Below are 56,194 nucleotides of genomic sequence, written 5' to 3' on the forward strand. Positions count from 1 at the left end.
AATCCTCCAGGGTTGCTTTCTCTCCCGGGGTGCGCTTTGTGGGGGGGGGTATTATTTGGGGGTGGTTTCCTTGTGGGTGCGCCTTTATTACCCGCGGGGGTTTAATAAAGGCGCACAGCAGGGTTTATCCCTTCCTCAAGATGTACCGCTGAACCTTGCCACTCGGGGTCTTGGGCAGGTTCGGAACAAAGTGCACTGTGCGCGGGTATGCGTGCGCTGCAAACTTCTTCTTCACCAGGGTTTGCAGTTCCTTCTCGAGTTCGTCGTCGCCGTCGACGCCTTCGCGAAGTACGACGAACGCTTCGAGGACCTCACCGCGCAACTCGTCGGGCATGCCCACCACGGCGGCCTCGATGACGTGCTCGTGCATGACCAGCACGCTCTCGACGTCGAAGGGACCGATGCGGTAGCCCGCCATGATGATGACGTCGTCGTCGCGCGAGGAGAAGAAGAAGAATCCGTCCTCGTCCGTCATTCCCGCATCACCGGTGATGTACCAGCGGCCGTCTTCGCTGAATCGCTGCTTCGTCTTCTCCGGCGCATCGACGTACCCGGTGAACCACATCAACGGGCTGTTGTGAGTATCGATCGCCACGCGGCCCTGAGTGCGGGCCGGTGCAATGTCATCCGAATTGTCTTCCAGCACAGCGGCAGACCAACCCGGCAACGGACGGCCCATGGATCCGGGACGGACATCGTCGCGAAGTCCGTCGGCCCAGGCGTTGACGATGAACATGCCGTGCTCGGTCTGGCCGTAGTGATCACGGACCTCGACGCCCAACGAGTTCTTCGACCACGCAACAACATCCGGAGTCAAGGGCTCACCGGCCGAGGAAGCGCGGCGCAGCGAGATGCCTTCCGGAACGGGAGCCTTGTCGGCACGCAGACTGCGGTAGACGGTCGGAGCGGCGGCAAAATTGGTGACACCGAACTTCTCGATGATCTGCCACGTCAGCGGCGCGGAGAATCCGGCGTGCAGCAGAAGGCTTCGCGTGCCGGCGGCAAGCGGGCCGAGCAACGCGTAGTACAGCCCGTACGCCCAGCCCGGATCTGCGGCGTTCCAGAACACGTCGTCCTCTCGGACGTCGAGGCCGAACTCCTGGTATGCGTGGAACGAGGCGAGCGCGCGCACCGGAACCGGCACGCCCTTGGGTGTTCCCGTGGTGCCACTGGTGAACAACTGCACCATCGGTGCGTTACCGCCGACTGCCTGAGCAGCGCCCTTCGGGTCTTCGGCATCCTGAGCTGCGACAAGTGCGTCGAAGTCCAACTCGTCACCGGCCGCGCCGCCCGCGACGATGACCTGCCACGCTGCGTCGGCGGGGATGTCCTCTCCCGGCGCGAGCTTCTCGAGCTGATTGGCGTCGGAAATGACCACCTTCGCGCCGCTGGCGGTCAAGCGGAAAGCGATGGCCGGCGAAGCGAACGCCGTGAACAAGGGCACGTGGACTGCTCCTAGGCGCCAGATTCCGAGGAGCGCGACCACCAGGTCCGCAGACTTACCCATCAAGGTCGCGACGTTGTCACCCGGCTCGACTCCGAGGTCGGCCAGAGCTGCCGCGAAACGCGCCGACTGCTCACGTAGATGACCGTAAGTGAGGTCCACCGAGCTAAGGTCTGCCTCGACGACGGTGAATGCAACGCCATCCGCGGGATGCCGATCGCAGAGCAATTCTGCGGCGCTGGCATGCGGGGTGTCGTACTGGTCCAGCAGCTCGCGCACCCGTGCGGTGGGATCGGTGCTCATCAACTTGCTCCTTATCGATCGTCGTATGGTTGGCCCGACCGGTTACGTTGGCGGCTCGTCATACGTACTGTTCACCCCCTATGATCTAGCTCACAAGAGAACTTCACTACCCCCAGAAAGGGGTACCTGCGTGAACCGACATGCTTCGTCACTTCTGCGCCCCCGCGACGGGGACGCAATGCGAGGTGAACTCCGAACAATCGCAGCTCAGGGCGTTGTTCCCGTGCTGTTCGGAGGCGAGGTCCAGGACGGAACCCTGCACCTGAGCGAATTCGTCGGCACCCGCACCAACAACCTCAAGGGCTTGGCCATCCCGCCGCGCTCGGGCATGGGCGGGCGCGTCGTAGCCCAGGGTTCACCGATCACCGTCAACGATTACGGCAATTCGCAGTCCATCACTCATCACTTCGACCGTCCTGTTCTCAGCGAGGGCCTGCATTCGATCATCGCCGTTCCGGTCATGGTTTCGGGAAAATCGCGCGCTGTGCTCTACGCCGCGATCCGCGATTCCGCTCCGTTGGGTGACCGCACAGCAGACGTCATGGTCGGCGCATCCCGGCGTCTCGGGATGGAGTTCGCCATCCGCGACGAAGTCGATCGTCGCCTGCAACTACTGCAGGCCGCCGCCGCGACTACCGCCGACGGTATGTCTTCGGAAGAGATCCGCGGAGTCCACGCCGAACTACGCAGTGTCGCCCAGACCGTCACCGACACCGACTTGCAGACCAAACTCCGCGGACTCTCCCAGCGTTTGGCCAACCTGCTGCGTCCTACCGCCGACGCCGAATCCGACGTCACGCTCACCCCGCGTGAAGTGGACGTTCTCTCTCAGGTCGCACTCGGCTGCACCAACATCGAAGCCGGCCAACGGCTTTCCCTTCGCCCGGAAACAGTCAAGAGCTATCTGCGAAGCGCGATGGGAAAGCTGGACGCGAGCTCACGCCACGAAGCCGTGGTGACCGCCCGGAGGTTGGGACTGCTCCCCTGACGGGTCAGTAGCCTTCAGGCAGGGCGGTGAGCATGTCGCGGGTGACTGCGACGGCGTTGTCCGAACTTCCGCCCCGCACAACCAGAGTCGCGAATGCTAGGTTCCCGCGATAGCCGACGAACCACGCGTGCGATCCCCCTTCGACCTCGGCTTCACCGGTCTTGCCGTACACCTCACCCTGATCTTCGACGCGTTCTGCAGTACCGCTGGTGACCACGAGTCGCATCATGCCGCGCAGGCCGTCGACCATGGCGGGCGAGATCGCCGGGCGCTCACCGTCGATGGTGGTTTCGCGCCCTGAAATCAGTTGCGGCACCGGAGTCGAACCGTTCGCGACCGTCGCCGCTGCCATCGCCATTCCGAACGGACTGACCACGACCTTTCCCTGACCGAACCCGTCTTCGGTCCGCTGCACCAGGTCCGACGCCGGCGGCACCGAACCGGAATCGATGGGCAATCCCACCACGTTGTAGTCCTGGCCGATGCCGAACTGCGCTGCGGCAGTGGTCAACGTGTCTGGTTGCATCTCGCTGGCCAGCTTGGCGAAGGACGTGTTGCACGAACGCGCGAAGGCCGTTGCCATCGGCACCGTGCCGAGTGAGAACTCGTTGTAGTTGGGGACGCTGCGCTCACCGATCTCGATCCGGCCAGGACATGGCACCATCGTGTCGGGGGTCGCCTGACCGGTCGAAATTGCGGCGCCTGCCGTGATGATCTTGAACGTCGAACCGGGCGGGTACTGACCCATCGTCGCGACCGGTCCGTCGCGGTCTGCTGCCTTGTTCTGTGCGACAGCCAGGATCGCCCCACTCGACGGTTCGATGACCACCATCATCGCCTGATCCTTGTTCACGTTCACGGCACGCTGAGCAGCGATCTGAATGTTGCGATCCAAACTGATACTGAACGACGGAACAGGTTGCGGCGCAGTCTCGGTCAGCACATCGGTGTCGACGCCGTTCTGGTTGACCGTGACGACACTCCAGCCGGCTTTGCCGTCGACCTCGTCGATGATCGTCTTCTTGATCTGCCCGAGAAGGTCGGGCGCGAACTCCGGGTCCGTCGAGACGAGATCCGATTCGTCCGAGACAGATACTCCCGAGATGGCTCCCAGTTGCGCCGATACCTGGTCGTAGTCGTCACTGCGCAGGCGGGTCACCAGATAGTCGCCCTTGACGGCCGTCGAGGATTCGGCGATCGATTGACCCGTCAGCGAAGAATCGAACCGACCGAGAACACTTGCGAGACTGTTCGCGGAACCGATGATGTCGTTGCTCTTGGAGCGATCGAACTTCACTCGGTAGACAATTCCCGGCACCAGGACATCCGTGCCCGAATGCTCGTTGACCCGCGCTCGCGGCGCCGCGGTTGCCCGCAACGACATCGTCTGCTTGTCACCGAGGCGCGGATGAACGTCCGTCGAACTCCACCGGACGGACCAGTCACCGTCCTTGCGTCCCATCTGCAGCTCGCCGTCGTACGTCCACACGCGGTCTTTCGGAAGGTGCCACTCGTAGGTGTAGCCGACCGTCGCAGTGTCACCGTTCATCTTCACCGACGTGGTCTCGGCAGTCATCGACTCGGCCTGGAGCGCATCCCAGGTGTCACTCAATACAGGACCCGCGGAGTCAGGCCGGTCCGTCAGTTTTGCTGCCTCGTCGATATCCCTGTCACCGAACGCACTCAGGAACTGCTGCGCGACGGGCTCGGGGCCGGCGGGTTTCGGAGTACACGAACTGATCCCCACCGCCAAGAGAATCACGGTGCAGGAGGCCAACAGTTGGGCCGAGCGACTACGAGAGAAATGCCGAGTGTTCATCGAGCCCCATAGTAGGGCGACAAATGCTCCACCCAGCGTAGGCGCGACCATTGCACGCAGCTTGTACGGTCAGTCGAGCAGCACCGTCGAGAAGGTCGCGACCTGTCGGAACCCCACCCGCGAATAGGTCGACCGCGCAATCGTATTGAAGCTGTTGACGTACAGGCTCGCAATGCGACCGGTCGCCATGATCGACTCCGCTACAGCCGCTGTACCGGTCACGCCGAAGCCCTGCCCACGAAATTCCGGGTTGACCCACACACCCTGGATCTGGCCACAGCGAGCAGACATCGAACCGACCTCCGCCTTGAAAACGACCTGGCCGTCCTCGATGTGCGCCCACGCTCGACCAGCGGCGATCAGGCTAGCGACACGGTGCCGGTATCCGCGCCCACCGTCGTTGGCACGCGGGTCGACTCCGACCTCTTCGATGAACATCGCGATCGCGGCAGGCAGATAGATCTCGAGTTCGTCCGAGCGAACCTGCCGGACCAGTGGATCCGACGGGCACGCCAGCGGCTCGGAAACCGCGAGCAACGGCTGTTCGGGGCGCACCTCCCGCGCAGTTCCCCAGTCGAGCTCGAGCATCTCCCACAGCGGCAACGCCAGTTCGGCGCGGCCGACCACCGACGAGCACATGCGCGGAATCCGACAGGCACGGTCGGCGAATGCCCGAATGTCATCCGGATCGCCTCGAAGCGGAACCAGGTTCGCCCCGGCAAAGCACAGTGAGGACAACGGCCCGCCTCGACTCCACAGCTCGCCGTGAATCATTCGTGGGTCGACGCCGCATTCTTCGACGCGCGCGGCAATCATGCAGGCCGCCACCGGATCGGCGTCGAGTACCCGTCGGACGTCTTCGAGATCTCGACTTCCGACCTGCTTGGCTCCGAGGAGTTTGAGCATCCGTCAACCCCCTCGACTCGACTGCGCGTCCACGAATATCACTACCCGATCATGATGCACTCAGATTGCCACGAACCTGACACCGACGGGGAAGATTCATCCGGCAATCACTCAACTCACGGTGACGACCGGCGCACCCTCCGAGGCGTCACCCTCCATGCTTTCGGCAATTTTCATCGCCTCTTCGATCAACGTCTCGACGATCTGCGCCTCGGGCACCGTCTTGATGACCTTGCCCTTGACGAAGATCTGGCCCTTGCCGTTGCCGGACGCCACACCGAGGTCGGCCTCACGCGCTTCGCCCGGTCCGTTCACGACGCAACCCATGACTGCCACGCGCAGCGGGATCTCCATGCCTTCGAGGCCGGCGGAGACCTCGTCGGCAAGTGTGTAGACATCGACCTGTGCGCGGCCACACGAGGGGCATGAGACGATCTCGAGCTTGCGGGGACGCAGGTTCAGAGACTGCAGAATCTGGTTACCGACCTTGATTTCCTCGGCCGGCGGGGCCGAGAGCGAAACCCGGATCGTGTCGCCGATCCCCTCCGCGAGCAGCGCACCGAAGGCGACCGCGGACTTGATCGTGCCCTGAAACGCCGGCCCTGCCTCCGTGACGCCGAGGTGCAACGGGTAATCGCATTTGGCGGCGAGTTGGCGGTAAGCCTCGACCATGATCACCGGATCGTTGTGCTTGACGGAGATCTTGATGTCACCGAAGCCGTGCTCTTCGAACAACCCGGCCTCCCACAGCGCGGACTCGACCAACGCTTCGGGCGTCGCCTTGCCGTACTTCTCCATCAACCGAGGATCGAGCGATCCCGCGTTGACACCGATACGGATCGGAATGCCTGCGTCACCGGCAGCCTTGGCCACCTCTTTGACACGGCCGTCGAATTCCTTGATGTTGCCCGGATTGACGCGCACCGCAGCGCATCCCGCATCGATTGCCGCGAAGATGTAGCGCGGCTGGAAGTGGATGTCGGCGATAACCGGGATCTGGCTCTTCTTCGCAATGATCGACAACGCGTCCGCGTCTTCCTGACGCGGGCAGGCGACACGAACGATGTCGCAACCGGACGCGGTCAGTTCCGCGATCTGCTGCAGCGTTGCATTGACGTCGTGCGTCTTCGTGGTGCACATGGACTGCACCGAGATGGGGAAATCGCTGCCCACACCTACCGTGCCGACCTGCAGCTGCCGTGTCTTGCGTCGAGGAGCAAGAATCGCTGCGGGTGCCGAGGGCATTCCCAGTCCGATAGGGATGGTCACGTCTGTGCCTTCTTTCATAGCTTCACTGCAAGTTTAGCCGGGCGATCGCCGCACTACCGCGCGGCAACCGTCACCCTTCTCACACGGTCAGAAGATCTTGATCGGATTGACGATGTCAGCCGTGAGTGTCAGCAACATGAACGCGCCACCGATCACGATGAATACGTAAGTAATCGGAAGGAGTCTGGTGTAGTCGACCGGGCCGCCGGGAATCAAGCCTCGGCGGGCGCGGAACCAATCACGGATCTTCTCGTAGAAGACCACCGCGATGTGACCGCCGTCGAGCGGCAACAGCGGCAGGATGTTGAAAACACCGAGGAAGAAGTTGATCGATGCGAGCAGTCCGACGAACGTCGCCCACTGTGCACGGTCCGCCGCTTCACCGCCGATAACGCTTGCACCGACCACGCTGATAGGTGTGTCCTGGGCGCGTTCGCCGCCTGTCACCGATTCCCACAACGCACCGACCTTTGCCGGCAGATCAGCCATGGCCTTGACCGATTCGACCAGAGTGAAGCCGGTGAAACTCAGGGTGCCCGGAACTGCGCTGAAAGCGTTGAACTGGAGCAGGGGTGGCGACACGGTACCCAGGCTCATTCCGACCGCGCCCACAGTCGCCGAACGCAAATCACCTGTTGCCGGATCCGTCACCCACCGCTGCGCTTGTTCTACGACGACTGGAATCGTTAGATCCTGCCCGTCGCGTTCGACGCTGAGCACTGCAGTACCGGTGACCGGCTGCAGTTTGGCCACCACATCGGCCGATGTCGACACCGGTTGCCCATCAACGGCTGTGATCACATCCGACGGCTCCAACCCAGCCCGTTGCGCCGGACCGTCACCGGAGCAGGTCGCCAGAGTTCCGTCTTCGGACTGCGTCGGTGCGACGCACGACAGACTGCCCACCTTCGCCAACGTATCCCCGCTGCGATCCGGCAGGCCCCAGCCGAGAGCCAGCCCGTACAGCAGCGCAAACCCGAGAATGAAGTTCATCGCGATACCGCCGGACATGACGACGACGCGCTTCCACGCCGCCTTCTTGTACATCGCGTGCGGCTCTTCTTCAGGCGTCATCTCGTCGAGGGCCGTCATGCCCGCGATGTCGCAGAATCCGCCCAGCGGCAGCGCCTTGAGGCCGTACTCGGTCTCACCTCGACGGAACGAGAAGATCTTCGGTCCGAAGCCGATGTAGTAGCGGCGAACCTTCATTCCCAAAGCCTTGGCCGTCCACATGTGACCGGCTTCGTGCAGGGCGATGGACACGCCGATGCCGAGGGCAAACAGCACTACGCCCAGTGCAAAAACCATGAAGCTCTAGCCCTCCTGCTTCACGAGCTGACGCGCTCGTGTGCGTGCCCAGCCGTCTGCGGCCAGAACGTCGTCCACGGTAACCGGTTCCGCGGACCATTGACCTGCATCGTCGAGAACAGCGGCCACCGTGCGGACGATCGCCGGGAAGGAAAGGACACCGTCGAGGAATGCCTGAGCCGCCACTTCGTTGGCCGCGTTGTAGATCGCGGTGAAGCAACCGCCGGATTTGCCCGCGCTTCGCGCCAGATCGACGGCGGGGAACACCGACGAATCGAGCGGCTCGAATTCCCAGGTGGAGGCGGTGGTGAAGTCGCATGCCGACGCAGCACCTTCGATGCGGTCCGGCCAGCCTAGAGCGAGAGCGATCGGGAGCTTCATGTCCGGCGGGCTTGCCTGCGCCAGCGTCGACCCGTCGAAGAAGGTGACCATGGAATGCACGATCGACTGCGGGTGCACGGTGACGTCGATGCGGTCGTAGTCGATCCCGAACAGCAGGTTCGTCTCGATCAGCTCGAGGCCCTTGTTGACCAGAGTTGCCGAATTGAGGGTGTTCATGGGCCCCATCGACCAGGTGGGGTGCGCTTTTGCCTGAGCTGGATTCACACTTTCGAGATCCTCGGCGCTCCAGCCACGGAACGGCCCACCCGAAGCGGTGAGAACCAACCGGGCCACCTCGTCGCCTGTTCCACCACGTAGGCACTGGGCAAGCGCCGAATGCTCCGAGTCGACCGGCACGATCTGACCGGGGGCGGCGGCTTTCGTCACCAGCGCTCCGCCGGCGACAAGCGATTCCTTGTTCGCCAGCGCCAGGCGCGCTCCCGAGTTCAAAGCCGCCAGTGTCGGTTCGAGTCCCAAAGAACCGACGAGCGCATTGAGGACAACATCGGCACCGCTGTCCCGAACCAGTTCCGTCACGGCGCTCGGTCCCGAACGGGCGGTTACCGATTCCAGCGCCGATGCCGCTGCAGGATCGGCGACGGCGACGTCCGTGACGCCGGTTGCACGAATCTGTTCGGCCAACAACTCGACGTTGTTGCCGCCCGCTGCAAGACCGACTACTTCGAAACGGTCGGGGTTGGCAGCGATGACCTCCAGCGCTTGGGTACCGATCGAACCGGTACTGCCGAGGAGGAGGACGCGGGTACGTGTGGTTTCCTGCACTCGCCCATTGTTCCTGATAACACCTGAGAACAACCTTATCGACGCCCAACTACGTACGACAGGCAGTCGTATGTCACCATATTGGGCAGTAGTGCAACCGAATGAGCAGGAGGATCGACCGTGGCCGATACCCAGTTGGACGTCAAGTCCAGCGCCCCCGTCGTGGTCTCGCACGTCGATGAGGCCGAGGTTCCCTCTGCCGCATGGGGGTGGAGTGGTGAAGGACTCAAGTTTTTCCGTTTCCTCGGATGGTTCTTCGCAATATTCCTGCTTCTGATGATGATCGGAAACCATCACGGCAAGGTCGAGGATCTGTGGCTCATCGGCACCGCCGGATTGATGATCTTCATTCTGGTCCGCGACATCGTCATCCGTCGCCGCCCGCGCTAGAAACCTGACAAAGAGAAGGCCTCCACGAACGAAAGTTCGTGGAGGCCTTCTCTTTACGTGTTTCAGGCCTGGAACGTTTCAGTTCTCGGCTGCCAGCTGGCCACAGGCTGCGGCGATTTCCTGACCGCGCGTATCGCGCACCGTGCACGAGACGCCCTGGGCGATGACCCGACGCACGAACTCACGCTCGACGTCCTTGGGGCTCGCGTCCCACTCGCTGCCCGGAGTCGGGTTGAGCGGAATCAGGTTGACGTGCACCAACCCGCCGAGTGCTTTCTTCAGCTTCTTGCCCAGCATGTCCGCGCGCCACGGCTGATCGTTGACGTTCTTGATCATCGCGTACTCGATGGACACACGGCGACCGGTCTTGTCTGCGTAGTACCGGGCAGCCTGAAGTACCTCCGACACTGACCAGCGATTGTTGACCGGGACAAGAGTGTCGCGCAGTTCGTCGTCCGGTGTGTGCAGCGATACCGCCAGCGTGACGCTCAGGCCTTCGTCAGCGAGCTTGCGGATAGCGGGAGCGAGGCCGACGGTCGAGACCGTGACGGACCGCTGAGACAGGCCGAGGCCGTCGGGTGCAGGCGAGGTGATCCGTCGTACCGCTGCCACCACACGCTTGTAGTTCGCCAAAGGCTCGCCCATACCCATGAACACGACGTTCGAGAGGCGTCCGGGGCCGCCGGCGACTTCACCGTCGCGCATGGCGGCCGCTGCCTCGCGAACCTGATCGACGATCTCGGCGGTCGAGAGGTTGCGGTCGAGGCCGCCCTGACCCGTCGCACAGAACGGGCAGGCCATTCCGCAGCCTGCCTGACTCGAGATGCAAAGTGTTGCCCGGTCGGGATAGCGCATCAAGACGCTTTCGAGCAGCGTTCCGTCATGTGCCTTCCACAGGGTCTTGCGAGTGTCGCCCGAATCGCACGCGAGGTGCTTGATCGGGGTCAACAAGGTCGGGAACAGCGACTCCCCTACCTTCTCGCGCACCGATGCGGGGAGATCGGTCATCTTCTCCGGATCGGCTTCCAGCCGCGCGTAGTACTGACGCGCCAGCTGATCGGCCCGGAAAGCCGGAAGGCCGAGCTCTTTCACCGCTTCTTTGCGCTCGGCGGAATCGAGATCGGCGAGGTGCCGTGGAGGCATTCCGCGCTTGGGTGCAGTGAAAACGAGGGGAAGAGAGGCAGCCATAGTTACACCATTGTCCCATTGTTTTGGGGTGCTACCCCACTGCCACCCGATTGTGGCCGGATTACCCGTGCAACTTCGCGCAGGTTGAGTGATGATCATGTCATGTCAACCACACCAGAGGATCCGTCGAATTCCCCCGTGTACGGCCCAGCCGACGGTTTCGGCCCCGATCCGGAACTTCCGAAGGTGGACGAGAACAAGGCAGTGGAAAAACACGATCCGGAACCGACACCGACGCCTGAACCGGTGCCGACCGGAACGTCGGTCACCGACCGAACCAGAGCCGCCACGACCTGGGTTGGCCTGGTCATAGGTGCAATCGTGTTGATCTTACTGCTGGTGTTCATCCTGCAGAACCTCGAGAGCGTCTCCGTCAAGATCCTCGCCTGGCAGATCGACTTTCCGCTCGGAATCACGATCCTGCTTTCCGCCATCGCGGGCGCATTGATCATGGCGTTGGCAGGCGGCGTTCGCATCATTCAGATCCGGCGCGCAGCGAAGCGGCAGATGTGACTGAAATCTAGTTACGCAATTGGGTCGATCGATGGGCCAGCAGGCATCATTGATGTCGTGGAAATCACCGGAAAGGCCCTGATGTGACTACTCACATGGAGAGACCTGTGACCTCGCGAATTGCCCCGCAGCAGGCAAGATCCTGGCTCCTCGTCCCCGCGTCCAAACCGGACACCTTCGACGCCGCACTCGCGAGTGCGGCCGACGCCGTCATTCTCGACCTCGAGGATGCCGTCACCGCACCCAACAAACCAGCTGCCCGCCGCGATGTCGCCGCATTCCTGAGCGAACACAATCACGCCTGGGTTCGGATCAACGACGCCACGACACCGTTCTGGGAAGAGGATCTGGCCGTACTCGCGGGCCTCCCCGGACTCGAGGGTGTCATGCTCGCAAAGACCGAAAGCGGTCAGCAGGCCGACGCCACGGCCGAGCGACTTCCCGACGGCACCAAGATTCTTGCTCTCGTCGAATCCGCGGTGGGACTCGAGGCTGCGCCCGAGATCGCACGCACTGACGGCATCTTCCGTCTCGCATTCGGCAGCGGCGACTTCCGGCGCGACACTGGGATGGACGACTCCCCCACGTCGATGTCGTACCCGCGTTCGCGGCTCACCATCGCCAGCCGCGCGGCACGCATCGCTCCGCCGATCGACGGTCCCACGCTCGGCCCCGATCTGGATCTGCTCGCCCGAGACTGTGCGATCACCTTGTCACTCGGCATGGCCGGCAAACTCTGCATGACCACCGCGCAGACTGCCCCCGTCAACGCGGGACTGAGTCCCTCCGTGGCCGACGCGATCTGGGCTCAGAATGTCATCGACGATCTCGGCGAAGACGGCTCACGCGTGCGCGACGGCAGCGACCTGCCCAAGCTCGCCAAGGCGAAGAAGATTCACAAGCTCGCCACCCTGTTCCACATCCCCACCGATCACTGATTTTTTTACTACTGAATCGGTGCAGAAAACGTCAGGCGCTCAAGTCGGAGCGCCTGACGTTCGTCTTTTGAGCCCGCCTTCACGCAAGTTCGAGTGATCGTGGTTTGGACCGAACATGGATCCGGTATCGCACCGTGAAGCCCAATCCCGTTACTTGCGAGAACGCACGCTCGGCAGTCTTCTCGGTGAACTCGATTCCGAGTACCCGCCGCATATCGTCTCGATTCTCGAACTCCCACCGGGTCTCGACGCGCGTGAGCGAGAATCCTTGAGCCTCGAAGAACGCTTCGACCGCCGCGGGATCGTATTTGGGCAGATCCGCCCTCATCCACTCCCCGTACGGGCCGGCGCTCACATCGAGATCCACGATCAGCAAGACTCCCCCGGGCCTCAGGATGCGCATGGCCTCACGAATTCCCGGGCCGCAGCCTTTTCCGAAGAAGTACGCCGTACGGGCATGAACGAGATCGACTGAAGCATCCACCAGACCCGTGGACTCTGCTGAACCCTGGACTACGTCGATCGACGCCGAATCGCGGGTTCGTTCCCGCGCGGCCCTCACCAGCGGTGCGTGCGGCTCCACTCCGACAACACGACGGGCAGTACGAGCGAACTCCGGTAGATGGAACCCCGCCCCACAGCCGACATCGACGACATCGCGTCCAGACCAGTCGACCTGGGCTCGCATCGCGGCCCAGAGGGAACCGTCGACGTCCTGCGCACGGTTCTCGATTTCGTACACGTCCGGCCAATGCCAGATGTTCGGACTGGGAATGGGCTTGGATCGGCCGGAGAAGAAATCACGCACGAGAAATCAGACGAGTGCGTACAGAATCAGCCAGGTGACAAATGCCGACGGCAGGAGTGAATCCAGGCGGTCCATGATTCCGCCGTGGCCGGGAAGCAAGGTTCCCATGTCCTTGATGCCGAGTTCACGCTTGATCTGCGATTCGATCAGGTCGCCGACCGTCGCGACTACCACCAGGACGACACCGAGCAGGACGCCGATCATCGAATTCGCGTCGAGGATCAACGTCACCGAAAGCAAACTGCCGATGACGCAGAAAATGAGGGATCCGACGAATCCCTCCCAGGACTTCTTCGGGCTCACAGCGGGCACCATCGGGTGCTTCCCGAACAGCACTCCAGCCGCGTAGCCGCCGATGTCGGAGCACACGACACCGATCATCAGGACGAAGACGCGACCGGGGCCGTCGTCTTCGAGCACCATCAACGCACCGAATGACGCCAACAGCGGGATCCACGCCAGAACGAACACCGTGATGGAGGTGTCTCGCAGGAAGTTCTTCGGGGTCGCTTTGAGCCCGTGGTCGAACAACCGCCACACCATGCACACCAGGACGGTTGCGGTGAATCCGCTGAGCACCCCGACCGGTCCCCACGGCCAGCCGAGCCAGATCGTGGCTTGCCCGCCGACGAGAAGGGGAATTCGCGGCACCTCGATGTCGGCTTCACGAAGCCGCGTGGTGACCTCCCACGTCGCGATGAACATCGCGATCGCGACGACAGCGATCCATCCCGGGGGGAGGAAGATCAAAGTGCCGATGACCAAGGCGCCGAGGCCAGCTCCGACGCCGATGGCGGCAGGTAGGTTCCTGCCCGCCTTCGACTTCGGCGGTTGCGCGCCCTCAGCGCCGCCCGTAGGCCCGTCCGTGACGGGACCACCGGCGGTTCCCTCTTGTGCGTGCACCCAAACTCCCTGATCTACTCCCGACGACAAACACTGCAAATGAGGAGGCTATACCTCCATCAACTCTGCTTCCTTGTGCTTGACGAGTTCCTCGACCGTGTGCACGTACTTCGCCGTGGTCTTGTCGAGTTCTTTCTCTGCGCGACCGACCTCGTCCTCGCCGGCTTCACCGTCCTTCTGGATCCGGCCGAGTTCGTCCATCGCCTTGCGGCGGATGTTGCGCAGCGTGACCTTCGAATCCTCGCCCTTGGACTTGGCCTGCTTCACCAGTTCACGTCGACGCTCTTCCGTGAGCTGCGGAACCGAAATGCGGATGATGCTGCCGTCGTTGGACGGGTTCACACCGAGATCCGAGTTGCGGATCGCCGTCTCGATCGCGTTGAGCTGCGAAGCCTCGTACGGCTTGACGATGACCATGCGGGCCTCGGGGACGTTGATGCTCGCGAGCTGCGTGATCGGCGTGATCGAACCGTAGTAGTCGATCACGATGCGCGAGAACATACCGGGGTTCGCGCGTCCGGTGCGAACCGAGCCGAGATCGTCCTTGGCTACCGTGACAGCCTTTTCCATCTTCTCTTCTGCCTCGAAGAGCGCTTCATCGATCACGGCTGTTCCTCCATGTTGTTCTGCATCATTTTTTGGGTGTCACTCACGACTTGATCAGGGTGCCGATCTTCTCACCGGACACCGCGCGAGCGATGTTTCCTTCGGTGAGGAGGTTGAACACCATCATCGGCATCGAGTTGTCCATGCACAGGCTGAATGCCGTCGCGTCCGCGACCTTGAGCTCACGTTCGATGACCTCACGGTGCGTGATCTGTTCGTACATCGTCGCGTCCGGGTCGAGACGCGGGTCGGCCGAGTAGACGCCGTCGACAGCCTTGGCCATCAGTACTACCTCGGCACCGATCTCCAGCGCGCGCTGCGCAGCAGTGGTGTCAGTCGAGAAGTAGGGCATACCCATCCCGGCACCGAAGATGACTACGCGCCCCTTCTCGAGGTGCCTGCGTGCGCGAAGGGGGAGGTACGGCTCGGCGACCTGGCCCATGGTGATGGCCGTCTGCACGCGAGAATCGACGCCCGCCTTCTCCAGGAAATCCTGCAGAGCGAGGCAGTTCATGACGGTGCCTAGCATGCCCATGTAGTCGGAGCGCGCGCGATCGAGGCCACGCTGCTGCAATTCCGCTCCGCGGAAGAAGTTTCCGCCGCCGATGACCACTGCAACCTGTACGCCCGATCGAACGACCTCTGCGATCTGCTCAGCCACCTTGGTGACCACGTCGGGATCGAGACCGACTTTGCCGCCTCCGAACATTTCGCCGCCGAGTTTGAGCAGGACCCGCTTGAATCCTGGACGTTCGTTGGCTGGTTCGGACATTGTTCTCCTCAGTTCGATACAAGACCTTGTAGGTCCTTCATTCTTCTTCTGCCGCCGAATCGGACACCGCGGCATAGGAAAGCCCCCGGGACTCGTCCCGAGGCACTCTCATCCTGCCTCATCGGAGGCCCCAGGTACACGTAGACCCCGCCGGTAGAGCAAATGCTCTTCAGGCGGGGTCCATGTGTGCGGGCTCCGAATTAAGCGGAGGCGCCGACCTCGAAACGCACGAAGCGCTTGATGGTCACGCCTGCCTCGTCGAGGATCGCCTTGACGGTCTTCTTGGAGTCCGTGACCGAAGACTGCTCGGTCAGAACGACGTCCTTGAAGTAACCGTTGACGCGGCCTTCGATGATCTTCGGCAGTGCCTGCTCGGGCTTGCCTTCTGCGCGGGCGGTCTCTTCGGCGATGTGACGCTCGGAAGCGACGATCTCCTCGGGAACCTCGTCACGCGTGACGTACTTCGCCTTGAGTGCTGCGACCTGCATTGCAGCGCCGCGAGCGGCCTCAGCAGCAGCATCGCCTTCACCGGTGTACTCGACGAGAACGCCGACAGCGGGCGGCAAGTCGGAGCTGCGCTTGTGCAGGTAAACGGCAACGGGGCCGTCGAAGGAAGCGACGCGGCTCAGTTCGAGCTTCTCACCGATCTTCGCGGACTGCTCCGCAATGACGGTGTCGATGGTCTTGCCGTCGAGCTCGAGCGCCTTGAGAGCGTCGAGGTCAGCAGGCTTACCAGCAGCAGCGACGGTCACGATCTCGTCGGCCAGCTTGATGAACTCGTCGTTCTTGGCGACGAAGTCGGTCTCGCAGTTGATCTCGATCATGACGCCGTCCTTGGCGACGACGAGACCCTCAGCGGTGGTGCGCTCTGCGCGCTTTCCGACATCCTTCGCGCCCTTGATGCGCAGCTGCTCGACGGCCTTGTCGAAATCGCCGTCTGCATCTGCGAGTGCGTTCTTACATGCCATCATTCCGGAGCCGGTGAGCTCACGGAGCCGCTTGACGTCAGCGGCGGTGTAGTTCGCCATGATTAGCGAGCCTCCTCATGTGTCTGTTTCGGACCTAGGACTAACGGTGAAGCACGGCCTAACGGTGAAGCACGGCCTGACGGTGGTGCTCGGGCCTAACGGTGAAACGGCCCTGACCAAAAGAACTCTTGGTCAGGGCCGGTTTCAACGAATCAGGCCTCGGTGGCCGGTGCCTCTGCGGCGGGGGCTGCCTCAGCCTCTGCAGCCGGAGCTGCCTCAGCCTCTGCAGCCGGAGCTGCCTCAGCCTCTGCGGCCGGAGCTGCCTGCGAGAGCAGTTCCTGCTCCCACTCGGCGAGGGGCTCGCCTGCGCCGGCTTCGGGCTTCGCGTCCTTGTCGGCGCTCAGTCCTGCACGTGCCTGCACACCTTCGGCAACCGCGGAAGCGACAACCTTGGTCAGCAGTGCTGCGGAACGGATGGCGTCGTCGTTGCCCGGGATCGGGTAGTCGACGAGGTCGGGGTCGCAGTTGGTGTCCAGGATCGCGATGACCGGGATGTTCAGCTTGCGAGCCTCGGCAACTGCCAGGTGCTCCTTGTTGGTGTCGACGATCCACACCGCGGAAGGAACCTTGGCCATGTCGCGGATACCACCGAGGGTGCGATCCAGCTTGGTCATCTCACGCGTGAGCATGAGGATTTCCTTCTTGGTGCGACCTTCGAATCCACCGGTCTGCTCCATTGCCTCGAGCTCCTTGAGGCGAAGCAGACGCTTGTGAACGGTGGTGAAGTTGGTGAGCATGCCGCCGAGCCAACGCTGGTTGACGTAGGGCATTCCGACGCGAGTCGCTTCGGAAGCGATGGACTCCTGCGCCTGCTTCTTGGTACCGACGAAGAGAACGGTGCCGCCGTGGGCAACGGTCTCCTTGACGAACTCGTACGCCTTGTCGATGTACGTCAGCGTCTGCTGGAGGTCGATGATGTAGATGCCGTTGCGGTCGGTCAAGATGAATCGCTTCATCTTCGGGTTCCAGCGACGGGTCTGATGTCCGAAGTGGGTTCCACTATCGAGCATCTGCTTCATGGTTACGACAGCCATGGCTGTGTACCTCAAACTTTCAATCCGGTTGATGCAGGCGATCGGGTGATCCCTGCCCTGGCACCCGCACGGCCGTCGGACCTGTTTCGTGAGAACCAGGACCAGCCGAGGCCGGAAAACGTGCGCGGGCGCGCGAAGTCGGACTGTGCGAGCACAGACCGCTCGACAAGTGTACGTCCTCGTCCCCCGATGCCATAACCACCCCGGTAGCAACAGACCGAACCGGCGGTTGTGGATCGGCGGCTACCTTGTGGATTACCCGTCTGATCTGCATTGAAGCGTGCGCTACTCCACGCAAGATCAAGGAATGACGATCTTGCGCGGAGCTCGACGAGGCGTGGTATTTGCCGTGATCTCCTGCTGTGTCGCCGTAGGCACGGCGTCAGCAGACACGCGATTCGACTGGCCGCTCGCTCCTCGGCCGCACGTGGAACGCGCTTTCGACAAACCGGCCGAGAACTGGCTGCCGGGTCATCGCGGGGTCGATCTCGGCGGCAGCGCCGGCCAATCCGTCCTCGCGGCCGGCGACGGCATCGTGGTGTTCGCGGGAGTGGTCGCCGGAAAGCCGACGGTGTCGATAGATCATTCCGGCGGCCTACGCACGACCTACGAACCCGTCACCGCAGTCGTTCGCACAGGTGAACGCGTCGCAGCCAGGTCAGTGATCGGAACCCTCGAAACCGGGCACGAAGGGTGCGCTGTCGAAGCATGTTTGCACTGGGGCTTGCGCAGAGGACGCGAGTATCTCGATCCACTCGGACTGGTTCGGTCGCAACCGCTCAGGCTCAAGCCATTGAAAGGAGGCTGATCGGTCGCAGAAATCGGTCGCAGAATCAGTGCCATTCGGAAACGGCGTGCCGACCCACAGCGTCCGCGAAGTCGTCGGCCACCATCGCTGCCAGTTCCATGAACGCTCGTCTGGTGGCCGGTCGCATCAATTCGAGGTCCATCACCGACCCCTCCGCGAGATGCTCGTCGAAAGGAATGACCTCGACGGCGCGGCATCGACGCATGAAATAGTCCACCAACGCGTCCATGTCGATGACGCTCGACCCGGGTCTGGCGGCGCTGATGACGACGACGGTCCGCTCGACCAGATGGCCGTATCCGTGCAACTGAAGCCAATCGAGCGTTGCCGCTGCACTGCGCGCTCCGTCGATTGCCGGCGAACTGACGAGAACCAACGAATTGGCAAGATCCAGAACGCCGTTCATCGCCGAGTGCATGATCCCGGTACCGCAATCAGTGAGGATGATGTTGTAGTAGACCTGCAAGATGTCGATGACCTGGCGATAGTCGGCCTCGCTGAATGCCTCCGAAATCGCCGGATCCTGCTCACTCGCCAGCACCTCGAGACGACTCGACGACTGGGATGTGTGCACTCGAACGTCCGAATAGCTCTTTATGTCCGGTCTAGCAGCAATCAGATCGCGCACTGTCGAATTGGTCTGCAGCGGAACACGTTGTGCCAAAGTCCCGAAATCGGGATTGGCGTCAACCGCCACGACGCAGTCACCACGCAGCGAAGCAAACGTCGCACCGAGTCCAACCGTGACCGTCGTCTTGCCCACGCCGCCTTTGAGCGAGAGCAGAGCGACTCGGTAGTCGTTGCGGATCGGCTGCTCGATTCGGGCGGCCAGTGCACGGTTGCGCTGTTCGTTGGTCGAATCCCCCAGATTGACCACACCTCCGGTCGCACGATGCAATCCCCTACGCCAGCCGCCACGCGGCGTCCGTTTCGGGCGTTTCAGTAAAGCTTCGGCAACCAGATCCTGGTTTGTCACCTGCTGTTGGCTCGACGGTGGCGGTGGCGTGGACCAGACCTCTTGCAGTCGCGCCACAGGCTCCGGCGTCGGCGCCGGCTCGGGAGCCGGTTGCGGCGATTCGGACAGCCAGGCTGGTTGGCCGCTGTTCGGCAGGTGCTTCACATCTTGGCGGTTCACGAATCCCCCGGATATCGCATGTAATCGCGTGTCTCGATACGACGATCGAACTTTGCCGATTGTTCACTCTTCTGAGCTGCGACGCTACCAAATACCAGCCGAGAACTCGCGTCGCTCCACAAATCAGGCGCGCGGATGGGCCTGATCGTGGACGGATCGAAGCCGTTCGACCGACACGTGCGTGTACAGCTGAGTGGTCGCCAAACTCGCATGACCGAGGAGTTCTTGGACCACACGAAGGTCCGCACCACCCTCCAGCAAATGTGTCGCAGCCGAGTGCCGAAGCCCGTGCGGACCCATGTCGGGAGCCCCTGGAATTGCAGCCATGGTTTCGTGGACCACCGAACGCGCCTGACGCTGATCGAGCCGGCCGCCTCGAACTCCGAGGAGCAACGCTCGCCCGGACCGATCCGAACACAGCGCGGGTCGTCCGTGCTCCAGCCAGCCGTTCAGTGCCGATTCTGCGGGCAGGCCGTATGGCACCGACCGCTCCTTGTTCCCCTTGCCGAGAACACGAAGCAATCGTCGATCGGCATCGACCGACTCGACGTCCAGTCCACACAACTCGCCGACGCGAATTCCGGTGGAGTACAACAATTCCACGATGAGTCGGTCTCGCAGGGCGAGCGGCTCTTGTTGCTGCGCACCGCTTTCCGCCGCATCCATTGCGTCGAGGGCCTGGCTCTGACGCAGCACCGTCGGCAGCGTCCGGCGAGCTGGTGGAGCCGCCAGACGTGTGCCCGGGTCGACGGAAATGCGTCCGGTCTGCGCGAGCCACGCAGTGAACCCACGCGCCGAAGAAGCCCGTCGAGCTACCGTCGTACGGGCTGTTCCTACGGCATTCTGGGCGGCCAACCACGAACGCATGACACTTAGGTCGAGGCGGTCGAGATCTGCATTCTCCGAACCCGCGGAGAAATGGGTCAGCAATGCCCGCGCGTCACCGACGTAGGCGCGGATCGTGTGTTCCGACCGGCCTCGGCTCAGTCGGAGGTGCTCGGCATACGCATCGAGGTGAACGCTCAAGCTCGCCGGCAATGCGTCAGTCATGAACACACGCTCGCTCGCCGCGATTGAAACTGCAAGCTCCCTCGCCGATAGGGTTGATCGGTGAATCGAGCAATTCCTCTGAAGATGTTGTGCGTACTGGCACTGATTTCCGCAATCGCTCCACTGTCCATCGACATGTACCTGCCCGGCCTACCGTTGATGGCGGATGCACTCGACACTACTGCGGCCAGCGTTCAGCTCACGCTGACCACCTTCATGGCAGGCCTCGGAATCGGCCAGCTGATCATCGGTCCGATCTCCGACGGACTTGGCAGGCGACGAATACTGCTGGCCGCGACAATCATCACGGCACTGAGCGGCGCGGCATGCGCGGTGGCGCCGAACATCGAGTTTCTCATCGGTGCACGACTCGTCCAGGGCTTGAGTGGAGGCGCTGCCATCGTTCTTGCCCGCGCTTGTATTGCCGACCGAGCGCGCGGCGACGACGCAGCGAAGCTCTTCAGCATCATGATGATCATCGGCGGTATCGCTCCCGTCGTCGCGCCACTGATCGGCGGCGCACTTCTCGGCCCCGTCGGATGGCGCGGAATCTTCTGGGTCCTGGCTGTCGCGGGCGCCGTGATGGTGGCTGGTGTCGTTTTGCTCGTTCCCGAGACACTTCCGCCCGAGCGACGCCACGGCGGCGGATTGAAGGCCCTGATCTCGAATCTGCGATACGTGGTCCGCAATCGGCACTACCTCGGATATGCGCTCGCATTCGTCTTCGGATTCGGCGCCTTGTTCGCGTACATCTCCGCGTCACCGTTCGTCGTTCAGAACGTTCTCGGGCTGAGTCCGTCACAATTCTCGATCGCGTTCGCAGTGAACGCCACCGGAATGGTCACGGCAGCGATGATCACCACTCGCCTGCTCGGTCGCGTCGGAGCACGCACGCTGCTGCGTTTCGGGGTGTGCCTACTCCTCATGGGCGGCGCCGTATTGTTCTGCACCAGCGTGGTTTTCAGTTCCACGAATACCTGGTTGATCTTGGTCCCACTGTTCGTGGCAATTTCGAGCATCGGGTTCATCATGGGCAATGCGACCGCTCTCGCCCAAGGAGAGGTCACCAACGCGGCCGGGACCGGTTCAGCGCTGATGGGAGCGGGCCAGTTCGGCTTGGCGGCGCTGGTTTCGCCGTTGGTGGGAATTGCGGGAGAAGACACGGCAGTTCCGATGGCAATTGCAATTCCCACCTTCGGAGTTCTCGCGGCCGTTGCGCTCGTGTTGCTGACTCGCGGCACGGCCGCCGCGAGTTAGTTTTCGGCCGCGGCGAGTTCGGACTTCCAGACCCGGAAGCCCTCTTCGGTGCGACCACGACGCCAATAGCCGGAAATAGAAGCAGCCGACGCCGGGACATTTCGTTCCTTGCGAATGTACGGCCGGAGGTTGTGCATGACGGCTTGCGCTTCACCGTGAATGAACACGTGTGGTTCGCCCGGCAACCACTCGAGCGCGTTGACCGCGGCGACAACCGGAGCGTTGTCGCCCGCCAATTCTTCGCCGACCGCGTCGGACGATGCCCCGCGATGTAGCCAGGTCACGGCAATACCTTCTGGGGCATCGAGCGCGATTTCGTCTTCCGGTCCCCCGACTTCGACAACGGCGTAGCCGACCGCATTCGGCGCCAATCGCGCTATCGACGCGGAAATAGCGGGTATTGCGGTCTCGTCTCCGACGAAGAGATACCAATCAGCGGTTGGTGACGGCGAAAACGCGCCACCAGGTCCCCGCAGAGTAATCTCAGCGCCCGGCTGAACTGACGCGGCCCACGGACCTGCGACACCCATGTCGCCGTGGACGACAAAATCGATTGCAATCTCTTTGGCATCAAGATCGTACGAACGAATCGTGTAGGTGCGCAGTGTCGGCTGATCAGGAGTGCCGAATTCGATCTTTACATAGGAATCGCTGTATTCGCTGGGAGTGAACGACTCGAAGCCTGGTCCCCCGAGAAACACTCGTACCATATGCGGGGTCAATTGTTCGGTCCGCAGAACCGTCAATGCAGTTGTCGGCTTGGCCACAGAAAGATCCTTCCGAAAGTTAGTGTTACCTAACTAATGTACACGACAATTGCAGCACGAGGGCGAAATACCTCGCCGGCGACTCCACACAGCGCTCTGTCGACCTTTGTACCCAGCGAAAGAAACCGACCAATCTGCTGGGTAAATTCGGTGCTGTATAGACGAATTATCTGATCTGCTTCACATGGACGACCTGTCGGACAAAGCTGTCCGAGAACTCGGCAAAGCAACAGTAAAATACACCTCTGGCTCCCGGCGAAGTTCGCCGAGAGCCAGAGGTGTATTTAATTCAATCTAGTGTGCAGCGTCGAAAGCGTCGATGATTTCCGCTTTGATACGCCCACGCGGAGCAACTTCGTAACCGTTCTTACCTGCCCAGTCACGGATGGCCTGGAGCGTCTCCTTGGAGCGTCCGGAACCTGATGTGGCCTGCGGAGATGCAGCCTGAGCCTTCTTGCCACGCTTCCCGCTCACCTTCGCAGCAGCCTCGACGAACGGCTTCACCGCAGCGTCGAACTTCTCTGCATTGGTGGCGCGCAGATCGATCACGTAATCCGTTCCCTGGTAAGAGAACTCAATTCGATCACCGAATCCATCGTCAATCGGCTTACCATCAAGGTCGTCGATGAGTTGCCGAATCAGCTTCTCAGCCATTGCACTCCTCTTTCAATGATCGATTCAATTCTCCTTCACAATACACAGATAGAGCGTTGATGAACAAAAGAAGTTCGAAAGCCTTCACCGTTTCCGAACAGACTCAATGGTCCGAATTAGCAGCGGGTTAGCGGCATTGCCTCGACCGAACACGACCCTGAAAATTCTGCACATTCATCCCTCGGATGCCGGGTGTCAATCAATGCCCGCCGTCATCGTGATCCAGACTAATCGGACTTCCATGCACATTGACCTGAGGCTTTCCTGAGACCCGTCGAACTTGCAGGTCGGGTCGGCGAAACGCATCGAGAATTACATTGCACACAGTCGAGCAAATTCGTGAAAAATAGCCCTGACGTGGCATTTCCGATGCGCTGCGGGTATTGACGATTCACGGTCTTCGCAAACGATTAGTGAGCATCGCCACGCGTGGTCTGACGGGCGCAGAAGTAGTTCACGTACTACCGCGTCCGAAACCAACCACTGGAATCAGAACTTGCAAATCCCTCCAGTTCGAGCAGAGGAAGAGTGGCACGAACCTGAGCTATGAGCAATCCCGATTCCTCGGACAACTCACGCGTACTGCGAGACCCCGTTCCCGGCAATGCTTCGTATACCAATCGAGAATTGCCTCGCAATGCGTCGATGTCACGCGTCGCGGCTGCATCCTCCGCGGAATCCCCGACTCCAAATGGGCCTGAAGCTTCGACTACATCCACGGCATTGGAAACGAGTTGCGCTTCACCTTCGCGGATCATCCGGTGACATCCGGTCGACGATGCCGAGGTAACCGGTCCGGGCACCGCCATCACGGGACGGCCTAACTTCCGAGCCCAATTGGCGGTATTGCGTGCACCACTGCGCCAACCCGCCTCGACCACCACTACTCCGTCCGACAACGCAGCTACCAGTCGATTCCTTGCCAGAAACCGGAACTTTGCAGGTGTTGTGCCCGGCGGATATTCACTTATCACTGCACCCGAACTCGCTATCTGTTTGAGTAGTCGCGCATGCCCTGACGGATACGCTCGATCCACGCCACAGGCCAAGACAGCCAGTGTGTTTCCACCTACGCCCAATGCAGCGCGGTGCGCGGCCCCGTCGATACCGAAGGCCGCCCCGGAAATCACGGTCCATCCGTCGACAGCCAGGTCATCGGCAATCTCTGCCGTCACGTGTTCGCCGTACGCAGTAGATGCCCGCGTGCCCACAATTCCAACCGATCTCTCGGTCAGATCAACCAAATCCCCGGACCCCAACACCCACAACACAAATGGTGCCGTCTCACCCCCGGAAGGATCGAGTCCGTCAAAGGAAAGCATTCGCCACGCCGGCCAATCGGCGCAGTTCGGTGTTACGAGTCTGCCACCCATCGCCTCCATCAGGTCGAGGTCTCGTTGGGCTGTGTCGATGTGAGCGCGGGCTCGCGTCTTCTCCTCGATCGCGGGTGGCAGATCGCCGTTACGAACCGCCCTCGCAGTTTCTTCGACCCCGAGCTCGTCGATCAACATGGACATATACGCGCTAGGACCCTGCACGACGCGGGACAGATATGCCCAAGCGAGTAGTCGTGGATCGTGTGCAGTCATTGGAATCCCCTGTCTCGAAAGTCGAGTGCGGTGACAACTTGGTCTGGTCCGGGCATCGGCTCACCTGCCAGATCAGCGACACTCCAGGCAACCCGCAACGCTCGGTCCGCCCCACGAGCAGTGATGACACCTTTACGCAGCGCCCGTTCCACCGGTGCCAGCGCTGCACGCGAGAGTCTGAACTTCTGTCTCAACGCCGGCCCTGGTACCTCCGCGTTGGTCCGCCACCCGTACTCACTCCACCGCTGGGCTGCAGTGTCTCGAGCCGCCGCCACGCGCGCACGAACATCGCTGGTGCTTTCCCCCACTTCGTCGATCAGCGCTCCGGTTGCTACCGCCTGCATCCGGACCCTGATGTCGACTCGGTCCAACAACGGGCCAGACAATTTCCCCAGGTAACGGCGACGCGCCGCGGGTGCGCAGACGCAGTCCGCGTCTCGCGGCGGCGCGCATGGGCACGGATTCGCGGCCAGGATCAGCTGGAACCGCGCCGGGTACCGAGCAACTCCGTCCCGCCGGGCGATTCGCACTTCCCCGTCTTCGAGTGGTGTGCGTAGCGCTTCGAGCACCTTCACCCCGATCTCGGCACATTCGTCGAGAAACAGCACGCCGCGATGGGCGCGGCTGACCGCACCAGGACGAGCCATCCCACTACCACCACCCACCAGCGAACTGACCGACGAACTGTGATGCGGCGCAATGAAAGGCGGCATATCGATCAACGGCCGATCCTCCGGCAACACCCCCGCCACCGAATGAATCGCCGTCACCTCCAACGACTCCCCCTCCGTCAACGGCGGAAGAATCCCCGGAAGCCTCTGCGCCAACATCGTTTTCCCGATCCCCGGCGGACCCGTCAACATCAAATGATGCGCACCCGCCGCAGCAACCTCGATCGCCCACCGAGCATCCGTCTGCCCGACAACCTCACTCAAATCCCGCACCGCCACCACACCAGCACGCTCGAAAACATCAGGAACAGCAAGCGCCAACTCCCCACGCAACCACCCGATCACCGCGGACAGATCGTCAGCGCCCAGCACCTCGATCCCCTTCACCAAGCCCGCCTCAGCCAACGCCCGAGCCGGAACCACCACAGTCCCCCACCCCGCCCGCTTCGCCGCAAGCACCGCAGGCAACACACCACGCACCGTCCGCAAACGACCGTCGAGCGCCAACTCCCCCAAAAACACAGTCTCCCGCAACAACTTCCGCGGCAACTTCTTCGCCGCATCGAGAACTGACAACGACAAAGCCAAATCGTAAACACTGCCCACCTTCGGCAACGTCGCCGGCGACAACGCCAAAATCACCTTGCTGTCCGGCCACTCCTCACCAGAATTGGTCACCGCCGCTCGAATCCGATCACGCGACTCGTGCAACGCAGTATCAGGCAGCCCCACCAAATGCACCGCAGGCGACCCGCGCCCGATATCCGCCTCGATCTCCACGATCTGCCCGTCCACGCCACTGACCGCAACAGAATGCGCCCGCCCCAACGCCATCAGAACGCATCCACAAAATGCTCGACCGAAGGCACACCGTCCCGGCCGATCAACACCGCCACCACATCAAAACGCACCCTCGACCACGACCGACCCGAATCAGTGAGCCACTGCATCGCCAACACCCGAATCCGACGCTGCTTCGCGAACGTCACCGACTCCGCCGGACTCCCGTACCCGACACCCGACCGAGTCTTCACCTCCACGAACACAATCCGATCACCGGACGTCGCAACAACATCCAACTCGCCGTACCGACATCGCCAATTGCGTTCGACAATCTCCAAACCCGCATCGATCAGGAACTCGACAGCCACATCCTCACCCCGAGCCCCCAACGCCATATTCCTCGCCATCGCAGCCCCCACCACTCACACCCCGCGCCCGCCCATACGAAACGCGTCCCAACCACCACCCTCGACCCACCACCACAAAACCAAGCCATCCGAAAACAACCTGTTGACAACTCAGAACCTGTGGACAAACTCAACATGCACTGGCTATTTGTCCCGTGCGTGATTTTCCAGAGAATTGGGAGGCCACCCATGGATACCGCCAACACCACAGCTTTCGACAGGTCACGGGGACTCTCCCTCGACGATCTGCTCCCCGAGTCTCAGCGGGTACACACACCGGAACCCGAGTACGAGATCTACGAGCCGGAACACCTGCCGGCCACCCGCAGGCATCGCCCCTGCTGGCGTCGATGGACGATATACGTTGCGCTCGTAATGCTCACTCCCCTAGTGCTTTCGGAGATGATGACCCTCTCATACCGATGGTTCACGCCACCTCGGACATCGTTCATGCTGCAAGACGAAGGCCCGATCGCTTATCAGTACGTCGATCTCGACCACATCAGCCGATACATGATTGCAGCAGTAATCGCTCACGAAGATCAGCGACTTGGTATGCGAGCTGGTGGGGTCGAGATCAGCGACTTGACCTCTAAGGCAAGGGAATACATGGACGGCGATGCTGGAGTAGGTGGATCAACCGTCCCCCAGCAGTTGGTGAAGAATATCTTTCTTTGGCCTGGACGTAGCGCTATCCGTAAGGGACTCGAAGCAGTTATGGCGACAGAGTTCAGCTACTCAATGTCAGATCAGCGGATCTTGGAGCTGTATCTCAACTACGCACAGTTCGGTCCTGGCCTGAACGGGGTGTGTGCTGCGAGTTGGTACTACTTCAACACCCCACCCTGGTTCATGAGTGAGTACAACGCCAACCAACTATCAGGGGTCCTGCCTCGACCTGCGTACATCGAACGTGCAGCAGACGGCGGGATCTACCTCGGCCCCGATGCTGATCAGCTGGCGATTGAGAAGGTGGACATTGCCGCGAGGTTCAACCCCGGCTCGATCGCTTCGCTTGGTGGATGGGAAGGCACTGTTGCGACAGTGGGGATTACTGACTCCGCACTCGATCACGCAGAAGAGCGCGGCGAGGACTCTTGCTCGACCATGCCCGACAGTGTTGCTGAGCGATTGATCTCAGACGGATTCCGCTGAGGTTTACCCCGCGCTAGGGCACTCGGGAGGGAGAGGTCCAGTTCCGTCGAAGGGAACGAAGTTGTAGTCGCCTCCAGACGGCGGAATGTAGCCGAAAACGCTGAAACACGGCCGCAAAAGATCCTCAGCTGGAATCTCTTCCGCTCCTGGGGGCAATACGTCGTAGTCAGCCTGGGTTGGGTACACCCGACAATCCACACCTGGAAAGTCGGGGAGATAGTGCTGGATACAAGCTTTTGCGAGATTTTGCATCACAACTGGATCAGTGGAGTCAGCTATGTAGGTGACGTGGGCACGCGCACGCGGGTAGACGCCCGATTCTCGGTAGTCCCGCACATTCGTTTCAATGAACCCCTCGTCACCGTCTTCTGGCACCGGAGCGCGCTCAATTCCGTTCGGCCAGGATCGGTTTACACCAGAGCTTTCATTCTGATCGGATGAACAAGCCACCCCAGACGCAAGCGCCAATCCGATCAACGCAAAAGACGCGGTGAACCTGTAGCCAGTTGACCTACGCAACACTACACTCCCTACTAGATATGAAATCTTGGAACGCTCAGAAGAACGTGTATCCCTCGCGTGTCACCGAGAACCCTGTATCGGTCGAATCATTGCGGCAGCTCACCCCGGTATCAGCATCCATTGCGCACGTGAAACCCAGCACCTGAATCTGGCTCCCGTACGGGAAGATGTATGGCTGCAACTGATCACGGGTTTCCATCTTCGATACGCCAGCCGTGATCGCGTAAACCGAGGTCTTCCCTGTCTTGTCTACGGAGATTGATGTCGCTGGAATCTCTCGGTCCGATCCACCACCTAGTGGGACAAGCAATCCAGTGACGAGCGGCTCGCCTTGTGGGGCTGAACAGTTCGCACTGTCAGGGGTGATATAGCACATGAAATTGCCACTAGGACTAGCGATTCGACAGACGCCGTTGGACTCGCACATCCCTGGCGACACTCGCTGCTTGTCAAAGAGACCCGCACCAGACACCGCCGTCGTTGGTGGAGGCTGGGTTGTCTCCACCACTTCGGTTACTGAGCCAGGTGTTGCATTCACCCCCGGTAAGGCCTGGCTCGATGAAGAAGGCACAGACACCGCCTGACTCGCATCCGTATTGCCGCGAGTAAGCGCCACCACGACAACGGCGAGCGCCACAATCACCACAAGACAGACACCCAACGCAATGAACAGCGGAGTGGTATTACGCGGCGGTTGCTGATAGGGCTGTTGCCCGCCTGGCGGTGCGGGGTATCCCACGTCGGTTTCTCCTTGCAGAAAGTCTGGTGGTGAAACAGTAGGGCATAACCGACAAACGTGACTACGAGACACTCTGAACTAGCTGAGGAGACGCCTCGCTGCGCTGGTCGATGTAGTCGCGCCAGTACTCAGGACGTGGGCAGTAGTTGAAACGAAGGTTCGTCTCGGTGCCTGCTGTTTGGATTAGAAGATTGCCGTAACCACCAACGAACGCCAATGGTCCCCCTCGCTGCACGTTGAGGTCTTCGATCTCATTCCAATCGCAGTGAGTCTCGCTGCTGAGGAACAGACTCCCCCAGTTCTTGATCGTCACGCCGCTGTCGGTGAGTGTCATCGAGTGCAGGTTGTAGACGATGGCGGTTACCGCTGTGGAGATCAGGACGACGACGCCCATCAGCTGGAGGATCGCAATCGGTGTCGTGTCCCGTGGGTTTTGAGTGTGGAGGAAGTACGCCAGGCCACAGATGAATCCAGCGATCAAAAGGCCAACCAGAATCAAGCCAACTAGGCCAAAGAGACTGCGCCGGATGATGATTGGTTGGCTACCCATACGTTCTTAGCGTACGACAGCGAGACGATTTAGTCACTACCACACGTATCGACTTTCAGGTTGAAGTTTTACGAATAACGCTCGGGTTCCCTATTTACCTCAACTCTGATCCCTGGAAAACGAACGCGCTTTACAATCCATTCCAAGTTCTATCGAATTAATGCACTGAGAGAAACGGCACTATGACTAATCAACCCTATCGCCCGCCTAATCGCGAGCCAGCATCAGCGGAAGCATGGCGGGCCCGTAACCAACAACCTCCTCCGCAAATCCAGCAACCAACACCGGCACCATACTTCGCGGGTGTACCCCCAGTCGGGCAGCCAGCGTTGTTGCCTGCGCTGCCTACCAATTACATGCCCAACATGATCGCGGGTCTACTGGCGTGCGTCGGGATAGTGGTCGGCAGTCTCGGACCATGGGCAACCTTCCTCAACTTCTCGAGGGCAGGGATCGATGGCGATGGCATGTTGACCATGATCCTCGGCGTCATCGCGGCAATCGCACTCTTCAGCATTCTTTCCAGGGGAGGCAAGGCCAAGTTCGGCGACCGGTGGGTTGCCCCTGCACTAGGCGCAATCACCCTTGTGATCGCAATTGTCGACGCGGCCAACCTCGCCAACCAAGAAACCACTGTCTTGCGATCGGCCATCGGACCCTCGATCGGATGGGGCCTCTGGGTCGTCCTACTCTGTGGGGCTTCGCTCTGCGTCACCTCATTCACCGTGGCTCGGGCTGTAGCAAAACGCTCGTAACGACCTGGCTGCCAAAAGAAGCCGTAGGAGCGTATTTAACGCGCTCCTACGGCTTTACAGCGAACAACCTGGGTTAGTACACATTTCAGACTTGATCCGCTGCACAAGAGGCTTCAGCGTGACCGCACTCCAACATGCTGCACGGTCACCGTCGTCGTCTTCCCCTGCAACGTCCCAGTCTTCTGACAGATCCCTTGGTCCTGGAAGTCTCCAAGTACGTTCTCTCGGTGAGATGAATTGTTCATCCAGGCATCAATGAGACTCGCATCGTCGGGGTATGACTTCGCAAGGTTATCCCCCGCTGTTGTGTAGCGGTAGCCGGCCTTCTCGATGAAGGTCCAGGGAGTCACGCCGTCGGGTGAGGTATGTGCCCAATAGTCCTGTGCGAGCACGTGATCCGCTTTGGCGCACGCGCTCGATCTGAGTGTCTCACTTGTTATGAAGGGTTGCTTGCCCGCTTTGGCCCTCTCGGCATTGACGAGGGATTCGAGGGAGTTCGGGCTCGCGGCGCCACTGGAGACGGCAGCAGGTTCAGCCAGCGACGGTTCGGGCTTGTCGGCCGTCAAGAACGCTAATGTCAGCATGATGATGGCGGAGGTGAACATAGAAGCCATGAAGATACCTCCGAGCGGCCAACGATCCATCGCGCCTTTACTCATAGGTGTAGATGCCCTTCTCGGCGCTTCATCTCGTCGTGGCTTGCAACCATGCTTCGATGCACGAGGGCATAACTTGTCACTTCGATGCCGCCTGAATCATCTTTTGTGTACGACGGAACGATGTAGTGCTGCTCTAGCTGTGGGACTGATGTGTCGAGTGTGATCCTGACGTATCCAGCTGGACTCCTATCGTCAAAATTGATGGTGAGTTAAATTTCGAGACTCATGACCTATTGCTCTTCTTCCAGAACCACGGTCCACTCACCATTCCCCGAAACATCGAGGTAGTAGCCACCAGAACTCTTGTACATCAACGTATCTCCACTTACCGAAGCCATTGTGACCTCAGGGGTTCCGCCGTGTTTGTCGAGAGACTTACCCTCTGCCATCACGTAGATGTTCACGAACGGGCTGTACTCACCGTGCACTGTGTAAGTGATCCGTTGCTTGGAGCTGTTCAGCTGGAAGATGTCACTGCGCTTACTTGTCGAGCCGGACAGCTCGATGACCTTGTGCCAGGACTTCTGTTGCGCGGGTGCTGGCGTCGAGGTTTCAGTTGAAACTACGAGGCCAGTTGGTTGGTCGGTCTTTTGAGTGAAGGCTGCGACGGCGATGAAGGCGATGATTACTAGTAGAAAGACTACGAGGCCGCGGCGGTTCTTATTGGGTTGATCGCATGAACTCATATTGCGTTGATTCCTGCTTATTTACTATGCAAATAACTATGAGCCAAACTAAGGAAAAATGCAATAGCGAAATGCTCCGGACTGCGAAAAAAGGCTGAGGAGTCCACTAGTGCACCCGATCATCTACGATCTAGTGATGTCGTTGATAAGAATCACCTTGAGCATCGTCACCATCGCGACACTCGGTTTGACCGTTGGATGCTCAAGTGATGACGAAGTGAACACCGTGGAAGCTGTGCCCGAGTCGGTTGACCCGACAGGAACGCCATTCCGGATCACAAGGACTGAGACCCCGACATCAACAACGGCAGCCAGACAGGAATGCGCAAAGCCGACGATTGAGATCACGAACACTGAGTTGTCAGATGAGGGTTACCAAGTTCCGCTCACGAGTGGTACCACGTGGACGTTGAGGTCCATAACCGTCAGAGTCACCAACGCCTCCTCGAACAAAATCGCGACGACTGGTGTCCGAGTGTTCGTTTCCGATATCAGTAGCCCTGGGGGAAAGATCCTGGCGATCCCCGTCGATACGGGGAGGTTAGATCGGCCGTATAAGACGATCGATCCCGGTCAACACTTCGACTTCCAGAGTGACGCGACAATGGGTGCGATCCTATCCAATGAGTCGGAACCATCGATCGATGCTCGCCTTTATGACTGGCATTTCTCAGACAAAGATACTGACATCAAGTGCAACATGATGAATCCGAAATTGCACAACTAGTTCTCCGGGACCTCCGGCCAGCAGGTGCGAACTCTCAGCAGTACTTCTCGTACTCAATCGCCGCGTCGTTCTTCGTACAGGTGCTGTTCGCATCGTTGAGCATGTCAAAGCGCAGCTGTGCGCACTTCGACTCCGAGTACTTCACCACGTACGTGTTGCCTGTATCAGGTTTCTTGTCGGACCCGCTGATCGCGTTCACACAAGATGTGAATAACCACAGACATAGCAGTACGAACAGAACAATCCCCAGGACGGTTGGAAAGCCAGACCACCACTTGGTTTTCCGGTATTCGCGTTGGCCATGGAATCCTCTTCCCCCTGAGTTACTTACTTGACTGAGATCTCGTACTCACGACGGGAAGCGTTACAGCTTGCTACTTGCCACCCACACCAGGGTTCGGCACCACTGGCAATTCCCTCGCCCGATCGCGTGCCGACTGCCGCGCAGCCTTCAGAGTTGGGAAGAAACTGTTGTGCGCGTTGGCATCCAAGTTCAGAGGAACGTCCAGGCTTGAGATGAGCTGATGCTCCAATACCCAAGGCTCGGGGTTCAGAACCCAGGACACCAATGCGTTCTCAGCCATCCACTCGGACAAGACCTTCTCGCCCGCAACGAATGACAGCCGTTTGCCCGAACCAACCAGACGTAGCTCGATCCCCAGACGATCCGACAGTAAGCACCCAAGTGTCAGCCGCAACGTCGAACCGGCAGCATTTCCTGTGTAGTGAGTCTTGATGCGTGTACGAATGCTCTGTTTGCTGGGCGCTTTCCCGTTAGCGGGAGGCGCTGATGGACTGATGCCCGTGTATAGCAAGGTCAGCCCGTCCTTCTTCGCACACCCTGACGTGTTGATGTCGGCGGGCAACTCACGGAACCACCAGCCGTAAACACCAGGAGTGGCCGGCACGGGGCAAGGACTCGTTAGAACCTGAGCACGAGTGTGCGGAGATGCTGCCAGGTAAGAGGCGCCTTCATCCACGGTGGCGTCAGTGGTGGGGATCAGGTTCATAGCCAGGATGTTCGCATAGCGGTCCGACAGTGAAGGACGATCGGTCGGATCTGCTTAAATCAGCGGGTGCAAACCCCGAAGTTTTCAAGGACCTACACGACATTGCGGTGGACCTGCATCCTTCTGTTCGCCGTCATCGTAGTCCTTGCGCTGATTGTCCTCGTTCCGCTCTTCGTCGAACGTGTAGATCAGTGGAGTGGTTGGCAGAGCGGGGAGTGGGCAGCCGCAGGTGCATGGCTTGGCGGAACGATGACATTCTTCGCGGTAAGTGTCGCGGTCTGGCAAACCAACAACGCTAACAGGCAAGCGCGAGCAGCTGAAACACGGGCAGGAATTGAGCTCGCGGCTGCTGCTACACGGTACGACGAAACGATGGCGTACCAAAAGGCAGCCGCCCTACGCGACAGAGAATGGGCTGCGGTTCAAATGGTTTCGCGGGCAGTCAGCACAGTGCTTGCTGAAGTCAATGGAATTCACGAGATTGACACACTACACAACGACCTCAGGACAACCCTTACAACTGAATACATACTCGACCGACGCAAACTGGCCGTGAACCGCATCAGTGAATCAGCACATGACGTTCAGCTCGCATTCTCTCAACTTGTCGACATCAAACTATTGTTAAATACTCAATTCATCCGAGAACACATAAAGAACATCACCGACATGATTAGCGAAGTAGAAAAAACTCCGCATATGATCATTTGGCAAGAAGCGCAACGCTTTTGCGGTCCGCCAAAGGAGCAGAACAAGCAGTTACAGAACGCTATCGTCGAGAGGTTCTCTGAGATCCTTGAATTCCCGACTGGAAGAAGGTCGAGCGAGTCGCCAGCAGAAGCAACTAACTAAGGTTCTGGCGGTACTCGGAGATGTCTTTTTAAGAAGTGGTTGGAATGACTTTGATGAGGCTATTGACTGATGCACCATCGCTGAGGCAGAGAGTCTCGGCTGGACAGTCAAACAAGACACCCCACCCGAAGAGATCACCGAACTCTCCATAGCCGAGCTAGAACAGAAGCTCGACCTCACGGCGGGCACGTTGCGAGTGAAAAAGACTAAAATAGAACGTGGCCGAGCCATGCTAGGGCGGTCCAGATGACCCCGATAGCCCCGCAGATCGCGAAGAACCCACTGAGCGCGGCAGCGGTTGCCCACGCTTTCTCCGTCATCGCCCACCGACTAAAGGCGAAGAGCGCGGCGACCAGCAGGATCGACAAGACAAATTCACCAAAGCTCATCGGATGACCGTACAGGTCCACGCCGCTACCAATCACCAGCAACCACCAAGAGGAGGCATATGCCAAGAGTTATCGCCTATGTGCGAGTCAGCACCAACAAGCAAGACGTGGAGAACCAACTCAGCGGCACACGCATCTTTGCCAAGCGAGAACGTATCGAGATCACTGAGACTGTCGGCGAGACGATCAGTGGCTACAAGAGCACCTTGACCGAACGAGAGTTAAGCGAAGTACTCGAAGGACTTGAACGCGGCGACATGCTCGTCGTAAGCGAGACTAGTCGTATCTCGCGTCGGATTTTGGACGTACAGAACACGATCCATGACCTACTCGATCGTGTCGTCGCGGTCAAAGAGAACATCGTCTTCAAGGACGACATCAACTCCAAGGTGCTCGCATTCGCGTTCGGACTGTCTGCTGAGATCGTGCGCGATCTCATCTCGGCACGAACACGGGAAGCGTTGGCACGCAAGAAAGCTGAAGGCATGATCCTTGGCCGGCCAGTCGGTTCGGGCAAGGTCGAAAACCTCAAGCTGTATGCAAAGACGAGCAGATCCTCGAACTTCAGCTGAAACGAGTCTCCAAGTCCGCAACCGCCCGCATGTTTGACGTGAACCGCGAAACATGAATCGCTACATCGAACGTCAAAATTTGGACCGGGTATTGCTATGGAGAAGCCACAACAAAACCACCAATTAGTAGATATATGCAAGATCTGCTGGACGTGGTTGCGACATCAAATCGCAGCGAAAGTCAATGGGAAATTTCTCCACAGGTAGCAGCACATTGAAATAGAAAATCGTCAAGTGAACAACTTTTCTCTTGACAAACCGCTGGCATTGCTGGCCGTCGAGGGTAGCTAACTATCCAAGCGAAATCGCGATGTTAGTCGCTATACATCCGCTCGTCGTCCAGCTGTGTCAGCGGTAAACAGGTAAGCGTTGAGGACCTCAATGGTAGCCTGCCCAGATGGTGGAGATAGGTAGTGGACTCAGTGCCGTCCTAGGCGCTTTGGTAGGCGGCTCAGCTTCGTATGCTGGAACGTGGCTTAATCTGAAATTCCAGGCAAAGCAGGCGAAACACTCTCGCGCCAATCTGCTGAGCGATCGCCGACAGAACGTCCATCAGGAATTACTATCAACCGTCTACATGTTCGTCGAGCGATCAAGGGTTGTTTGTGAGCTCCTTGACGCAAGAGATACCGCGCCGAACGAGTTAGCAACGGCCAAGGCTCAGTATGTTTTGGCTTGGGAGGAAATCAGCTTATCTCGAGGAGCGGCACTTCTAGCAGGGCCTCAGGCCGTGAGCGAGGATCTCCTGAGCATGCTGCTAGCAGCATCCGAATACTCGCTGGTGATCGATCGATGGCTAGCAGGAAAAGGAAAATCTCAGAGCCTAGATACCATGCGTCAGAACTTTTACGACGCTCGACTGAAGTACATCGAAACAGCACGCAAGCACCTTGAATTAGACTAACGAAATAGGCGGCACCGCCCGCAAGGAACAATTGAATATGGAAAAGTATACTCCCCAACAGAACCCGAACGCTACAAGATCAACACCGCTCAAGAGGAAGCACTGCGCAACCTCTACCATCGCTACGGGGTCGAGTACCGAGCTGACGACTACTACGTCTACCCACCAGATGCAGCAATGTGTCCAGGCTATGCCGAGGGGTGGGTTGGCGGCTACGTAGACGGTGAGCCACGGCTGTACGTCGGGGTGTCACCGGATGGGCGGGTCAACTCATGACAGCCGACCAACTTATCGATACAGGACGCTGGAAGAGTACTGCGAACGTCACGGCGTCAATCCATGGCAGTAACCGAAGGACTGCTCGACGGTGACGAAGAGTTGGAGGTTGTTTCATGATCTCCAACAAGGAAACTCACACAACCAAGATCCTCAAACTGCTCAAGTCCAAGGGCAAAGTCAGCAACCTTGAACTCCGCAAAGTCGCCTGGCGCTACCCCGCTCGCGTCCTCGATCTGAAGCACGAAGGTCACCTGATCTGCAGTGTCCACGACAAAGGACCGCTGTGGTTCTACATCTATGACGGTCACCAGGATGACGGAGTGGCGGCATGACCGACTACCTCGAGTTCACCACCATAAACACCCCTTCAATCGAGCGTCGGAAGCTGGACGTTGGCGACATCTTCATCAACCAGGTACGGCACACCAAGTGCGGGTGGATCATCCGTAGCAAGAACCGACACGACTGGGTTACCTGTAAATGCGGCGAACTCAGTCTGGATGGCGGCAGCTGGTACCAGGCGATGAACGGGGACATCACGAATGCAGAGAACCATGCCGTGATGTACAACGAGCTTCACGGGGCAGCGGCATGAACCTTCTCCCCTACTTCATCCCCGCACTCAAGCTAGCCGGCCGATGGATAGCGATGTTCCTGGTAATCGCCGTGATCACCGTTGGAACCCTGTACCTGTCGCTGTTCATCGTTCCAGTGCTGATCTGGCACACGTAGGCCGACACCGATCCGTTCCGGCGGTCGCCGATTGTGTCGGCTGCAACGAATACAGTGGTCATAGGCCAACGAGAGGACCTGGGATGACCAACCCGTTCAAAGACAGCTCATCCGGATCTGACTACGCCGTAAACGCTCGTCTGATCGACAACTTCGCTGTCAACCCTGATCTTCTCACGGCTTCGGAGTCAATGAAGATGCTGATGCCAGCCATTAATGCTTTCGACGCCGTCAACTCGCGACTTGACTTCACTGGAGTAGCTCCCAGTCGAGACATAATCAACGGGCTGGCCAAGCTTGACCTGGGAACGTCGGTGCTTGACTCGCCACTTGCAAGCTCTCACCTTCTCGACATCCAGTCTTCGATGGCGAGTGTCATGTCGACGTTCGCCGAGCAGTTCCGAGCATCTGGGGTGACGGAATCAATGCAGTCGCTCGTCGCGGGCGTAAACCAGCAATACGCCGCCAGCCTCCCGCAGATCAACATTGGCATCGCCGAAGCGCTCAACGTGTACGCCATGCTGCCTGACTTCACCTCCCAAATCCAAGAATCAATGGGTGGCATCCTTGCGGTTGCGGATTCCGTGAGGACATTCCAGAGCGAGCTAGGTCAGGTCGCATCCACGATCGTCGCCAACTCGGGCGTCGGTACGGTCAACATGGCGGACTCAGCATCGCTTTTCGGCAACACCAAATTCGCCGAGGCGATGAACGTGCTGGTCCCGCAGATGCCCGCGTTCCCAGACCTAGCAGGTCTAAATCTGTTGGCCGAAATCGACGTCGAACGCGAGTACCTCAAGTTTGTTGAAGATGATCTACTCGCAGACGAAACCACCGCAAAGGCATACAGGACTGCGGTATCTGTACTCGTCCAGCGTATGAAGGTGCCACGCAAGAAGGCTCGCAAGATTGTGGTAAATCTCGTGTGGTTCACATGGTTCTCGACACTGATGACGGTGCTATTGGTTGGACCAAATGGCGCGAAGGCCTTCGCGGGTGCCGTTCTGTCCGCAACCGGAAGACTGAATGCTGAAAGTGTCGCAAACGCTATAGGCAATCTCGTCGTCAAGCCCAAAGACGACGAAGAGTGATTGCATAGTGACGCTGACCGTGCATAAATATTGGTACCAACTTTAGACGAGAACCCGTGAATGACATCGAGTTTCAACCACGAAAAACCGGAGGTCTTGCACTGGTCAGATGAACAACTCATCGACCACGAAATAGCAAGCGCCACATCAGAAGAACGCTCAATTGGAGATGCTGGCGCACGCGTGATCGCGTCGCAATGGCATGACGGTCAAGCGAGCGCTCTCTACAGCCTGACGAGTACTGGAGCGATCAATCTCCCCCAGGTTGTCGCTGAGATCAACGAGTCTTGGGCCAACGCTGACACCGACTACAACCGTGAACACCTCGAGGCCCTTGGCGCGTACGTCATGGCACGTGAGTCACATGATCCCGTCGAAGGATGGTCGAAGCAGTGGCTCACTCCCCCAGATGAATCAGCTGAACAAAACGACTTCTGTCCCGCCTGTCGCGCTCACATATCCTCCCCTCACTCCGTAGGTTGCCCACTCGGTGAAGAAAATCCCGAGCTACTTGAACGGGTCGAGCGGGCTGTCACGGCTAAGGGAATCGCAGTCGCCCACTGGCTTGAGTACGTCGGCTTCAGGAACGGCGAGGAGCTGGAAGCAGCTATCAACATGTTCGAGGACCACTACCTGGGTCACTTCGAGAGCATCGAGGCGTACGCAGCCGACTACTTAATCGAGAGTGGACTCGAAGCTCGGCTGGATCAGTTGAGGCGGTACCTACCCGAAGACATGAGGCAACACGTCAAGTGGATGAGGCAGGTATCGCGCACGACTTCGCCCTGAACACCATCCACTCTGTTGAGGACGATGACGGCCATCTGTACCTGTTCGCCAAGTAGCGAGTTATCCACAGTCACAACGTATTTCGTGACATTTCGCTATTGCAAAAGAAGACGGTTTGGCTCATAGTCATTATCTCCAAACCCGCATCAATCAGGAACTCGACAGCCACATCCTCGCCCCGAGCCCCCAACGCCATATTCCTCGCCATCACAGCCCCCACCACTCACACCCCGCGCCCGCCCCATACGAACCGCGTCCCAACCACCACCCTCGACCCACCACCACAAAACCAAGCCACCCGAAAACAACCTGATGACAACTCAGAACCTGTGGAATTCGGCAGCGCGACACACCAACGGCGACCCGAAACCTGACAATTTTCTGAAATCAGCCACATCTTGGACGAAAGTCCAGTAGAACTAGTTACAGTTTTGCTCAAACCGTCACGCACCCCGCTGAATGGAGTTCTACATGGCCCGCCGCTCACTTCGCCACGCAGTAGCAACCACGACATCCCTCGTTCTCATCGCCGCCGGCGTCACTGTTGGACTTGGTGCTTCGGTGGCACAAGCAGCGCCGGCCTGCGCGCTCAACCAGTCGGTCACCGACGATTGGCCCGGCTCCGTCTGGACGCCCTATACCGTCAGCAAGGAGGTTGTCGGCGACGGCAAGGTCGCAGCGGGTCAGACGGTCACCTACATCACCAAGGTTTCCGGTTCGGGAGCCCTCGTCAACGAGATCCGCGATTTCCATCCGGCGGGATTCCAGCTGGTGAAGGCTCGTCTGAACGTCAAATGGCTTATCGGCGACCAGAAGTGGGACGACGTCACCAAGACCGCTGTAGTCGGGAATGACTCCGTAATCGCCAAGGGCGGCGGATGGACCACGGCGGGCGGTGGCGTCATCGCTTTGGAAACCACCTACAAGGTTCCCGACAACGCCGTCGTCGGCACGCAGCTCGACAGCGGCGCCGGCACCAACATTGTGCTCGCGGGCGGAAACTGGAACATCAATCCGATGGGCGTGTGTGTCACCATCCGGCAGCCGAACCCCGTCGAGGCGGGCGCCGGAAGCCTCGAGGACATGGGCTTCGGCTCACTCAACTCCGGATCGGGCCAGGTATTCGGTTCCCTCACCGACCCGCAGGGGTCGATGACCAATGTCATCAGCGGTGTCCTGGGCAATGTGCTCGGCAACATGAGCTGACTCAGTTCGGATTAGAACATGGGCCGAGCCACCAGCGCATGCTGGTAGCTCGGCCCATCTCTACGTTGTCGAACAACGCTTTGCCATCAACCGAGTTCAAGAAATCATCAGCAAATCACCGCATCAGCTTTCACGCCGTACCTGGCGGGTGTCGTACCAAAAGTTTCGCGAAATGCGGCGATGAACCCACTACTGGTTCGGTAACCCACCTGCGGGGCAACGTCGTTGACGCCCTCACCCCGCGCGAGCATCTCGAGTGACGCATACATGCGTGCTCGAGTTCTCCACTGCCCGAAGGTAATCCCGGTATCGGCGACAAAGGCACGCATCAAGGTCTTGGAACTGACCCCGAGTTCGCCCGCCCACTCCCCCAGCGTCCGTGAGTCTGCCGGATCGGCAAGGATGCGGGCAGAAACCGAACTCGCCGCAGCATTGCGAGGAACCGCAAGGACGTCGTGCCGTTCGGGCGCGGCAGCAAGAATGTCGTAGAGCAACTCCTGACTCATCAACCGCCGAGCATCGTCGATGGTCCGGTCGGCGAGATGGCGCAGCAATTGAGCGGACAGAGTATCGACTTCGAGAACAAGTGGCTGAGTCCACCGCGGCCCGGCAGGGCGTAGATCCGGACGTGCATAGGCCGCAATCATGCACCCCTCCGTCAGAAGTGTCATGTCGTGGAGAACGGTGCCCGGCAACCAGACCAAGTGCTCGCTGTGCAGGTGCCACACATTGCCTCCGGCAGCGATCTGCATCGTCCCTTCACTCATCCAGGCGATCTGATGCTCGGGGTGTCGATGAGCTCCGTACGCAGTCACTCCGTCGACGACGTTGGTGTAGACCTGAAAATCTTTGAATGTCCGTCCGCGACTATCGGGCAGCGCTAGCAAGGACTTTGGACGAGTCGAGTACTCGATAGTGGACATTTTGCGTCTTTCTGGGCGTATCCGAGTCCATCCTGAAGGATGGACCGACGATCTTGCAAAGGTTAGCCTCACTTTATTGCTGACGCGACCAGTTCAGCACTTCACGCGGAACTCAGATCACTTCGCCCACCACTTCGAAGGAGCATGCACGTGCCCTCACATAGCACCCGAATCCTCGCCGCCTTATTCACGACGGCCGCGATCATCGGGTTCTCGACCGCCTGTGGAACCTCGCAAGGCGTCGACACCGCATCAGCGACCCAGAGCAACGACGCATTCCCCGTGACGATCGAGCACGCACAGGGTTCGACGACAATCGATGCCGAACCGCAGCGGGTAGTGACACTCGGATACACCGATCACGAACCACTGCTCGCCTTGGGAGTCGAACCCGTAGGCATGGCCGAATGGTGGGGGTCCGGCATGGATGAAAGCTGGCCGTGGACGAAGAATTACTGGAAGGGGAAAACTCCGACCTACATCAACAGCGGCGGAGACTTCAACTTCGAGCAAATCGCCTCCCTCGCACCAGATCTGATCCTCGCGCTGTACGCCGACATCGACACGGAAACCTACAAGAAGCTGACCTCGATTGCGCCGACTGTCGCGCAGAGCAAGGACTACGACGCGTACACAACGCCGTGGACCGACATGACGCTCACCGCCGGGCGCGCCCTCGGCAAAGGACCACAAGCTCAGCAACTGATCACGGATACCGAAAACGCGTTTGCCGCCGCCCGCGCTGCACACCCGGAGTTTGCCGGGCAAACCGCAACGATCGTCAACCTCGACACTCCCGAGGGCTACGTGTTCTCGTCGCACGACCCACGCGGCATTTTCCTCTCGTCACTCGGGTTCACCCTCCCCGCGACCGTCGACGCATTCGTCGGCGACCAGTTCGGCGACTGGATGCCGAACGAGCGATACGACATCCTCGAACCCGTTGATCGTTTGATCGTGATGGCCGACCCGGAGGGAGAGAAGGCCCTCGCCGGCAACACGCTCTACCAGCGACTACCCGCCGTGAAGAGCGGAAATGCGATGGTCGTGCGGTACACCGCAGATCCACCCGTCGGCGCGGCGATGTCCGGCAATACCGTCCTGAGCATTCCGTATGCCATCGACCAACTGACAGCCACGTTGTCGAAGTAAACTACAGGGCGGGTATCGAAAATATGTTCGAAGAGTGTTAGCCTCGGGGTCAGGAAGCACTCACGGACATCGAGGATCACCATGGACGAGGTACCGGACACCGCGTTAGATCTGGCTCGACTGGTCGACGAGCTGACGGTTCTCGACCAGCGACGCGTCGACATCGGCGAGAGTTTGGTTCATCTCGAGTACCTCTACTCCCAGATGGGCGCACGGCAACAAGCAGATGCTGCCCGAAAAGCCTTCCAGGAGAAGTACGTCGGACGAATCTACGAACTCGCAGACGGCCTGCGAACCTGAAAAGGGGTTGCACACAACCACTGACCGAGCGCATGGTCATTCCTGCACGACACACCGGACCGATCGGTTCGGCTGTGAACTATGTGGGAGAAATCTGATGGAGAAGATCACCAAGAGGCTGTGGAACTGGGCATCGATACTCGACGAGAACACTCGCGAGCAAGCGCTGCGTACGTCCCAGATGCCTTTTGTCCGTCCACATCTGGCGCTTATGCCGGATGCGCACCTCGGTGCGGGAGCGACGGTGGGTTCGGTCATTCCGACGGAAGGCGCAATCATGCCCGCCGCCGTCGGAGTCGATATCGGCTGCGGAATGATCGCGGTCAAAACCCAGTTCAGCGCACGCGACCTTCAAGGCCGCGACCTGACCGTACTTCGCCACAGCATCGAACGCTCCGTCCCGCTCTCGGCAGGTGTCTACAACAAGACGCTGAGCGACACGGCGAAAATCCGCATCGCAGAACTCGAGGCGATGGCGGGCGATCGTCTGTCCTTCTACGACAAGTTCAAGAACGACTGGAGGTTCCAGCTCGGAACGCTGGGCTCTGGTAACCACTTCATCGAGGTGACGCTCGACGAGAGCGACGGCGTCTGGCTGTTCCTGCACTCGGGAAGCCGCGGTATCGGAAACAAGCTCGCGCAGCATCACATCAAGATCGCCAAGGACTTGTGCGAGCGGTGGTACATCAACCTTCCCGATCCGGATCTTGCCTACCTGGTCGAGAAGACGCCCGAATTCGACTCGTACATCACCGATCTCAACTGGGCTCAGCACTTCGCTTTGCTCAACCGCGAAGAGATGATGGACCGCGTCGTGAAGGACTTCGCGCATTTCATGGGAGACGGCACGCCCGCGATCATCGACGAAGTCGAGCGGATCAACTGCCACCACAACTTCACCCAGAAGGAGTTCCACATGGGCAGGGGTGTGTGGCTGAGCCGTAAGGGTGCGATCAAGGCAGACGAGGGCACGCCCGGGCTCATCCCCGGTTCGATGGGGACGGCGAGTTACGTCGTCGTCGGGAAGGGAAACGTACCGTCGTTCAAGTCCAGCCCCCACGGCGCGGGTCGGGTGTACGGACGTAACCAGGCACGCAAGACCTTCACCATCGAAGATCTCGACAAGGCAATGGTCGGGATCGAATACAAGCGTTCCGCGGCGTTCCTCGACGAGATCCCGGGTGCGTACAAGGACATCGACGTCGTGATGGACGACGCGAAGGACTTGGTCGAGATTCGACACACGCTGCGTCAGATTGTGAACGTCAAGGGCCACTGACCCCGCACAACTCCGCGAAATACGAAGTGCCCCGCCGATATCGGCGGGGCACTTCGTTGTCGAGATCAGTTTGGCAAGCGCAGATCAGTCAGGAAGGCGCAGATCCGGCTTGTCCAGCTCTTCGATGTTGACGTCCTTGAAGGTCACGACGCGTACGTATTTCACGAATCGCGCCGGGCGGTACATGTCCCACACCCAGGCGTCGGACATCCGCAGCTCGAAGTAGATCTCCCCGTCTGAATTGTGGGGCAGCAACTCGACCGTGTTGGCCAGGTAGAAACGTCGTTCGGTCTCCACGACGTAGGAGAACTGTCCGACGATGTCCCGGTATTCACGGTAGAGCGACAGCTCCATCTCGGTTTCGTACTTCTCGAGATCCTCGGCACTCATCGGTTTAGCCAGTCCTCCCAGTTCGTCTGAACGTCCATCATCCCGTACGGCCCGCGCGTTGTTCCAACCGGACTCCCGCAGCCAACACGTTGGCATAGGTCATGCGGTGCTCGGGGCACGGCCCCAGCGCGTCGAGTGCGTCCATGTGCAGTGGCGTGCTGTATCCCTTGTGAATCGCGAAGCCGTATCCCGGATGAGTGTCGTCCATCTCGGTCATCACACGATCTCGGGTCACCTTCGCGAGAACGCTTGCCGCGGCGATGCATGCAGCGGCGCCGTCACCGCCGATGACTGGTAGCGACGGAGCCGTCAGACCCGGAACCCGGAACCCGTCGGTGAGAACGTAGCCCGGTTCGAGATCGAGGCCCGCGACTGCTCGACGCATCCCCTCGATGTTGGCGACGTGGATGCCGATCTGATCGACTTCCGCAGCGGGAACAGAGATGACACTCCACGCCAACGCCAAGCGCTTGATCGCCGGGAAAAGCTCCTCGCGCGCACGTTCGGTCAGCTTCTTCGAATCGTCGAGCCGCGCGAGGGCTGCTTGCGGTTTCGGCGCCAGGACACACGCTGCAATGACAAGTGGACCAGCGCACGCTCCGCGCCCGGCCTCGTCGACGCCGGCCACCGGACCGAGTCCGGTTCGCGCCAACGCAGACTCCATCGTCCGCAGACCTGCCGATCTGCGAATGACAACGCGAGGGGGCCAACTACTCACTGTCTCTGCCTACTCGGAACTACGCGAATCCATGTGTGCGGTCCGACAACTCAGTTGCCCTGAATATCAGGCGCATCGATGCCGCCCATTCGCGACGGGGGAAGAACGATGAAACGAGCTTGACCGATGATGTTGTCGATCGGGACGGTTCCCTGGAACTCGTCGTCGACGTGGTAGCGCGAGTCGGCGGAATTGCTGCGGTTGTCACCCATGACCCACACGTGGCCCTCGGGAACGGTGATCGGTCCGAAGCAGCGGCCCGACTTCAATTCGGTGTCACACGTTTGCGTTCCCGGAGTGAACGGGAAATCCATCTTGATGTACGGCTCGTCGAGCGGCTTGCCGTCGACCAGGACTCGGCCCTGCTCGTCGCAGCATTCGACGGTCTGGCCGCCGGTAGCGATCACTCGCTTGACCAAGTCGTTCTCGTCCGGCGGAACGAGGCCGACCCACGAACCGACCTCTTGAATGCCGCGGACGACAACGTTGTCGGACCGATTGGACACATATTTCGTGTTCCACGAATCGGGTCCCTTGAAGACGACGACGTCGCCAGGTTCCGGATCGCCGAAGCGGTATCCGATCTTCTCCACCACGATGCGGTCACCGGTACATCCCGCACAGCCGTGCAGTGTCGGTTCCATCGACTCGGATGGGATGAGAAAAACTCTGAAGACAAATGCCTGAAGGACGATGCTGAGTACCAGCGCTACGCCGATCAGAACAGGGAGTTCTCGCAGAAACGATCGCTGTTTCTTCTGCGGCCGATGTGAGGTCGGTTCCGCGGAACCGCTTGATCCCTCGTGATTCTCGGGTCCGGACGACAATGCCTGCTCCTTCGAAGAATCTGCCACAGAAACCAGATTAGCCCGACACCGCGCGTACGCGGTGCCGGGCTCATCGGAAAGATCAGCGCTTTTCCTTGATCTTCGCCTTCTTGCCACGAAGCTCACGGAGGTAGTACAGCTTGGCGCGACGGACGTCACCGCGGGTCAGAACCTCGATGGAGGCCAGCGTGGGGCTGTGAACCGGGAAGGTGCGCTCGACGCCGACGCCGAAGGAGACCTTACGGACGGTGAAGGTCTCGCGAACGCCGCCGCCCTGGCGACGAATAACGACGCCCTTGAAGACCTGCACGCGCTCCTTGGAGCCTTCGATAACCTTGACGTTCACGTTGAGCGTGTCGCCGGGACGGAACTCGGGGATGTCGTCGCGGAGCGACTTTTTGTCCAGGAAGTCCAGGGTGTTCATATGTCATCCTTGTATTTCGCAGGAGCAGAGGAACCGAGCGGCACGCGTTTCGGTCTCCCGAAACGGCGCTCGTCTGGTTCGTGCCCAGATCAAGTGCTGCTGCCTGGTCCAGGCAACCCGTCCATTGTGCCAGACGCGGATACCAGCGGGGAAATCGGTGGCGGCGGAGCTGCGTGGATGGTGTGGTCCAGTTCCTGCTCGGCCGCGGTCATCGCATGTTCGACGCTCGGCGATCCGGCAATCAGATCCTGGACGTAGATCTTGGCCCGGATGACGGGCCGACGCCATTTCCGTTCACGTTCGAGCGCGCGGTTCATCCGTTTCGGCTTGCGCGTGTACCGCCAGCGAGCCCACGGCGCACCCGGCCGGCTCAGGCGGACCGCTCCGATTACCAGCAACGGGAAAACGAACAGACCGACGAGCCCCGTCCAGATCTTCCCCTTGAGAATCACGATGGCTGCCAAGGCGAAGTTGATCAACGCGACGAAAACGAAGACCAACTTGATCCACGGATCGCGTTCTTCACGGAATCCGGCGACGTCGAGAAGTTCGAGCGGGCGGAAACCCAGCAGCACCAGGCCGGTCACGGCGATCGCGACGAAGACCGCATCCACCGAGGTCCGACCTTGTTCGGACCAGTACACGTCCTTCAGATAGAAGATCAGTGCGAACTCGTCGAGCACCAACGCCGCACCCATACCGAAGATCGCCGCCAGGACGGCACCGGTGGTCTGCGAACCATCGACGTAGACCGCGATCAACGCACCACCGGAGATCATCATGGCGATCACACCGAACACGACGTGATGCACATGCTGGCCTCCGGGCGCGATGTTGCCCGGCCACCATTTCACTTGCGCGCGAATCATCCGGACGCTGAGGCGGATGAAAAGGAAGGCGGACAGGAACCCGAGCAGGAAGAACAGCAACGGCAATCGGCCATGGGCGATGATCTCGCGCTCGAGCCACTCCCGCATCACTGTCCTCCCTTCACCGAATTCATGATCCGACCCTGATCGGATTCATACCGCCAACCGACTCGATTGTGACGATACGGACTTCGAAAACCCGGCGGACGGATTTACTTGCCGAAGCCCGCCTTGCGCAGAGCGTCGGCCATCGACCCGGCAGCAGGCGCGCGGTTGTCCGGTCGCTGCTCGCGTCCGCCCTGGCGTCCGCCATTTCCTCGTTGCTGACCCTGCCCCTGACGCTGGCCCTGCGGCTGGCCCTGACGCTGGGGTTGCCCACCTCGCTGGCCTTCGGACTTGCGGGGCGCTCCCACCTCGTCGTCGAGACGAAGCGTCAGCCCGATGCGTTGGCGTGCCTCGTCCACTTCGAGGACCTTCACCTTGACGACGTCACCTGACTTGACGACCTCGCGTGGGTCCTTGACGAAGTTGTGTGACATCGCCGAGACGTGAACCAGACCGTCCTGATGAACTCCGATGTCGACGAAGGCACCGAAGGCTGCGACGTTGGTGACCACGCCTTCGAGGGTCATGCCGGGCTTGAGATGCGCGACCTTCTCGATACCTGCGGCAAAGGTTGCGGTCTTGAATTCGGGTCGTGGATCTCGTCCCGGCTTCTCCAACTCGGAGATGATGTCGGTGACGGTCGGTAGACCGAATCGCTCGTCGACGTAGTCGGACGCCTTGACCGATCGAAGTGCCTGCGAGTTTCCGATCACGGTGCGCACGTCCCCGCCTGCACTCGCAACGATCTTGCGAACCACCGGATATGCCTCCGGGTGGACGCTCGACGCGTCGAGAGGGTCGTCGCCGTCGGTGATCCGCAGGAAGCCTGCGCACTGCTCGAATGCCTTGGGTCCCAGGCGGGAGACATCCTTGAGACCCTTGCGGGATTTGAACGGACCGTTCTGGTCCCGATGCGCGACGATGCTCTCTGCAAGGGATCCTGCAATTCCGGACACCCGAGCAAGCAGCGGCACGGACGCGGTGTTGACGTCGACGCCGACCGAGTTGACGGCATCCTCGACGACGGCGTCGAGGGAACGCGAGAGCAGCGATTCGGTGATGTCGTGCTGGTACTGACCGACGCCGATGGACTTGGGATCGATCTTGACCAACTCCGCCAACGGATCCTGCAGGCGACGCGCAATGGACACCGCACCGCGAATCGAGACGTCGAGGTCGGGAAGTTCCTGCGACGCGTAGGCCGAAGCCGAGTACACCGATGCGCCTGCCTCGGAGACGACGATCTTGGTCAGGTTGGGCGCGCCGGTCTTCTTGATCAGTTCGGTAGCGAGCGTGTCGGTCTCGCGTGAGGCCGTGCCGTTGCCGATGGCGATCAGCTCGACGCCGTGTTCGGCGACCAGTCCGGCAAGCGTCGCGAGAGCCGCGTCCCACTTGTTCTGCGGCTGGTGCGGGTAAATCGTCTCGTAGGCAACAACTTTGCCGGTTCCGTCGACGACGGCAACCTTCGTTCCGGTGCGGAATCCGGGGTCGAGTCCCATGGTGGGTCGGGCGCCGGCGGGAGCTGCGAGGAGTAGATCCTTGAGGTTGGTGGCGAAGACGTCGACGGCGTCCTTTTCGGCCGACTGCCGCAGACGCATCCGAGTGTCGATACCGAGCGTGACGGCGAACTTCGTTTTCCACGCCCACTTGACGGTGTCGAGAAGCCACCCGTCGGCGGCCCGACCACGGTCGGCGATCTCGAACCGCGACGCGATGCGGCCTTCGTAGACCGTGCGCTCCCCCGGCGCGAGTTCTTCGGTGTCTGCCGCCATGTTGAGCGACAGCACTTCTTCCTTCTCGCCGCGCAGGACGGCGAGGATGCGGTGCGAGGGCAATTTGGAGAACGGTTCCGAGAACTCGAAGTAGTCAGCAAACTTCGAGCCATCGGTTTCCTTGCCCTTGCGGACCGAGGCGACGACCTGGCCGCGATTCCACATCAGCTCACGCAATTCACCGACCAGATCGGCGTCCTCGGCGAAGCGCTCGACGAGGATCGACCGGGCACCGTCGAGCTGCTCGTCCGAATACTGCGCGGGATCGGTGGTGGGATCTCCGATGAGAGCATCGGCGACGGGCTCGTGGCCGGCCTCGCGGGCGATCTGCGCCTTGGTGCGCCGCTTCGGCTTGAAGGGGAGGTAGATGTCCTCCAGCCGCGCTTTCGTCTCGGCCAGCATGATCTGACCGCGCAGTTGATCGTCGAGTTTGCCCTGAGAGTCGATCTCCGTGAGCACGGCGTCACGACGGTCGTCGAGCTCGCGGAGATACCGCAGCCGCTCGTCCAGGAGTCGCAGCTGGGCGTCGTCGAGCGTGCCGGTGACTTCCTTGCGGTACCGGGCGATGAAGGGCACCGTGGCTCCGCCGTCGAGAAGGTCGACTGCTGCTGCAACCTGGCCTTCGCGGACGTCGAGTTCCTCGGCAATGCGCTGGTTCACGGTCTTGAGAATCACGAGATCCGACCCTACCGCTATCCTGAGACAAGAAGATCGGCAACAGTGCCGTGTCAGGGCTACCGGGGGAAACAAATGAGTACGCGGTACGTCCGGATTGCCGCAATGGTGGCCGCAGTTACTTTTGCGGCTTCGTGCAGCGGTGGACAGAACCCGGATGATCCGATGCAGACCCCCGCCTTTCCCGACACCAATGTTCCGGTAGCCGAGACCCTCGACGGCCGTCTGGGACAGGCTCAGGTAGCTGCGCTCGGGCGTGGTGCGGACGTCTCCATCGCCATCCTCGACCGCTCCTCGGACAAGTACCTCGACGTCGCCGGTGACCAGCAGATCGAAACAGCCTCGGTGGCAAAACTTTTCATCGCCGAGGATCTACTTCATCAGGATGCGCGCGGTGAGCGACCCATCACGGACGACGATCGCACCCTCATGGCGGCGATGCTCGAATCCTCCGACGACACCGCAGCCAACCTCCTGTGGGACGAGGTCGGCGGCCAAGAGGTGATCACCCGCGTCGCCGAGCGTTACGCACTGACCGCGACGACGCCGCCCTGGGACGGAATGTGGTGGAACACCGAGACCACGACACGTGACCTGGTCACCTTCTACAGCGGTGTCCTCGACGACTCCGATCAACTCGGACCTGAACGGGTCGAGCAGTTCGTCGAGTACCTGCGGCAATCCACTCCCGAAGGAACCGACGGTTACGACCAGAGATTCGGCCTGCCCGAGGCCTTGTTCGGCGAGCCCGTCATAGGAGTCAAACAGGGCTGGATGTGCTGTGTCGAGGACAAGTGGATCCATCTGTCCACCGGCATCGTCGGTGACGACAACCGATACATCATCGCGATCGGTTCGCGAGAAGACGTCCAGTACACGGATGAGGACAGCTTCTATCCCGACACCTCGTTCACCGATGCCGTCGACGACGAAAGTGCACTGCACGCACGCGACACGGTCACCGGCGTCACGCAGATTCTCTTCCCGAGCGGAAGCATCGACGACTGGGCAGCGGCATCCACGACCGCGGATTCGGCGATGCCCGAAGCTTCCGGGCCCTGATTCGATCCACGCGGTCGTGTTCGTCCTCAAGCCTGCTTGTACTCGAGCACCGAACCGATGACACGGTCCTGTTGTTCGAACGTGAGCATGGGCCACAGCGGCAGTCGAAGGATCGACGCGGAGAACTCGGCACTACGCACGCACGGCTGCGGTGTTCGTCCGTAGCGCACACCGGCCGCACTCGTATCGAGCGGAACGTAGTGGAACGGCGCCACGATTCCGTCACCGGCAAGGTGCCGAATCAAGCCGTCACGGCTCTCTTCGGTCGGCATCTTGAGATAGAACAGGTGCGCAGTGTGCTCGCGATCATCGGGCACCGCCATGGGCACGACACCGTTCGCGGCCGCCCACTCGCCCAGACTCACGCTGTAGGCATCCCAGACGCGATGCCTGGCCGCCTGAATCGCGTCGAACTCGGAGAGTTGTGCGTCGAGGACGGCGGCATTGAGTTCACTGGGCAGATAACTCGACCCGATGTCCTGCCACGAATACTTGTCGACCTGCCCGCGCAGGAAACGCGCACGGTCGGTCCCCTTCTCACGGATGATTTCGGCGCGAGTCATCAACTGATCGTCGGAGAGCAACAGCGCGCCGCCCTCACCGCAGTGAACGTTCTTGGTGTCGTGAAAACTCTGCGTTCCGATAGTTCCGATGGTGCCGAGCGAGCGCCCGCGCCACTTTCCGCCGAGTCCGTGAGCGTTGTCTTCGATCAACGCAACGCCGTGGAGTTCCGCGAGGTCGAGGAGAGGTTCCATGTCCGCGGCGACTCCGCCGTAATGCATGACCAGTACAGCTTTGGTGCGTTCGGTGATCGCCGCCGCGACGCACGCCGGGTCGATGTTGCCGGTACTCGGATCGATGTCGACGAAAACAACAGTGGCCCCGCGCAACGCGACGGCGGTCGCCGCCGAACTGAACGCGAAGCTCGGAACTATTACCTCGTCGCCCGGGCCCAATTCGAGCAGCAGCGCACCCAATTCGAGTGCATGCGTGCACGAGGTGGTCAGCAGAGCATGCGTGGATCCGGTGATCGCCTTGAGCGCTGCAGTCGCGGACTTGGTGAAACGTCCGTCACCGTGAATGTGGTCGGACTCCAGAACCGTTGCCAGATTCGACAATTCGTTCGATGCCCGATAGGGGCGGGAGAAGATGATGCGATCAGTGCTCACGACTACGCCGATCGATCGAGGTTCCGGGCCGCGGGGAGTCGACAGTCAGATACAGCGGCTTTCCGACAAGGACGTGCAGTGCCACACCGAGATATTCGGCAATGAGCCCGAGCGAGAACAGAATCGCACCCGAACAGACCAGCAGCGCCATGATGATCGACGCCCATCCTTCGGGATCATTGTTGTCGCCGGTCATGGCCCCGATGAAGATCACCGCGGCCATGATCACGCCGGCCGACGCCAGGGTGACTCCGAGCAGGCTGACCAGCCGCAGACCGCGTGTTCCGCTACACAACACCATCTTCCAGAACAACGAGAACAAACGGCGGTAGTTGTACCCGGATTCTTCGCGGCCTTCGGCTCGAAGTGTCACCGGCGCCGTGGCCGTGTTACCGACAACCCACGTCAGCGCAACGTCCAGATACACGCCGTTGGCCGCGACGCCGGCCAACTGTCGGCCGATGTCACCGCGGATCAGGCGATAACTTTCGAATCTCGTCGAATCAGGGAACGCGAATACCGTCGCCAAGACGATCTTTGCGCCGCGCGAGGTCAGGTTCCGCAAGAATCCGTGCGGGCGTGTGTTCGTGGGTTTGGAATACACGAGATCGGATCGCTCCGTCAGCGCGGTGTCGAGGAAAGCCCCGATGTGCACCGGGTCGTGCTGGCCGTCCTCGTCCATCGTCACGATCCACTGTCCAGTTGCAGCGGCCATGCCGGCGATGGTCGCCGCGTCCTGGCCGTAGTTGCGGCTGAGCCACACGACACGCACCTGCTCGAAACGGCGCTCCAATTCGAGTAACACGACGTCGGAGCGGTCCGGGCCGTTGTCGTGAACCAGCACGATCTCGTCGACGGAGAACTGCGCACCACCGGGCGTCGCACTCGGTGTGCCCAGGCCGTCCAACTCCTCGACGAGCGCCGTGATCGTCTTTTCGCCCTGATAAACGGGCACTACGACGGAAATCGAGTGCACTCGCTTCCACTCCCTTCAGGGGGCTCGACTGGCGCCGAGAGACAGGCACGATCGGGCCCACACCGTCGCGAACTTTAACACGCAGAGATGTCTTGACTTCGGATGCCGGCGGCGCGTGACGCGCTCGCGTCTCCGTACGCCCCACCTGCCCTGTTAAGGTCTGGAACTCGTGGTGGAAACTCGCACTCTCGCCCGGGCAGACGTGTACAAGTGGGGCGCCGTCACGGCGATCGGTGTCATCGCCGGTTATCTGGCCGTGGTGCTCGCGAATGCTCGTCACTTCTACACCGACGACACCGAGTCCCAATACGCGCCGCTGTGGGTCATGCTCGGCCGCAGTCTGCGAGAAGGACACCTCCCGGTGCTCGTCCCCGAGAACTGGATGGCGGGCAACTACGCGATCGAGGAAGCAGGCCTGCTCAATCCACCGCAACTCCTGATCGACCTGATCGCACCGTCCTTCGACAACCTGGCGTTGTACGCGACGATCGTGAAGTTGATCTTCGCGATCATCCTTGCACTCGGCGTCTATCGGATCTGCCTCGAGTACGGCTCGAAGCCCACGTGGGCTGCCGTCGCCGGCGTCTCGATTCCGTTCACCGGTTTCCTGCTGTTCTTCGACTCGGCCAGTTGGATGACTGCCTTCACCGGCACTGCCTGGATGGTTCAGGCGTGGGCGTCGGCAATCCGCTACGCCCGAGGTAAGAGCGGTCCGATCCCGACCTTCGTGTTCTTGTATCTCGCGATGTCGGTCCAATATGTTTTCCCCGCAGTCGAATCCGGCTTGATGATCGGCGCGGTCGCAATCGGCGAAGTTGTCTATCAGCGGCGTTGGCTGCCGTCACTGCGGCTTCTGGCGGTGTCCGCGTGTGCCGCTCTGGCCGGTCTCGCGACGTATCTGCCGAGCCTGCTCACCGCGGACGTCACCTGGCGCGGTGCATCCGAAGTCAAGAACGACGCATTCCTCGCCGTCCCGTGGTCGGAATCGCTGAACGCGAGCCTGCCGAGCACGATGCCCGCGTTCACCTCGTGGTGGGGATACATCCAGACCATGCCCATGGTCTACATCGCCTGGTTCCTCATACCCGCCCTGGCATTCATCGACTGGGGCAAGGCACGCGCCGCGGCACGCGAATTGACCGCCGTCGGGATCTTCACGGTCGCAGTCCTCATGTGGACTGCCGGGCCGAGCACGATCGGCCCACTGCGGTGGCCCGCGCGCGTACTTCCGATGGTGGCCATCGGACTCCTGCTTCTGGTGTGCATCCTGCTCGGGCGTTACGCCACGACCGACAAGTTGCGCGGGCGCTGCGTTGCAGCGGGAATCCTCGTGGGCCTGCTTCTGATTCGGTCAGCCTCGGCAGCTCCCGGGCTCGCGAAATGGCATGTGATCTCAGCCCTGCTCGTTGCCGCACTCGGCGCCGCGATGATCTGGCTCGGCCGTACCAAAGGCACCGCTTTCGCATGCCTCGTAGCGATCGTCGCGGTCTCCCCCATCGCGTACGCCCAGGTTCGGGCCGCGCAACCAACCCCGATGAGCTGGAACCTGCCCGAATCCCGCTCGGAGATGAAAGAGGCCTTCCCCGACTTCGAAGGCACGACACTGCAACTGGGCGACCGTGCGCTCATCGCCCCCGGGGACAAAACCCTCGACGGAGCGTACGGTTCCCTGGCTTTCGGCAACTACCCCAAAGACCTCGAACTGACCTACACCAGCGGCTACACCCCCAACGGGCACTTCTACTTCGGTGACCTGCTCTGCATGCGCTGGGACATGAGTGTCTGCCCCGACGCCTTCCGACGCGCATTCACCGTCGAACCCACCACCGGCCGCACCATCGTCGACCTGATGAACGTGGACCGCGTCGTACTGCAGAACGCTCTCTACCCCGATGCACGCAAGAACCCGGCTCCCGACGGATGGAAATGGGTCGACTACCCCGGACACGAGAACTACATCTCGGTACTCGAACGCGTCGACGGCCCCGTCTCGACACGCAACGGACGCATCGCCGACGCCCACGGCGTCGAGGCTACGTCGATCGCGGAATCGAACATGTCGAGCACCCTTCGTGTCAGTTCGGAGACCGGCGGCAAGGTTGTGTTCGCACGGCTCGGCTGGCCCGGATATCGGGCAAGCATCGACGGTCAGCCTGTCCCGATCGACGTCGTCGCGAAGTCCTTTGTCACCGTGGACATTCCCGCCGGGACGAAGGACGCAGAGCTTGTCCTGACGTGGCGTCCCCCGGGATGGAAGGTCGGCGGCGCTTCGATGGTCGCCGGAGTCCTCGGACTCGGCGTGCTCGAGTGGATGTATCTGCGGACCCGACGCAAGGACGGGATCAACACCGTGAAAACCGAGTCTTCATGACCGAAGACATCGCATCACCCGAGAATCCCGGCCCACTGCTTCGGGTGGTCAAGCATCAACCCATCGCATTTGCCATTGTCGGAGTGGCTAATACGGCGATCGGATACGTGCTCTTCGTGATCTGGACACTGATCCTCGACAACAAGGATCTGTATCAAGTGGCTGTGATCGGCGCGTACTCCATCAGCGTCCTCATCGCTTTCGTTCTGCATCGGACTCTCGTTTTCCGCGTCCGCGGACATGTGGCACGCGACCTGGGAGCGTTCATCGTCGTCAATTCCGGTGGCCTGGTGCTGAATCTGATACTCGGAACAATCGCGGTGTCGATTCTGCATGCCCCGCCGCTTCCCGCCCAGGCGGTTGTCATGCTGATCGTCGCCGGTGTGAGCTTCTTCGGTCATCGATACTTCTCGTTCCGCCGCAAACCTGCCGAACGACACTGACCTTCTACGATTCGCGGGGTAACGCTCGATCCACCGCCGCCTCGACGATCGTCCGAATATCTTCCTCTCCGAACAGGTCCGGCAATGTGAGTCGATCCAGTGCGAGCCAGTTCAGCGACAAATAGAGCAGGCGAACGGTCATCGCATCACCCGGCACGCCCGACGCCAGATGATTGGCTACGTTCAGATCGAAGTCTTCTCGGATGCGGACGGTCAGCACCGCTCGCAGGTCCGGTCGACGCGTCGCCTCCAGTCGCAACTCCATGAGCGCGAGGAAACCCGTTCCGAACGAGGTGACGCGCTCGACCACGTCGAGCATGAGCGTCACCAGGCGCTCACGATCGGTGCCGTTGACGGGATCGATCATCCCTTCGAGGTCCTCCGGAATCAGTCGCTCGTAGATCCGGCCACCCGCTTGAGTGAGCAGGTCGTCGCGATTGGAGAAGTAGTTCGACGCTGTCCCGTTCGGCACTGCTGCCTGGGCGTCGACGGCTCGAAACGTCAAGCCTCGAGCACCCTCTCGGGCCAACACCTCGATTGCCGCGTCGATCAGGGCAAGCCGGCGTTCCGGGTTCTTTCGCACTTGACATCACTCCTGACACGACCCTAAGTTAAACCAC

General features: G+C 60.4%; 60 protein-coding genes. 24 read left to right on the forward strand and 36 right to left on the reverse strand.

Features of this window, described 5'->3' with window-relative positions; translation table 11 throughout:
- Window positions 1–124 precede the first annotated feature (124 nt).
- A complete protein-coding gene (locus tag PCS43_RS03385; RefSeq protein ID WP_007734891.1) occupies window positions 125–1,747 on the reverse strand; it encodes an AMP-binding protein in 1,623 nt (540 codons plus the stop codon).
- Between the two features lie 178 nt (window positions 1,748–1,925).
- On the opposite strand from PCS43_RS03385, the gene PCS43_RS03390 reads away from it, so the two are divergent.
- Window positions 1,926–2,735: a LuxR C-terminal-related transcriptional regulator gene (locus tag PCS43_RS03390; RefSeq protein ID WP_042450799.1), complete on the forward strand. Its 810-nt coding sequence runs from the start codon at window positions 1,926–1,928 to the stop codon at window positions 2,733–2,735.
- Between the two features lie 4 nt (window positions 2,736–2,739).
- On the opposite strand, the gene PCS43_RS03395 is transcribed toward PCS43_RS03390, so the two are convergent.
- From PCS43_RS03395 to dxr, 5 genes are all read right to left on the reverse strand, one after another.
- A complete protein-coding gene (locus tag PCS43_RS03395; RefSeq protein ID WP_047271308.1) occupies window positions 2,740–4,554 on the reverse strand; it encodes a penicillin-binding transpeptidase domain-containing protein in 1,815 nt (604 codons plus the stop codon).
- Window positions 4,555–4,623: 69 nt separating this feature from the next.
- Window positions 4,624–5,460: a GNAT family N-acetyltransferase gene (locus PCS43_RS03400; protein ID WP_003942692.1), complete on the reverse strand. Its 837-nt coding sequence runs from the start codon at window positions 5,458–5,460 to the stop codon at window positions 4,624–4,626.
- Between the two features lie 111 nt (window positions 5,461–5,571).
- Complete coding sequence (ispG, locus tag PCS43_RS03405) at window positions 5,572–6,729, reverse strand: flavodoxin-dependent (E)-4-hydroxy-3-methylbut-2-enyl-diphosphate synthase (RefSeq protein WP_007734888.1); 1,158 nt, start codon at window positions 6,727–6,729, stop codon at window positions 5,572–5,574.
- An 87-nt stretch (window positions 6,730–6,816) separates the two neighbouring features.
- Window positions 6,817–8,037: a M50 family metallopeptidase gene (locus tag PCS43_RS03410; RefSeq protein ID WP_003942672.1), complete on the reverse strand. Its 1,221-nt coding sequence runs from the start codon at window positions 8,035–8,037 to the stop codon at window positions 6,817–6,819.
- Window positions 8,038–8,043: 6 nt separating this feature from the next.
- Entirely contained in the window at window positions 8,044–9,201 is a 1,158-nt protein-coding gene (gene dxr, locus PCS43_RS03415) for a 1-deoxy-D-xylulose-5-phosphate reductoisomerase (RefSeq protein WP_030535659.1), read from the reverse strand.
- A 120-nt stretch (window positions 9,202–9,321) separates the two neighbouring features.
- Here dxr and PCS43_RS03420 point away from each other — a divergent pair, with 120 nt between their 5' ends.
- Window positions 9,322–9,591: a DUF2631 domain-containing protein gene (locus PCS43_RS03420; protein ID WP_003942762.1), complete on the forward strand. Its 270-nt coding sequence runs from the start codon at window positions 9,322–9,324 to the stop codon at window positions 9,589–9,591.
- 78 nt (window positions 9,592–9,669) lie between these two features.
- On the opposite strand, the gene rlmN is transcribed toward PCS43_RS03420, so the two are convergent.
- Window positions 9,670–10,779: a 23S rRNA (adenine(2503)-C(2))-methyltransferase RlmN gene (gene rlmN, locus PCS43_RS03425; protein ID WP_003942816.1), complete on the reverse strand. Its 1,110-nt coding sequence runs from the start codon at window positions 10,777–10,779 to the stop codon at window positions 9,670–9,672.
- A 102-nt stretch (window positions 10,780–10,881) separates the two neighbouring features.
- On the opposite strand from rlmN, the gene PCS43_RS03430 reads away from it, so the two are divergent.
- Both PCS43_RS03430 and PCS43_RS03435 read left to right on the forward strand, forming a co-directional pair.
- A complete protein-coding gene (locus PCS43_RS03430; protein WP_073512295.1) occupies window positions 10,882–11,292 on the forward strand; it encodes a LapA family protein in 411 nt (136 codons plus the stop codon).
- A 95-nt stretch (window positions 11,293–11,387) separates the two neighbouring features.
- Entirely contained in the window at window positions 11,388–12,230 is an 843-nt protein-coding gene (locus PCS43_RS03435) for an HpcH/HpaI aldolase/citrate lyase family protein (protein ID WP_030535660.1), read from the forward strand.
- 79 nt (window positions 12,231–12,309) lie between these two features.
- Here PCS43_RS03435 and PCS43_RS03440 read toward each other — a convergent pair whose 3' ends face one another.
- The 6 genes from PCS43_RS03440 to rpsB form a co-directional block, all read right to left on the reverse strand.
- On the reverse strand, window positions 12,310–13,038 hold the full coding sequence (locus tag PCS43_RS03440) for a class I SAM-dependent methyltransferase (protein ID WP_054827408.1): 729 nt from the start codon (window positions 13,036–13,038) through the stop codon (window positions 12,310–12,312).
- Window positions 13,039–13,044: 6 nt separating this feature from the next.
- Complete coding sequence (locus PCS43_RS03445; RefSeq protein WP_003942673.1) at window positions 13,045–13,941, reverse strand: phosphatidate cytidylyltransferase; 897 nt, start codon at window positions 13,939–13,941, stop codon at window positions 13,045–13,047.
- Window positions 13,942–13,989: 48 nt separating this feature from the next.
- The gene (gene frr / locus PCS43_RS03450; RefSeq protein WP_003942777.1) at window positions 13,990–14,547 is read right to left on the reverse strand and encodes a ribosome recycling factor; all 558 of its coding nucleotides are present in this window, start codon (window positions 14,545–14,547) and stop codon (window positions 13,990–13,992) included.
- A gap of 43 nt (window positions 14,548–14,590) precedes the next feature.
- Entirely contained in the window at window positions 14,591–15,319 is a 729-nt protein-coding gene (gene pyrH, locus PCS43_RS03455) for a UMP kinase (RefSeq protein ID WP_003942722.1), read from the reverse strand.
- Between the two features lie 200 nt (window positions 15,320–15,519).
- Window positions 15,520–16,347, reverse strand: a complete 828-nt coding sequence (gene tsf / locus PCS43_RS03460) for a translation elongation factor Ts (RefSeq protein WP_007734877.1) — start codon at window positions 16,345–16,347, stop codon at window positions 15,520–15,522.
- A gap of 152 nt (window positions 16,348–16,499) precedes the next feature.
- Window positions 16,500–17,381 (reverse strand): 30S ribosomal protein S2, encoded by an 882-nt coding sequence (gene rpsB, locus PCS43_RS03465; protein ID WP_113682954.1) that lies wholly within the window; start codon window positions 17,379–17,381, stop codon window positions 16,500–16,502.
- Between the two features lie 307 nt (window positions 17,382–17,688).
- Here rpsB and PCS43_RS03470 point away from each other — a divergent pair, with 307 nt between their 5' ends.
- A complete protein-coding gene (locus tag PCS43_RS03470; protein ID WP_042924423.1) occupies window positions 17,689–18,189 on the forward strand; it encodes a M23 family metallopeptidase in 501 nt (166 codons plus the stop codon).
- Between the two features lie 25 nt (window positions 18,190–18,214).
- On the opposite strand, the gene PCS43_RS03475 is transcribed toward PCS43_RS03470, so the two are convergent.
- A complete protein-coding gene (locus PCS43_RS03475; RefSeq protein ID WP_003942711.1) occupies window positions 18,215–19,324 on the reverse strand; it encodes a MinD/ParA family ATP-binding protein in 1,110 nt (369 codons plus the stop codon).
- A gap of 123 nt (window positions 19,325–19,447) precedes the next feature.
- Entirely contained in the window at window positions 19,448–20,374 is a 927-nt protein-coding gene (locus PCS43_RS03480) for a tyrosine recombinase XerC (protein ID WP_003942767.1), read from the reverse strand.
- Between the two features lie 84 nt (window positions 20,375–20,458).
- Between PCS43_RS03480 and PCS43_RS03485 the strand changes: the two genes are divergently transcribed.
- Entirely contained in the window at window positions 20,459–21,631 is a 1,173-nt protein-coding gene (locus PCS43_RS03485) for a multidrug effflux MFS transporter (protein ID WP_007734871.1), read from the forward strand.
- Here the strand turns inward: PCS43_RS03485 and PCS43_RS03490 are convergent.
- The 5 genes from PCS43_RS03490 to PCS43_RS03510 all read right to left on the reverse strand — a co-directional run bounded on the left by PCS43_RS03490 (window position 21,628) and on the right by PCS43_RS03510 (window position 26,502).
- Window positions 21,628–22,398, reverse strand: coding sequence for a siderophore-interacting protein (locus PCS43_RS03490; RefSeq protein WP_209908335.1), 771 nt, complete (start codon window positions 22,396–22,398; stop codon window positions 21,628–21,630). The genes PCS43_RS03485 and PCS43_RS03490 overlap by 4 nt on opposite strands.
- A 294-nt stretch (window positions 22,399–22,692) precedes the next feature.
- Window positions 22,693–23,052 carry a histone-like nucleoid-structuring protein Lsr2 gene (locus tag PCS43_RS03495; protein WP_003942721.1) on the reverse strand — a complete coding sequence of 120 codons (360 nt, stop codon included), beginning with the start codon at window positions 23,050–23,052 and terminating at the stop codon, window positions 22,693–22,695.
- A 461-nt stretch (window positions 23,053–23,513) separates the two neighbouring features.
- Window positions 23,514–24,641: a DNA-processing protein DprA gene (gene dprA, locus PCS43_RS03500; RefSeq protein WP_209908332.1), complete on the reverse strand. Its 1,128-nt coding sequence runs from the start codon at window positions 24,639–24,641 to the stop codon at window positions 23,514–23,516.
- Window positions 24,638–26,146, reverse strand: a complete 1,509-nt coding sequence (locus tag PCS43_RS03505) for a YifB family Mg chelatase-like AAA ATPase (RefSeq protein WP_209908330.1) — start codon at window positions 26,144–26,146, stop codon at window positions 24,638–24,640. The genes dprA and PCS43_RS03505 overlap by 4 nt, the downstream gene beginning before the upstream one ends.
- Window positions 26,146–26,502, reverse strand: a complete 357-nt coding sequence (locus tag PCS43_RS03510; RefSeq protein WP_037130401.1) for a YraN family protein — start codon at window positions 26,500–26,502, stop codon at window positions 26,146–26,148. Before PCS43_RS03510 ends, PCS43_RS03505 begins: the two co-directional genes overlap by 1 nt.
- 189 nt (window positions 26,503–26,691) lie before the next feature.
- Here PCS43_RS03510 and PCS43_RS03515 point away from each other — a divergent pair, with 189 nt between their 5' ends.
- A complete protein-coding gene (locus PCS43_RS03515) occupies window positions 26,692–27,657 on the forward strand; it encodes a transglycosylase domain-containing protein (protein WP_178377384.1) in 966 nt (321 codons plus the stop codon).
- Window positions 27,658–28,213: 556 nt separating this feature from the next.
- Here PCS43_RS03515 and PCS43_RS03520 read toward each other — a convergent pair.
- Window positions 28,214–28,918 (reverse strand): hypothetical protein, encoded by a 705-nt coding sequence (locus PCS43_RS03520; protein WP_143173159.1) that lies wholly within the window; start codon window positions 28,916–28,918, stop codon window positions 28,214–28,216.
- Window positions 28,919–28,979: 61 nt separating this feature from the next.
- Window positions 28,980–29,468: a hypothetical protein gene (locus tag PCS43_RS03525; protein WP_073513749.1), complete on the reverse strand. Its 489-nt coding sequence runs from the start codon at window positions 29,466–29,468 to the stop codon at window positions 28,980–28,982.
- Window positions 29,469–29,824: 356 nt separating this feature from the next.
- Between PCS43_RS03525 and PCS43_RS03530 the strand changes: the two genes are divergently transcribed.
- Window positions 29,825–30,223 (forward strand): hypothetical protein, encoded by a 399-nt coding sequence (locus PCS43_RS03530; RefSeq protein ID WP_073513748.1) that lies wholly within the window; start codon window positions 29,825–29,827, stop codon window positions 30,221–30,223.
- Window positions 30,224–30,336: 113 nt separating this feature from the next.
- On the opposite strand, the gene PCS43_RS03535 is transcribed toward PCS43_RS03530, so the two are convergent.
- A complete protein-coding gene (locus PCS43_RS03535; RefSeq protein ID WP_178377383.1) occupies window positions 30,337–30,837 on the reverse strand; it encodes a CAP domain-containing protein in 501 nt (166 codons plus the stop codon).
- Between the two features lie 275 nt (window positions 30,838–31,112).
- Window positions 31,113–31,568 carry a hypothetical protein gene (locus PCS43_RS03540; protein WP_073513746.1) on the reverse strand — a complete coding sequence of 152 codons (456 nt, stop codon included), beginning with the start codon at window positions 31,566–31,568 and terminating at the stop codon, window positions 31,113–31,115.
- A 109-nt stretch (window positions 31,569–31,677) separates the two neighbouring features.
- Between PCS43_RS03540 and PCS43_RS03545 the strand changes: the two genes are divergently transcribed.
- A complete protein-coding gene (locus PCS43_RS03545) occupies window positions 31,678–32,295 on the forward strand; it encodes a hypothetical protein (RefSeq protein ID WP_073513745.1) in 618 nt (205 codons plus the stop codon).
- 374 nt (window positions 32,296–32,669) lie between these two features.
- Here the strand turns inward: PCS43_RS03545 and PCS43_RS03550 are convergent, their stop codons facing one another.
- Window positions 32,670–33,305, reverse strand: a complete 636-nt coding sequence (locus PCS43_RS03550) for a GIY-YIG nuclease family protein (protein WP_143173156.1) — start codon at window positions 33,303–33,305, stop codon at window positions 32,670–32,672.
- A gap of 66 nt (window positions 33,306–33,371) precedes the next feature.
- Here PCS43_RS03550 and PCS43_RS03555 point away from each other — a divergent pair, with 66 nt between their 5' ends.
- The gene (locus tag PCS43_RS03555; RefSeq protein WP_073513743.1) at window positions 33,372–34,157 is read left to right on the forward strand and encodes a hypothetical protein; all 786 of its coding nucleotides are present in this window, start codon (window positions 33,372–33,374) and stop codon (window positions 34,155–34,157) included.
- A gap of 206 nt (window positions 34,158–34,363) precedes the next feature.
- On the opposite strand, the gene PCS43_RS03560 is transcribed toward PCS43_RS03555, so the two are convergent.
- Window positions 34,364–34,546 (reverse strand): hypothetical protein, encoded by a 183-nt coding sequence (locus PCS43_RS03560; protein WP_073513742.1) that lies wholly within the window; start codon window positions 34,544–34,546, stop codon window positions 34,364–34,366.
- A 59-nt stretch (window positions 34,547–34,605) separates the two neighbouring features.
- Between PCS43_RS03560 and PCS43_RS03565 the strand changes: the two genes are divergently transcribed.
- The 8 genes from PCS43_RS03565 (at window position 34,606) to PCS43_RS03600 (ending at window position 40,119) form a co-directional block, all read left to right on the forward strand.
- Window positions 34,606–35,118, forward strand: a complete 513-nt coding sequence (locus PCS43_RS03565) for a recombinase family protein (protein ID WP_209908328.1) — start codon at window positions 34,606–34,608, stop codon at window positions 35,116–35,118.
- A 397-nt stretch (window positions 35,119–35,515) separates the two neighbouring features.
- Window positions 35,516–36,022 carry a hypothetical protein gene (locus tag PCS43_RS03570; protein WP_073513494.1) on the forward strand — a complete coding sequence of 169 codons (507 nt, stop codon included), beginning with the start codon at window positions 35,516–35,518 and terminating at the stop codon, window positions 36,020–36,022.
- A 392-nt stretch (window positions 36,023–36,414) separates the two neighbouring features.
- A complete protein-coding gene (locus PCS43_RS03575; protein ID WP_073513495.1) occupies window positions 36,415–36,633 on the forward strand; it encodes a hypothetical protein in 219 nt (72 codons plus the stop codon).
- A complete protein-coding gene (locus PCS43_RS03580; protein ID WP_030537808.1) occupies window positions 36,630–36,896 on the forward strand; it encodes a DUF7695 domain-containing protein in 267 nt (88 codons plus the stop codon). Before PCS43_RS03575 ends, PCS43_RS03580 begins: the two co-directional genes overlap by 4 nt.
- Entirely contained in the window at window positions 36,893–37,033 is a 141-nt protein-coding gene (locus tag PCS43_RS03585; protein ID WP_178377365.1) for a hypothetical protein, read from the forward strand. The genes PCS43_RS03580 and PCS43_RS03585 overlap by 4 nt, the downstream gene beginning before the upstream one ends.
- An 83-nt stretch (window positions 37,034–37,116) precedes the next feature.
- On the forward strand, window positions 37,117–38,124 hold the full coding sequence (locus tag PCS43_RS03590; RefSeq protein WP_073513496.1) for a hypothetical protein: 1,008 nt from the start codon (window positions 37,117–37,119) through the stop codon (window positions 38,122–38,124).
- Window positions 38,125–38,184: 60 nt separating this feature from the next.
- The gene (locus tag PCS43_RS03595; protein WP_209908326.1) at window positions 38,185–38,913 is read left to right on the forward strand and encodes a hypothetical protein; all 729 of its coding nucleotides are present in this window, start codon (window positions 38,185–38,187) and stop codon (window positions 38,911–38,913) included.
- A 471-nt stretch (window positions 38,914–39,384) separates the two neighbouring features.
- Entirely contained in the window at window positions 39,385–40,119 is a 735-nt protein-coding gene (locus PCS43_RS03600; RefSeq protein WP_064112686.1) for a hypothetical protein, read from the forward strand.
- 107 nt (window positions 40,120–40,226) lie between these two features.
- On the opposite strand, the gene PCS43_RS03605 is transcribed toward PCS43_RS03600, so the two are convergent.
- Window positions 40,227–41,042, reverse strand: coding sequence for a helix-turn-helix transcriptional regulator (locus PCS43_RS03605; protein WP_064112684.1), 816 nt, complete (start codon window positions 41,040–41,042; stop codon window positions 40,227–40,229).
- Window positions 41,043–41,186: 144 nt separating this feature from the next.
- Between PCS43_RS03605 and PCS43_RS03610 the strand changes: the two genes are divergently transcribed.
- The 3 genes from PCS43_RS03610 to PCS43_RS03620 all read left to right on the forward strand — a co-directional run bounded on the left by PCS43_RS03610 (window position 41,187) and on the right by PCS43_RS03620 (window position 43,773).
- Window positions 41,187–42,194 (forward strand): iron-siderophore ABC transporter substrate-binding protein, encoded by a 1,008-nt coding sequence (locus PCS43_RS03610; protein WP_030535438.1) that lies wholly within the window; start codon window positions 41,187–41,189, stop codon window positions 42,192–42,194.
- Between the two features lie 81 nt (window positions 42,195–42,275).
- Complete coding sequence (locus PCS43_RS03615; protein ID WP_003942716.1) at window positions 42,276–42,494, forward strand: hypothetical protein; 219 nt, start codon at window positions 42,276–42,278, stop codon at window positions 42,492–42,494.
- Window positions 42,495–42,591: 97 nt separating this feature from the next.
- Window positions 42,592–43,773 (forward strand): RtcB family protein, encoded by a 1,182-nt coding sequence (locus PCS43_RS03620; protein WP_064112683.1) that lies wholly within the window; start codon window positions 42,592–42,594, stop codon window positions 43,771–43,773.
- An 84-nt stretch (window positions 43,774–43,857) separates the two neighbouring features.
- Here PCS43_RS03620 and PCS43_RS03625 read toward each other — a convergent pair whose 3' ends face one another.
- The 6 genes from PCS43_RS03625 to PCS43_RS03650 all read right to left on the reverse strand — a co-directional run bounded on the left by PCS43_RS03625 (window position 43,858) and on the right by PCS43_RS03650 (window position 49,553).
- Entirely contained in the window at window positions 43,858–44,163 is a 306-nt protein-coding gene (locus PCS43_RS03625) for a DUF2469 domain-containing protein (RefSeq protein ID WP_003942715.1), read from the reverse strand.
- A gap of 37 nt (window positions 44,164–44,200) precedes the next feature.
- Window positions 44,201–44,881 (reverse strand): ribonuclease HII, encoded by a 681-nt coding sequence (locus PCS43_RS03630; RefSeq protein WP_209908323.1) that lies wholly within the window; start codon window positions 44,879–44,881, stop codon window positions 44,201–44,203.
- 50 nt (window positions 44,882–44,931) lie between these two features.
- Window positions 44,932–45,735 (reverse strand): signal peptidase I, encoded by an 804-nt coding sequence (gene lepB / locus PCS43_RS03635; protein ID WP_172403453.1) that lies wholly within the window; start codon window positions 45,733–45,735, stop codon window positions 44,932–44,934.
- Between the two features lie 55 nt (window positions 45,736–45,790).
- Complete coding sequence (gene rplS, locus PCS43_RS03640) at window positions 45,791–46,132, reverse strand: 50S ribosomal protein L19 (RefSeq protein ID WP_003942791.1); 342 nt, start codon at window positions 46,130–46,132, stop codon at window positions 45,791–45,793.
- 89 nt (window positions 46,133–46,221) lie between these two features.
- On the reverse strand, window positions 46,222–47,109 hold the full coding sequence (locus tag PCS43_RS03645) for a hypothetical protein (protein ID WP_003942742.1): 888 nt from the start codon (window positions 47,107–47,109) through the stop codon (window positions 46,222–46,224).
- A 104-nt stretch (window positions 47,110–47,213) separates the two neighbouring features.
- Window positions 47,214–49,553 carry a Tex family protein gene (locus PCS43_RS03650; protein ID WP_161121259.1) on the reverse strand — a complete coding sequence of 780 codons (2,340 nt, stop codon included), beginning with the start codon at window positions 49,551–49,553 and terminating at the stop codon, window positions 47,214–47,216.
- Window positions 49,554–49,628: 75 nt separating this feature from the next.
- Here PCS43_RS03650 and PCS43_RS03655 point away from each other — a divergent pair, with 75 nt between their 5' ends.
- Window positions 49,629–50,615, forward strand: a complete 987-nt coding sequence (locus PCS43_RS03655) for a serine hydrolase (RefSeq protein ID WP_007729299.1) — start codon at window positions 49,629–49,631, stop codon at window positions 50,613–50,615.
- A 26-nt stretch (window positions 50,616–50,641) separates the two neighbouring features.
- Here PCS43_RS03655 and rffA read toward each other — a convergent pair whose 3' ends face one another.
- Together rffA and PCS43_RS03665 are read right to left on the reverse strand one after the other, a co-directional pair.
- Window positions 50,642–51,784 carry a dTDP-4-amino-4,6-dideoxygalactose transaminase gene (gene rffA / locus PCS43_RS03660; RefSeq protein WP_003942806.1) on the reverse strand — a complete coding sequence of 381 codons (1,143 nt, stop codon included), beginning with the start codon at window positions 51,782–51,784 and terminating at the stop codon, window positions 50,642–50,644.
- Window positions 51,774–52,760: a glycosyltransferase gene (locus tag PCS43_RS03665; protein WP_003942691.1), complete on the reverse strand. Its 987-nt coding sequence runs from the start codon at window positions 52,758–52,760 to the stop codon at window positions 51,774–51,776. The genes rffA and PCS43_RS03665 overlap by 11 nt, the downstream gene beginning before the upstream one ends.
- A 172-nt stretch (window positions 52,761–52,932) precedes the next feature.
- Between PCS43_RS03665 and PCS43_RS03670 the strand changes: the two genes are divergently transcribed.
- Window positions 52,933–55,131, forward strand: coding sequence for a hypothetical protein (locus PCS43_RS03670; RefSeq protein WP_064112685.1), 2,199 nt, complete (start codon window positions 52,933–52,935; stop codon window positions 55,129–55,131).
- The gene (locus PCS43_RS03675) at window positions 55,128–55,574 is read left to right on the forward strand and encodes a GtrA family protein (protein WP_030535434.1); all 447 of its coding nucleotides are present in this window, start codon (window positions 55,128–55,130) and stop codon (window positions 55,572–55,574) included. Before PCS43_RS03670 ends, PCS43_RS03675 begins: the two co-directional genes overlap by 4 nt.
- A 4-nt stretch (window positions 55,575–55,578) precedes the next feature.
- Here PCS43_RS03675 and PCS43_RS03680 read toward each other — a convergent pair whose 3' ends face one another.
- A complete protein-coding gene (locus PCS43_RS03680) occupies window positions 55,579–56,157 on the reverse strand; it encodes a TetR/AcrR family transcriptional regulator (RefSeq protein WP_042450812.1) in 579 nt (192 codons plus the stop codon).
- Window positions 56,158–56,194: the final 37 nt, after the last annotated feature.

It is taken from the genome of Rhodococcus sp. C-2 (assembly GCF_027854095.1).
GTDB lineage: Bacteria > Actinomycetota > Actinomycetes > Mycobacteriales > Mycobacteriaceae > Rhodococcus_F > Rhodococcus_F qingshengii.

Coding starts and splice junctions, on each gene's coding strand:
- PCS43_RS03385 (WP_007734891.1), bottom strand. CDS start 1,747: ATGAGCACCGATCCCACCGCACGGGTGCGCGAGCTGCTGGACCAGTAC.
- PCS43_RS03390 (WP_042450799.1), top strand. CDS start 1,926: ATGCGAGGTGAACTCCGAACAATCGCAGCTCAGGGCGTTGTTCCCGTG.
- PCS43_RS03395 (WP_047271308.1), bottom strand. CDS start 4,554: ATGAACACTCGGCATTTCTCTCGTAGTCGCTCGGCCCAACTGTTGGCC.
- PCS43_RS03400 (WP_003942692.1), bottom strand. CDS start 5,460: ATGCTCAAACTCCTCGGAGCCAAGCAGGTCGGAAGTCGAGATCTCGAA.
- PCS43_RS03410 (WP_003942672.1), bottom strand. CDS start 8,037: ATGGTTTTTGCACTGGGCGTAGTGCTGTTTGCCCTCGGCATCGGCGTG.
- rlmN (WP_003942816.1), bottom strand. CDS start 10,779: ATGGCTGCCTCTCTTCCCCTCGTTTTCACTGCACCCAAGCGCGGAATG.
- PCS43_RS03430 (WP_073512295.1), top strand. CDS start 10,882: ATGTCAACCACACCAGAGGATCCGTCGAATTCCCCCGTGTACGGCCCA.
- PCS43_RS03435 (WP_030535660.1), top strand. CDS start 11,388: ATGGAGAGACCTGTGACCTCGCGAATTGCCCCGCAGCAGGCAAGATCC.
- pyrH (WP_003942722.1), bottom strand. CDS start 15,319: ATGTCCGAACCAGCCAACGAACGTCCAGGATTCAAGCGGGTCCTGCTC.
- tsf (WP_007734877.1), bottom strand. CDS start 16,347: ATGGCGAACTACACCGCCGCTGACGTCAAGCGGCTCCGTGAGCTCACC.
- rpsB (WP_113682954.1), bottom strand. CDS start 17,381: ATGGCTGTCGTAACCATGAAGCAGATGCTCGATAGTGGAACCCACTTC.
- PCS43_RS03470 (WP_042924423.1), top strand. CDS start 17,689: ATGACGATCTTGCGCGGAGCTCGACGAGGCGTGGTATTTGCCGTGATC.
- PCS43_RS03480 (WP_003942767.1), bottom strand. CDS start 20,374: ATGACTGACGCATTGCCGGCGAGCTTGAGCGTTCACCTCGATGCGTAT.
- PCS43_RS03485 (WP_007734871.1), top strand. CDS start 20,459: ATGTTGTGCGTACTGGCACTGATTTCCGCAATCGCTCCACTGTCCATC.
- PCS43_RS03495 (WP_003942721.1), bottom strand. CDS start 23,052: ATGGCTGAGAAGCTGATTCGGCAACTCATCGACGACCTTGATGGTAAG.
- dprA (WP_209908332.1), bottom strand. CDS start 24,641: ATGACTGCACACGATCCACGACTACTCGCTTGGGCATATCTGTCCCGC.
- PCS43_RS03505 (WP_209908330.1), bottom strand. CDS start 26,146: ATGGCGTTGGGGCGGGCGCATTCTGTTGCGGTCAGTGGCGTGGACGGG.
- PCS43_RS03510 (WP_037130401.1), bottom strand. CDS start 26,502: ATGGCGAGGAATATGGCGTTGGGGGCTCGGGGTGAGGATGTGGCTGTC.
- PCS43_RS03515 (WP_178377384.1), top strand. CDS start 26,692: ATGGATACCGCCAACACCACAGCTTTCGACAGGTCACGGGGACTCTCC.
- PCS43_RS03525 (WP_073513749.1), bottom strand. CDS start 29,468: ATGGGTAGCCAACCAATCATCATCCGGCGCAGTCTCTTTGGCCTAGTT.
- PCS43_RS03530 (WP_073513748.1), top strand. CDS start 29,825: ATGCCCAACATGATCGCGGGTCTACTGGCGTGCGTCGGGATAGTGGTC.
- PCS43_RS03535 (WP_178377383.1), bottom strand. CDS start 30,837: ATGGCTTCTATGTTCACCTCCGCCATCATCATGCTGACATTAGCGTTC.
- PCS43_RS03540 (WP_073513746.1), bottom strand. CDS start 31,568: ATGAGTTCATGCGATCAACCCAATAAGAACCGCCGCGGCCTCGTAGTC.
- PCS43_RS03550 (WP_143173156.1), bottom strand. CDS start 33,305: ATGAACCTGATCCCCACCACTGACGCCACCGTGGATGAAGGCGCCTCT.
- PCS43_RS03560 (WP_073513742.1), bottom strand. CDS start 34,546: ATGAGCTTTGGTGAATTTGTCTTGTCGATCCTGCTGGTCGCCGCGCTC.
- PCS43_RS03565 (WP_209908328.1), top strand. CDS start 34,606: ATGCCAAGAGTTATCGCCTATGTGCGAGTCAGCACCAACAAGCAAGAC.
- PCS43_RS03570 (WP_073513494.1), top strand. CDS start 35,516: ATGGTGGAGATAGGTAGTGGACTCAGTGCCGTCCTAGGCGCTTTGGTA.
- PCS43_RS03575 (WP_073513495.1), top strand. CDS start 36,415: ATGATCTCCAACAAGGAAACTCACACAACCAAGATCCTCAAACTGCTC.
- PCS43_RS03580 (WP_030537808.1), top strand. CDS start 36,630: ATGACCGACTACCTCGAGTTCACCACCATAAACACCCCTTCAATCGAG.
- PCS43_RS03585 (WP_178377365.1), top strand. CDS start 36,893: ATGAACCTTCTCCCCTACTTCATCCCCGCACTCAAGCTAGCCGGCCGA.
- PCS43_RS03590 (WP_073513496.1), top strand. CDS start 37,117: ATGACCAACCCGTTCAAAGACAGCTCATCCGGATCTGACTACGCCGTA.
- PCS43_RS03595 (WP_209908326.1), top strand. CDS start 38,185: ATGACATCGAGTTTCAACCACGAAAAACCGGAGGTCTTGCACTGGTCA.
- PCS43_RS03600 (WP_064112686.1), top strand. CDS start 39,385: ATGGCCCGCCGCTCACTTCGCCACGCAGTAGCAACCACGACATCCCTC.
- PCS43_RS03605 (WP_064112684.1), bottom strand. CDS start 41,042: ATGTCCACTATCGAGTACTCGACTCGTCCAAAGTCCTTGCTAGCGCTG.
- PCS43_RS03610 (WP_030535438.1), top strand. CDS start 41,187: ATGCACGTGCCCTCACATAGCACCCGAATCCTCGCCGCCTTATTCACG.
- PCS43_RS03615 (WP_003942716.1), top strand. CDS start 42,276: ATGGACGAGGTACCGGACACCGCGTTAGATCTGGCTCGACTGGTCGAC.
- PCS43_RS03620 (WP_064112683.1), top strand. CDS start 42,592: ATGGAGAAGATCACCAAGAGGCTGTGGAACTGGGCATCGATACTCGAC.
- PCS43_RS03625 (WP_003942715.1), bottom strand. CDS start 44,163: ATGAGTGCCGAGGATCTCGAGAAGTACGAAACCGAGATGGAGCTGTCG.
- rplS (WP_003942791.1), bottom strand. CDS start 46,132: ATGAACACCCTGGACTTCCTGGACAAAAAGTCGCTCCGCGACGACATC.
- PCS43_RS03645 (WP_003942742.1), bottom strand. CDS start 47,109: ATGCGGGAGTGGCTCGAGCGCGAGATCATCGCCCATGGCCGATTGCCG.
- PCS43_RS03655 (WP_007729299.1), top strand. CDS start 49,629: ATGAGTACGCGGTACGTCCGGATTGCCGCAATGGTGGCCGCAGTTACT.
- PCS43_RS03675 (WP_030535434.1), top strand. CDS start 55,128: ATGACCGAAGACATCGCATCACCCGAGAATCCCGGCCCACTGCTTCGG.